General features: G+C 51.9%; 53 protein-coding genes and 1 pseudogene (1 of these 54 running past the window's edge). 30 read left to right on the forward strand and 24 right to left on the reverse strand.

What is annotated here, in order from left to right:
- From UC14_RS13630 to nadC, 4 genes are all read right to left on the reverse strand, one after another.
- A partial coding sequence (locus tag UC14_RS13630; RefSeq protein ID WP_198670071.1) for a type II secretion system F family protein occupies positions 1-640 on the reverse strand: 640 nt, incomplete at its 3' end.
- Positions 637-2,133, reverse strand: a complete 1,497-nt coding sequence (gene gspE / locus UC14_RS13635) for a type II secretion system protein GspE (protein ID WP_013576994.1) — start codon at positions 2,131-2,133, stop codon at positions 637-639. The genes gspE and UC14_RS13630, both read right to left, overlap by 4 nt.
- Positions 2,133-2,579 carry a prepilin peptidase-dependent pilin gene (gene ppdD / locus UC14_RS13640; RefSeq protein WP_013576993.1) on the reverse strand — a complete coding sequence of 149 codons (447 nt, stop codon included), beginning with the start codon at positions 2,577-2,579 and terminating at the stop codon, positions 2,133-2,135. Before ppdD ends, gspE begins: the two co-directional genes overlap by 1 nt.
- A 291-nt stretch (positions 2,580-2,870) precedes the next feature.
- The gene (gene nadC, locus UC14_RS13645) at positions 2,871-3,764 is read right to left on the reverse strand and encodes a carboxylating nicotinate-nucleotide diphosphorylase (RefSeq protein WP_013576992.1); all 894 of its coding nucleotides are present in this window, start codon (positions 3,762-3,764) and stop codon (positions 2,871-2,873) included.
- A gap of 94 nt (positions 3,765-3,858) precedes the next feature.
- On the opposite strand from nadC, the gene ampD reads away from it, so the two are divergent.
- On the forward strand, positions 3,859-4,431 hold the full coding sequence (gene ampD / locus UC14_RS13650) for a 1,6-anhydro-N-acetylmuramyl-L-alanine amidase AmpD (protein ID WP_015690461.1): 573 nt from the start codon (positions 3,859-3,861) through the stop codon (positions 4,429-4,431).
- A 59-nt stretch (positions 4,432-4,490) separates the two neighbouring features.
- Positions 4,491-5,345, forward strand: coding sequence for a beta-lactamase regulator AmpE (gene ampE / locus UC14_RS13655; RefSeq protein WP_112150985.1), 855 nt, complete (start codon positions 4,491-4,493; stop codon positions 5,343-5,345).
- Positions 5,346-5,416: 71 nt separating this feature from the next.
- On the opposite strand, the gene UC14_RS13660 is transcribed toward ampE, so the two are convergent.
- The 3 genes from UC14_RS13660 to aroP all read right to left on the reverse strand — a co-directional run bounded on the left by UC14_RS13660 (position 5,417) and on the right by aroP (position 9,413).
- On the reverse strand, positions 5,417-6,391 hold the full coding sequence (locus UC14_RS13660) for a family 43 glycosylhydrolase (RefSeq protein WP_013576989.1): 975 nt from the start codon (positions 6,389-6,391) through the stop codon (positions 5,417-5,419).
- Entirely contained in the window at positions 6,384-7,826 is a 1,443-nt protein-coding gene (locus UC14_RS13665) for a glycoside-pentoside-hexuronide (GPH):cation symporter (protein ID WP_013576988.1), read from the reverse strand. Before UC14_RS13665 ends, UC14_RS13660 begins: the two co-directional genes overlap by 8 nt.
- A gap of 216 nt (positions 7,827-8,042) precedes the next feature.
- Positions 8,043-9,413, reverse strand: a complete 1,371-nt coding sequence (aroP, locus tag UC14_RS13670) for an aromatic amino acid transporter AroP (protein ID WP_015690460.1) — start codon at positions 9,411-9,413, stop codon at positions 8,043-8,045.
- A gap of 429 nt (positions 9,414-9,842) precedes the next feature.
- Here aroP and pdhR point away from each other — a divergent pair, with 429 nt between their 5' ends.
- The 5 genes from pdhR to UC14_RS13700 all read left to right on the forward strand — a co-directional run bounded on the left by pdhR (position 9,843) and on the right by UC14_RS13700 (position 19,658).
- A complete protein-coding gene (gene pdhR, locus UC14_RS13675) occupies positions 9,843-10,613 on the forward strand; it encodes a pyruvate dehydrogenase complex transcriptional repressor PdhR (RefSeq protein ID WP_013576986.1) in 771 nt (256 codons plus the stop codon).
- A gap of 163 nt (positions 10,614-10,776) precedes the next feature.
- Positions 10,777-13,440, forward strand: coding sequence for a pyruvate dehydrogenase (acetyl-transferring), homodimeric type (gene aceE / locus UC14_RS13680; protein WP_013576985.1), 2,664 nt, complete (start codon positions 10,777-10,779; stop codon positions 13,438-13,440).
- 13 nt (positions 13,441-13,453) lie between these two features.
- Positions 13,454-15,361, forward strand: a complete 1,908-nt coding sequence (gene aceF, locus UC14_RS13685) for a pyruvate dehydrogenase complex dihydrolipoyllysine-residue acetyltransferase (protein ID WP_112197880.1) — start codon at positions 13,454-13,456, stop codon at positions 15,359-15,361.
- Between the two features lie 211 nt (positions 15,362-15,572).
- Positions 15,573-16,997: a dihydrolipoyl dehydrogenase gene (gene lpdA, locus UC14_RS13695; protein ID WP_013576983.1), complete on the forward strand. Its 1,425-nt coding sequence runs from the start codon at positions 15,573-15,575 to the stop codon at positions 16,995-16,997.
- Positions 16,998-17,246: 249 nt separating this feature from the next.
- The gene (locus tag UC14_RS13700; protein WP_232829686.1) at positions 17,247-19,658 is read left to right on the forward strand and encodes a glycerophosphodiester phosphodiesterase family protein; all 2,412 of its coding nucleotides are present in this window, start codon (positions 17,247-17,249) and stop codon (positions 19,656-19,658) included.
- A 24-nt stretch (positions 19,659-19,682) separates the two neighbouring features.
- Here UC14_RS13700 and UC14_RS13705 read toward each other — a convergent pair.
- Positions 19,683-20,794, reverse strand: a pseudogene (locus tag UC14_RS13705) (ROK family protein).
- A gap of 22 nt (positions 20,795-20,816) precedes the next feature.
- Complete coding sequence (locus UC14_RS13710; protein WP_013576981.1) at positions 20,817-21,647, reverse strand: glycerophosphodiester phosphodiesterase family protein; 831 nt, start codon at positions 21,645-21,647, stop codon at positions 20,817-20,819.
- A gap of 228 nt (positions 21,648-21,875) precedes the next feature.
- Between UC14_RS13710 and UC14_RS13715 the strand changes: the two genes are divergently transcribed.
- The 10 genes from UC14_RS13715 (at position 21,876) to yacL (ending at position 34,618) form a co-directional block, all read left to right on the forward strand.
- Positions 21,876-22,967: an ABC transporter ATP-binding protein gene (locus tag UC14_RS13715; protein ID WP_013576980.1), complete on the forward strand. Its 1,092-nt coding sequence runs from the start codon at positions 21,876-21,878 to the stop codon at positions 22,965-22,967.
- On the forward strand, positions 22,954-23,817 hold the full coding sequence (locus UC14_RS13720; RefSeq protein WP_013576979.1) for an ABC transporter permease: 864 nt from the start codon (positions 22,954-22,956) through the stop codon (positions 23,815-23,817). Before UC14_RS13715 ends, UC14_RS13720 begins: the two co-directional genes overlap by 14 nt.
- Positions 23,814-24,650: an ABC transporter permease gene (locus UC14_RS13725; RefSeq protein ID WP_013576978.1), complete on the forward strand. Its 837-nt coding sequence runs from the start codon at positions 23,814-23,816 to the stop codon at positions 24,648-24,650. Before UC14_RS13720 ends, UC14_RS13725 begins: the two co-directional genes overlap by 4 nt.
- A 57-nt stretch (positions 24,651-24,707) precedes the next feature.
- Complete coding sequence (locus UC14_RS13730; RefSeq protein WP_369794759.1) at positions 24,708-25,763, forward strand: extracellular solute-binding protein; 1,056 nt, start codon at positions 24,708-24,710, stop codon at positions 25,761-25,763.
- A 262-nt stretch (positions 25,764-26,025) separates the two neighbouring features.
- Positions 26,026-26,550, forward strand: coding sequence for a fimbrial protein (locus UC14_RS13735; protein WP_112197882.1), 525 nt, complete (start codon positions 26,026-26,028; stop codon positions 26,548-26,550).
- A gap of 95 nt (positions 26,551-26,645) precedes the next feature.
- Positions 26,646-27,359, forward strand: a complete 714-nt coding sequence (locus UC14_RS13740; protein ID WP_112150981.1) for a molecular chaperone — start codon at positions 26,646-26,648, stop codon at positions 27,357-27,359.
- 80 nt (positions 27,360-27,439) lie between these two features.
- Positions 27,440-29,881, forward strand: coding sequence for a fimbria/pilus outer membrane usher protein (locus tag UC14_RS13745; RefSeq protein WP_198670072.1), 2,442 nt, complete (start codon positions 27,440-27,442; stop codon positions 29,879-29,881).
- 7 nt (positions 29,882-29,888) lie between these two features.
- Positions 29,889-30,872: a fimbrial protein gene (locus UC14_RS13750; protein WP_232829687.1), complete on the forward strand. Its 984-nt coding sequence runs from the start codon at positions 29,889-29,891 to the stop codon at positions 30,870-30,872.
- Positions 30,873-31,578: 706 nt separating this feature from the next.
- Complete coding sequence (gene acnB, locus UC14_RS13760; RefSeq protein WP_013576973.1) at positions 31,579-34,176, forward strand: bifunctional aconitate hydratase 2/2-methylisocitrate dehydratase; 2,598 nt, start codon at positions 31,579-31,581, stop codon at positions 34,174-34,176.
- 76 nt (positions 34,177-34,252) lie between these two features.
- Positions 34,253-34,618: a protein YacL gene (gene yacL, locus UC14_RS13765; RefSeq protein WP_013576972.1), complete on the forward strand. Its 366-nt coding sequence runs from the start codon at positions 34,253-34,255 to the stop codon at positions 34,616-34,618.
- Here yacL and yddG read toward each other — a convergent pair.
- The 5 genes from yddG to UC14_RS13790 form a co-directional block, all read right to left on the reverse strand.
- On the reverse strand, positions 34,608-35,498 hold the full coding sequence (yddG, locus tag UC14_RS13770) for an aromatic amino acid DMT transporter YddG (RefSeq protein ID WP_112197885.1): 891 nt from the start codon (positions 35,496-35,498) through the stop codon (positions 34,608-34,610). The two genes, yacL and yddG, sit on opposite strands and share 11 nt — an antisense overlap.
- A gap of 103 nt (positions 35,499-35,601) precedes the next feature.
- Positions 35,602-36,477 (reverse strand): hypothetical protein, encoded by an 876-nt coding sequence (locus UC14_RS13775; RefSeq protein ID WP_015690452.1) that lies wholly within the window; start codon positions 36,475-36,477, stop codon positions 35,602-35,604.
- A 430-nt stretch (positions 36,478-36,907) separates the two neighbouring features.
- On the reverse strand, positions 36,908-37,702 hold the full coding sequence (speD, locus tag UC14_RS13780) for an adenosylmethionine decarboxylase (protein WP_013576969.1): 795 nt from the start codon (positions 37,700-37,702) through the stop codon (positions 36,908-36,910).
- 28 nt (positions 37,703-37,730) lie between these two features.
- Positions 37,731-38,606 carry a polyamine aminopropyltransferase gene (gene speE / locus UC14_RS13785; protein ID WP_112197886.1) on the reverse strand — a complete coding sequence of 292 codons (876 nt, stop codon included), beginning with the start codon at positions 38,604-38,606 and terminating at the stop codon, positions 37,731-37,733.
- 213 nt (positions 38,607-38,819) lie between these two features.
- Entirely contained in the window at positions 38,820-39,167 is a 348-nt protein-coding gene (locus UC14_RS13790) for a YacC family pilotin-like protein (protein ID WP_013576967.1), read from the reverse strand.
- 210 nt (positions 39,168-39,377) lie between these two features.
- On the opposite strand from UC14_RS13790, the gene cueO reads away from it, so the two are divergent.
- The 13 genes from cueO (at position 39,378) to tssD (ending at position 48,490) form a co-directional block, all read left to right on the forward strand.
- Positions 39,378-40,982 (forward strand): multicopper oxidase CueO, encoded by a 1,605-nt coding sequence (gene cueO, locus UC14_RS13795; protein WP_013576966.1) that lies wholly within the window; start codon positions 39,378-39,380, stop codon positions 40,980-40,982.
- Between the two features lie 258 nt (positions 40,983-41,240).
- Positions 41,241-41,789, forward strand: a complete 549-nt coding sequence (locus tag UC14_RS13800; RefSeq protein WP_013576965.1) for a PTS glucitol/sorbitol transporter subunit IIC — start codon at positions 41,241-41,243, stop codon at positions 41,787-41,789.
- Positions 41,790-41,836: 47 nt separating this feature from the next.
- A complete protein-coding gene (locus UC14_RS13805) occupies positions 41,837-42,826 on the forward strand; it encodes a PTS glucitol/sorbitol transporter subunit IIB (RefSeq protein ID WP_013576964.1) in 990 nt (329 codons plus the stop codon).
- 9 nt (positions 42,827-42,835) lie between these two features.
- The gene (gene srlB, locus UC14_RS13810; protein WP_013576963.1) at positions 42,836-43,198 is read left to right on the forward strand and encodes a PTS glucitol/sorbitol transporter subunit IIA; all 363 of its coding nucleotides are present in this window, start codon (positions 42,836-42,838) and stop codon (positions 43,196-43,198) included.
- 22 nt (positions 43,199-43,220) lie between these two features.
- Positions 43,221-44,000, forward strand: a complete 780-nt coding sequence (srlD, locus tag UC14_RS13815; RefSeq protein ID WP_013576962.1) for a sorbitol-6-phosphate dehydrogenase — start codon at positions 43,221-43,223, stop codon at positions 43,998-44,000.
- 85 nt (positions 44,001-44,085) lie between these two features.
- Positions 44,086-44,448, forward strand: coding sequence for a transcriptional regulator GutM (gene gutM, locus UC14_RS13820; RefSeq protein ID WP_013576961.1), 363 nt, complete (start codon positions 44,086-44,088; stop codon positions 44,446-44,448).
- 79 nt (positions 44,449-44,527) lie between these two features.
- Positions 44,528-45,301 carry a DNA-binding transcriptional repressor gene (locus UC14_RS13825; RefSeq protein ID WP_013576960.1) on the forward strand — a complete coding sequence of 258 codons (774 nt, stop codon included), beginning with the start codon at positions 44,528-44,530 and terminating at the stop codon, positions 45,299-45,301.
- A complete protein-coding gene (locus tag UC14_RS26730) occupies positions 45,294-45,446 on the forward strand; it encodes a hypothetical protein (RefSeq protein ID WP_157962109.1) in 153 nt (50 codons plus the stop codon). The genes UC14_RS13825 and UC14_RS26730 overlap by 8 nt, the downstream gene beginning before the upstream one ends.
- A gap of 4 nt (positions 45,447-45,450) precedes the next feature.
- Positions 45,451-46,050: a hypothetical protein gene (locus UC14_RS13830; RefSeq protein WP_112197887.1), complete on the forward strand. Its 600-nt coding sequence runs from the start codon at positions 45,451-45,453 to the stop codon at positions 46,048-46,050.
- 142 nt (positions 46,051-46,192) lie between these two features.
- Positions 46,193-46,729 carry a hypoxanthine phosphoribosyltransferase gene (gene hpt / locus UC14_RS13835; RefSeq protein WP_013576959.1) on the forward strand — a complete coding sequence of 179 codons (537 nt, stop codon included), beginning with the start codon at positions 46,193-46,195 and terminating at the stop codon, positions 46,727-46,729.
- Positions 46,730-47,140: 411 nt separating this feature from the next.
- Positions 47,141-47,500 carry a tlde1 domain-containing protein gene (locus UC14_RS13840; protein WP_112197888.1) on the forward strand — a complete coding sequence of 120 codons (360 nt, stop codon included), beginning with the start codon at positions 47,141-47,143 and terminating at the stop codon, positions 47,498-47,500.
- On the forward strand, positions 47,497-47,997 hold the full coding sequence (locus UC14_RS13845; RefSeq protein WP_013576957.1) for a hypothetical protein: 501 nt from the start codon (positions 47,497-47,499) through the stop codon (positions 47,995-47,997). The genes UC14_RS13840 and UC14_RS13845 overlap by 4 nt, the downstream gene beginning before the upstream one ends.
- 1 nt (position 47,998) lies before the next feature.
- Positions 47,999-48,490: a type VI secretion system tube protein TssD gene (gene tssD / locus UC14_RS13850; RefSeq protein ID WP_013576956.1), complete on the forward strand. Its 492-nt coding sequence runs from the start codon at positions 47,999-48,001 to the stop codon at positions 48,488-48,490.
- Between the two features lie 1,670 nt (positions 48,491-50,160).
- Here tssD and UC14_RS13860 read toward each other — a convergent pair.
- From UC14_RS13860 to UC14_RS13910, 10 genes are all read right to left on the reverse strand, one after another.
- Positions 50,161-50,382 (reverse strand): DNA-binding transcriptional regulator, encoded by a 222-nt coding sequence (locus tag UC14_RS13860; protein ID WP_112197889.1) that lies wholly within the window; start codon positions 50,380-50,382, stop codon positions 50,161-50,163.
- A gap of 319 nt (positions 50,383-50,701) precedes the next feature.
- On the reverse strand, positions 50,702-51,850 hold the full coding sequence (locus UC14_RS13870; RefSeq protein ID WP_370447470.1) for a phage late control D family protein: 1,149 nt from the start codon (positions 51,848-51,850) through the stop codon (positions 50,702-50,704).
- Between the two features lie 8 nt (positions 51,851-51,858).
- Positions 51,859-52,329 carry a phage tail protein gene (locus tag UC14_RS13875; RefSeq protein ID WP_112197892.1) on the reverse strand — a complete coding sequence of 157 codons (471 nt, stop codon included), beginning with the start codon at positions 52,327-52,329 and terminating at the stop codon, positions 51,859-51,861.
- 12 nt (positions 52,330-52,341) lie between these two features.
- A complete protein-coding gene (locus UC14_RS13880) occupies positions 52,342-54,816 on the reverse strand; it encodes a phage tail tape measure protein (protein WP_112197893.1) in 2,475 nt (824 codons plus the stop codon).
- Complete coding sequence (locus UC14_RS13885) at positions 54,809-54,928, reverse strand: GpE family phage tail protein (RefSeq protein WP_112197894.1); 120 nt, start codon at positions 54,926-54,928, stop codon at positions 54,809-54,811. The genes UC14_RS13880 and UC14_RS13885 overlap by 8 nt, the downstream gene beginning before the upstream one ends.
- Positions 54,929-54,960: 32 nt before the next feature.
- Positions 54,961-55,242, reverse strand: a complete 282-nt coding sequence (locus UC14_RS13890) for a phage tail assembly protein (RefSeq protein ID WP_112197895.1) — start codon at positions 55,240-55,242, stop codon at positions 54,961-54,963.
- 59 nt (positions 55,243-55,301) lie between these two features.
- Positions 55,302-55,811 (reverse strand): phage major tail tube protein, encoded by a 510-nt coding sequence (locus UC14_RS13895; RefSeq protein ID WP_013573932.1) that lies wholly within the window; start codon positions 55,809-55,811, stop codon positions 55,302-55,304.
- Positions 55,812-55,825: 14 nt separating this feature from the next.
- Positions 55,826-56,995 (reverse strand): phage tail sheath protein, encoded by a 1,170-nt coding sequence (locus UC14_RS13900; protein ID WP_112197896.1) that lies wholly within the window; start codon positions 56,993-56,995, stop codon positions 55,826-55,828.
- Between the two features lie 162 nt (positions 56,996-57,157).
- Positions 57,158-57,613 carry a tail fiber assembly protein gene (locus UC14_RS13905; protein ID WP_112197897.1) on the reverse strand — a complete coding sequence of 152 codons (456 nt, stop codon included), beginning with the start codon at positions 57,611-57,613 and terminating at the stop codon, positions 57,158-57,160.
- Between the two features lie 9 nt (positions 57,614-57,622).
- Positions 57,623-57,671, reverse strand: the 3' portion of a protein-coding gene (locus UC14_RS13910) for a phage tail protein (protein WP_112197898.1). The gene runs 2,447 nt beyond the window's last position; 49 of the gene's 2,496 nt are visible here — the last part of the coding sequence; the start codon falls outside the window, past its right edge; its stop codon occupies positions 57,623-57,625.

Here is a 57,671-nt window from a genome sequence, read left to right on the forward strand (position 1 = left end):
GCATGCGTGTAAACCAGGGGAGTTCGGCATCAAAGGAAGCATAGATTTTGGCAAACTCAGGCAATACTAAAGTCAGCATCAGCAGAGTGACCACGATAGCGATAACGCTAACAATCAGCGGATACCGCAACGCCTTTTTTACTTTGCTTCTTAATTCAGCCTGTTGTTCCTGCTGAGTCGCCAGTTGCAGGCAGCATTTGTCCAGTTGTCCCGTTAGCTCACCAATAGAAATTATCTGTCTGTAAATATCAGGAAATACATCGGGATAATGATTCAGTGTTACCGACAGCGGTTTTCCTTCGCGAACGCCTTTCGCAACATTTGACAGTACACAATGCCACGCGGGTTTCGGGTGCTCGTTGGCCAGCAACGTCAGGCTATTGACCAGCGGTAGCCCGGCTTGTAGCAGCGTTGCAAGTTGCCTGACGAATGCAACACGTTCCTGATTTTTCCAGAAACGTCGTCCCAATCGCTGCTTCATTCTGATTTTCAGCGGTTGCAATCCAGCAGCAAAAAGCTGCTGGTAAATGCCGTTCTTACCCACCTCAATGCAGTGATCTTGCTGAAGGCTTCCCAGAGTGTCGATAGCCTGCCAGTGATATAACCGCCAGGACTGAGGCGCGCCGCCGTCAGTTTTCATGTATCCGCGCCTTCACCGGTAACACGATAAAGTTCTTCAAGTGAGGTGATCCCTTGTTCGACCAGCGCCATACCGGCTTCCTGCAACGTTTTTTGCCCTTGTTCGCGGGCAATCTTACTCAACTCATTGACACTTGCCTCTGCCACCAGCGCCTGTTGTAAACCGGGTGTTATGTTCAGCGTTTCATAAATACCGGTGCGTCCGTAATAGCCCGAAAAGCATTGATGGCATCCTGCAGGTAGCCACAACTGCATGTGCCCGCTGCTGCCATCAGCGCCTTTTTCGACCAGTGATACATGCGGTTTACGGCAATGCGGGCAGAGTTTTCGTACCAGCCGCTGGGCAATAACCAAACGTAAGCTGGCAGCAATATGAAAACCTTCAATCCCCATCTGTCGCAGGCGGGTCAGTGTTTCGCAAGTGGAATTGGTATGCAGTGTTGAGAGCACCAGATGTCCGGTCTGAGCGGCTTTTACCGCGATTTCGGCCGTTTCTTTATCGCGGATCTCTCCGACCATAATCACATCAGGATCCTGACGTAATAACGCACGCAGGACACTGGCAAAACTGAGGTCTGTTTTGCTGTTAATCTGGGTCTGATTGATGCCACTGACCGGGATCTCAATCGGGTCTTCCACGCTGCAAATATTGCGGGAGATGGCATTAAGATGACGAAGACCACTGTAAAGTGTGACCGTTTTTCCGCTGCCTGTCGGGCCGGTGACCAGAATTAGCCCTTGTGGATGTTTAAGCGCAGCTTTGAAATAGTCCAGATCCCGTGGTGTGAAGCCCAGTTGAGGCATAGAGAGATCTTGCTGAGTCATATGCAGAATGCGCAGCACGATCTTTTCGCCGTGTAAGGTCGGCAGAGAAGATACTCTCATGGAATATCTCTGATTTTGCAGCATGACTGAGAGCTGGCCATCTTGGGGTAACCGTCGCTCAGCGACATTCAACTGCCCCATAATCTTTAGTCGTGCGCACACGCCCGCTGCCATCGAAAATTCAGGTCCGGGGACTTCCTGCAATACTCCGTCAATTCGCATACGAACCCGGAAACTGTGCTCGTACGGCTCAAAGTGTATATCTGAAGCCCTGCGGGTGATGGCCTGCCTGAGTATCTGATTGAGAGAATTAATGACCGGCGCATCACTCTGATTATTCAGTTCATTGTTTTCATCGCTTTGCGCGGATGACCACGATTCGTCTGCGGCCGTTTTTTTCTTTATTTCTGAATTTCCTTGCTCCATGACTTGTTCAAGCCGCGTTTGTGGCCAGCGTTCAAGCTGCACTTTTAAGCCGGTGGTAAAGCGCAATACATTACTCAAGGCATCCGTGTCTGCTTCTGTTTCATGGCATGCAACATGAAGAGTCTGGTTGTCGCGATGCAATACAACGGCTTTGTAGCGCTGACACAGTGCTTCAAGTGACGCTTCGCTTTGCAGGCGATCATTATCGGGCGGAGACTCGGGGCGCAGTGGCATATCACTCATTATGGCGCTCCTGTGGTGTCAAACCGAAAAACGCTTTCGCAAGCTTCAACCATCGAAGTATTACTGGCATTGGTGCAGATTCTGCTCCATGTGATACCGCCCGCCTGATTATCCCGGACCGGTGTCATCACAACGCTGAGACCGTCCAGTGCCTGCTGACCTGTCAGTGAAATTACGCCCGCATTAACCTGAATCTGGCTGACATAACGACTGGTAGCTGCCGCCGGAATTCCCTGACTGCCGGCGCTGCAATTCGTCAGCGCCCCCGTATCGATGACGCACAGTTCGACGCCGGTTTTGTAGGGCACCATAGTTTGCAGCATGTCAGTCATGGCTGCTTTCTGGATATAACTCTGGTAAGCGGGTATGCCGATGGCACTCAGGATCGCAATAATCGCGATCACTACCATCAGTTCAATGAGGGTAAATCCTTGTTGCCGTTTCATGGCGTTCTCCGTTTCGTAAGACTGCGTGGTTGTTTCTCAGGCAGCAAACTAAACGGAGAAAAAGCCTGACTCCAGCGCTATTGCTGGCTTTTCCATGACATCTGCCAGGATAAATATGTATGCCAGCAAGGCAGGAAAAACATATGTGCGATGTCTCGCAACAATAAAGATGAAATGAAAAAGGTGATGGTGTTCAGAAAGGGTGAATGCGAGGGTAGTGCGGCAAGATGAAATAGATCGCAAGAATTCGTGTTGCCCCTCGAAAGGAATTCAGGGGCAACAGCGCAGCGATTAGCTGAAGCGCATGGAAAGATCCATGGCCCTGACATGCTTGGTCAGCGCGCCGACAGAAATATAATCCACGCCGGTTTCCGCGAATTCGCGTAGCGTTTTTTCCGTCACGTTACCGGAGACTTCAAGTAGCGCACGGCCTGCGGTGAGGGCAACGCCTTCACGCATCATCGGCACGGTGAAGTTATCCAGCATGATAATGTCAGCACCCGCATCCAGCGCCTGCTGAAGTTCATCCATGGATTCGACTTCTACCTCGACGGGCACGTCGGCGTGGATCCATAAGGCGCGTTCTACGGCGGCTTTTATCGAGCCACAGGCAATGATGTGGTTTTCTTTAATCAGAAATGCATCGGCAAGACCAAGGCGGTGATTGCTTCCGCCACCGCATAACACGGCATATTTCAGTGCCGTACGCAGGCCCGGCAAGGTTTTCCGGGTATCGAGCAACTGAGTTTTTGTGCCCTCGAGGATTTTCACATAGTGATTCACTTCGGTTGCCACACCGGACAGGGTTTGCACGAAGTTAAGAGCGGTGCGCTCACCGGTCAGCAGCATGCGTGCGGAGCCTGAGAGTTCACATAAGGTCTGGTTTTCAGAAACATGGTCGCCGTCTTTGACATGCCATTTGACGGTGATTTTATCGCCTGCCAGTTGGAGAAAGACTTCGTCCAGCCAGCGCTGTCCGCAGAAAATACCGGCTTCGCGGGTAATGATGGTGGCGTTAGCATTTTTGTCTTGCGGCAACAGTTGAGCAGTTAAGTCATTGTTGGCATTGGCTTCGCCCCCAAGATCCTCACCGAGAGCCTGAGTAACAAGAGAAGGAATATCATTCTGGATACGTTCGAGTAACTGTGCGCGGCGACTTTCACGGCTGTAGCTGCGGGTAGACATACAAATACTCCGAAATGGCGGATAAGAAGGACAAAAAAACATGCTACCCTGTTGCTGTGATAAGTACCACCTGAGCACATCATTGAGGTCTTTGATGCACTTAAAACAAGGCTGGATAACAGAAGCCCGGCAGGTCGTTTCCCCTCATTTTGATCTCCGTCCTGAAGATGAAATTCCCTCATTGCTGGTGATCCATAACATCAGTTTGCCGCCTGGAAAATTCGGCGGTCCTTATATTGATCAATTGTTTACCGGTACGCTGAATCCGCAGGATGATCCTTATTTTGAAGGGATCAGTCACTTACGCGTTGCTGCGCATTGTTTAATTCGTCGTGATGGCGAGATTGTGCAATATGTGCCCTTTAACAAACGCGCCTGGCATGCGGGTGTATCCAGCTGGCGGGGGCGTGAGCGCTGTAATGATTTTTCGATTGGTATTGAGCTGGAAGGGACGGATTTTGAGCCTTTTACTGATGCGCAATATCGCAACCTGGTTGCCGTTACTGAGTTGTTAATGAAGCATTATCCCATTAGTCTTGAAGCGATTACCGGACACAGTGATATTGCTCCCGGGCGTAAGACCGATCCCGGCCCTGAATTCGACTGGGCATTTTATCGCAAGCTGTTAGCGCTGCCGGTAGGGCAGAATGACCTTTCTGACCTGTAATTAACCGGTTTTCGGTTTCGTTTTTACGGGTGTGATGTGTTGAGAGAGAGTGACAATCGATGACGTTATTTACTTTGCTCCTGGTGCTGGCTTGGGAACGCTTGTTCAAACTGGGTGAACACTGGCAGTTGGATCATCGGTTTGAGGTGATTTTCCGCCGTGGCCGGCAGGCTTCTCTGGCTAAAACGCTCGTCATTACGATTGTCTGGATGGTGATCATCTGGGCAGTATTGCGCGCAGTGCAGGGGATCTTCTTCGGGGTGCCAACCCTGATTTTGTGGGTGATTCTATGTCTGCTGTGTATTGGCGCTGGCATCAAACGCAAGCATTACCGCGCTTACCTTAAGTCCGCCCGTCAGGGCGATGCTGATGCCTGTAAGGAAATGGCAGAAGAGCTGGCCTTGATCCACGGGTTGCCGACAGATTGCAGCGAAGAAGCCCGGCTGAGAGAGCTGCAAAATGCGCTGCTTTGGATTAACTACCGTTACTATCTCGGGCCGTTGTTCTGGTTCGTGGTTTGTGGGCCTTACGGACCGATAGCGCTGGGCGGTTATGCCGTATTGCGCGGTTACCAGACCTGGCTGGCGCGCCATATGCCGCCGTTGAAACGTTCGCAGTCCGGCGTGGATGCCCTGTTACATATTCTCGACTGGATCCCTGTTCGTCTGGCCGGCGTGGCTTATGCATTGCTTGGTCATGGCGAGAAAGCCTTACCGGCCTGGTTTGCTTCGCTGGGCGATATTCACTCTTCGCAATATCATGTATTAACGCGGCTGGCGCAGTTCTCTCTGGCGCGCGATCCGCATACCGATCCGGTACAGACACCTCGCGCTGCTGTGAGCCTCGCGCGTAAAGTGACGATGATAATCCTGGTGGTTGTAGCGCTGCTGACGATTTACGGCACCTTGATTTAATTCTCTTTTATCATCCGATATTGCATAAAAAAGCCCGGTACATTTTTAGTGTCCGGGCTTTTTGTTTTTTGTCAGTGCTGTTTTTGTAACGTCAGCGGACGGTTATCGGCGGCGGGTTCTCCGAAATCGGGCATGCCATTCTCGTCCCAGCGGAAGGTTTTAATGCGCGTATGCCGGTTCGGGTCGTACAGCGGATCACCCTCAATTTCAGTGTAGTTTCGGGCATGATATACCAGCACGTCTGCGCCCTGTTCGTTGCGCGTGAAGCTGTTATGTCCCGGCCCGAACTGCCGGTTCTGGGCCTGCGTGGTGAATACCGGACGCTGGGATTTATGCCAGCTCACCGGATCCATCAGATTGCTGTTGATGTCTGCAGTGAGGAGGCCGATACAGTAATTTTCGTCGGTGGCGCTGGCGGAATAGGTGATGAAAATTTTATCACCGTGTTTGATCACCGCCGGTCCCTCATTAACCCAAAAACCGATGATTTCCCAGTCCAGCTCCGGCTTGCTGAGCATGACGGGCGGTGATTTCAGCGTCCACGGGTTTTCCATTTCGGCCAGATACAAATTGGAGTTTCCGCGAATTTCCGGGTCTTTCTGCGCCCACAGATAATAGCTTTTGCCCTGATGCTCAAAGTGCGTGGCATCGAGCGAGAAGCTGTCGATCGGCGTCTGGATCCGGCCTTTCTCCTGCCATTTCCCTGTGAGCGGATCCGCCTCTTCACACACCAGCGCATACATTCTGTGCTGGAATAAGCCGTCAACAATCTCCTGTGAGGGGGCGGCCGCGTAATAGATCACCCATTGTCCGTCGATAAAATGCAACTCCGGTGCCCAGATAAGTGCGCTCATCGGGCCGGTATCAGGTTTATGCCAGACAATGGTGGCTGGCGCGTCGGCAAGCCCTGTCAGCGTTGGCGAGCGGCGGATCTCCAGCCGGTCATATTCAGGCACTGATGCGATAAAGTAATAGTTTCCGTCGCTGTGCAGCCAGATATGCGGATCTGCACGTTGCTCAATCAGCGGGTTGGGATAATTACTCATGTTTCAGCTCCTTGCTGGTCAGTGGGACGCTGAGTGCTTCTGCGTCCTGTGCATTTTTCTCGTCGTGATATTCATTCAGCTCGCGGTAATTACGGCGGCGAATCTCCAGATCTGCCTGAATGGTACGCATGGTTTCGCGATCAACTTTCAGTAAGCGTACAACACCGGCAGTGATGAGGTAGCCCACGCCAGGAATGACGGTGAACAACAACATGATGCCGTTGATGGCATGGTCGCTTTGCTGCGTTGCGCTGGCATTGTAGCCATACGCGGAGAGCAGGAAGCCGACCATCGCGCCCGCGACCGCCAGTCCGCATTTCAGGAAGAACAGGTTACCGGAGAAGCTGATGCCGGTAACACGTTTGCCGGTTTTCCATTCGCCGTAATCGTCAACGTCGGCCATCAGCGACCAGTGCAGCGGGGAAGGGAGCTGGTGCATGATGTTGAGGATGAAGTACGCCACCAGAATAAGCGTGGTGGCGTGCGGGTCGAGGAAATAGAATCCGCAGGAGAAAATGGTCAGGATGATATTGGCCCAGAAGAACACTTTCAGTTTGCAGTATTTATCGGTCAGCGGTTTTGCCAGTGCACTGCCGATCATCATGCCCACCACGCCGAGGCTGATAAACATGCTGGCAAAGGATGTGGATTTTTCCATTACCCAGGTGACGTAATACATAGTGGCTGCCATACGGATAAAGCCCGGGCACACGTTGCAGAACGTCAGCAGCAGGATGCGTACCCACTGGTCGTTTTTCCACACATCTTTCAGGTCAGATTTTAAGGCATGTTTTGACGGTACCGCAGGCTGAATACGTTCTTTTACCGAGCTGAAGCAGAACAGGAACATGAACAGCGCGATGATTGCCATCACCCCCATCGACATCTGATAGCCCTTGGCTTTGTCTGCGCCACCGAAAAAGTCGGCCATCGGCAGTAAGGTGGAAGACAGGATCAGCGTCGCGATCCCTACCATAAAGAAGCGGTAAGACTGGCAGGCAACACGCTCATGCGGATCGGCAGTAATGACGCCGCCCAGCGAGCAGTAGGGAATGTTGATGGCGGTGTAAGTCAGGGACATCAGGAAGTAGGTTACAAACGCATAGATAACTTTGCTGTTGTAACTCCATTCTGGTGTGGTGAACATCAGCACACTGAACAGTACGTATGGCACCGAAACCCATAACAAATACGGGCGGAAACGGCCCCAGCGGGTGGTGGTACGGTCAGCAATCGCGCCCATGATCGGGTCGGTGACGGCATCGATAACACGCACTGATAGCAGCAATACGCCAACCAGTGCCGGGGCTAAACCGAAGATATCTGTGTAAAAATAATTAAGAAACAGCATGATGGCGCCGCCAATCATATTGCAGCCCGCATCCCCCATTCCGTACGCCACTTTCTCTTTGAACGACAGTGCGCCTTCCTTCATGGATGTTCTCTCCGGATTGTGGATAAAAGGATTTTGTTAAAAAACTGTTTGTTAGCCCTGAGTATTGGCCGGGGAAGGGAAGAGGGGTCAGGAGGTAAGAGTCATGAAGATGGACATTTTGGTCATACGGGAGGAAATGTGACGTACCTAACAAAGCGCCCCGGTAAGTCTGCACTTAACCGGGGCGCTTTTTCGTTTCAATTTTAAAACGAATACTTAAGCGTTAACGGATTTCCCGCTTTGCTGATTTTTGACCCAGTAACCGATGGCCAGAACTACCAGCCACACCGGGATCAGCCATACGGAGATCGCCATGCCCGGGGTGATAGCCATGATCACCAGAATTGCCGCCATAAACAGCAGGCAGATATAGTTACCCAGCGGATACAGCAGCGCTTTGAACTTAGGTTCCACGCCTTCACGACGTTTCGCCTGACGGAATTTGATGTGCGCCAGGCTGATCATCGCCCAGTTGATCACCAGTGCAGACACCACCAGAGCCATCAGCAGACCAAACGCTTCACCCGGCATCAGGTAGTTAATCAGAACACACAGCGCTGTGGTGGCAGCAGAAACGAGGATAGAAGCCACCGGCACGCCGCGCTTGTCGACGTTGAGCAATGCTTTAGGCGCGTTGCCTTGCTGAGCCAGACCAAACAACATGCGGCTGTTGCAGTAAACACAGCTGTTATAAACCGACAGCGCTGCCGTCAGGATCACCACGTTCAGAGCATTCGCTACCAGTGCATCACCCAGGTCATGGAAGATCAGCACAAACGGGCTGGTATCCGGCCCGACACGGGTCCATGGCATCAGGGAAAGCAGGACGGCAAGTGAGCCCACATAGAAAATCAGAATACGGTAGATAACCTGATTGGTTGCTTTAGGAATGCTGGTTTCCGGATTATCCGCTTCAGCAGCAGTAATCCCGACCAGTTCCAGGCCACCGAAAGAGAACATGATGATCGCCATCATCATCACCAGCCCGGTCATGCCATGGGGCAGGAAACCGCCTTGCTCCCACAGGTTGCGAACTGTTGCCTGAGGGCCTGCCGTGTCGCTGAACAGCAGCCAGCCACCGAACAGAATCATCGCCACCACGGCAACCACTTTGATGATCGCAAACCAGAACTCCATCTCGCCAAACACTTTAACGTTAGTCAGGTTGATAGCGTTGATCAGCACGAAGAAAACCGCAGCAGAAGCCCATGTCGGGATTTCCGGCCACCAGAATTGAATATATTTACCGACGGCAGTCAGTTCGGCCATCGCGACCAGAACGTACAGCACCCAGTAATTCCAGCCGGAAGCAAAACCCGCAAATCCGCCCCAGTATTTATAGGCAAAATGACTGAATGAACCGGCAACCGGTTCTTCAACCACCATTTCACCCAACTGACGCATAATTAAGAATGCGATAAAACCCGCAATGGCATAACCGAGAATAATCCCCGGCCCTGCGGACTGAATGACGGAAGCACTGCCCAGAAACAGCCCTGTACCGACGGCCCCACCTAATGCAATCAACTGGATATGCCGGTTTTTGAGACCGCGCTTCAGCTCATCGCCTTGTTGTTGATCAACCATTTACCTGTCCTCTGTCATTGGGGCAAAACCCATAACATTCTGTGTGTTAGAGAGAATGTAAGGCGATAATTACACTTTTTGTATCTAATTATTTACGGCTGGATTGTGCCTAAAAATCAGGATCATCTACCGTTCGGGCAAGAATAATGTTATGCGGAAAAGTTTGCACGGGGTTTATGCATCATCTGCATAACAAATAGCCAAATTGACTGTAAATTTGTTCAGGATCCATAAAATGTGATCTGAGGCTGGGTAAAAAAGATAAATGATAAAAATTTGTTAAAATGTGCGGGGTCGACGCATTTACTGGGTAGCCATATGGACACAAGGTGAATACTTTGTTACTTTACGGCCACGTTTTTTAAATTGGTATTACCAATTGACTCCGGCAACTTAACAGAGTCGCTACTCGCAGAGAACCGCACATATATGGCTTACAGCAAAATCCGACAGCCTAAGTTATCCGATGTGATCGAGCAGCAACTTGAGTTTCTGATCCTCGAAGGCACCTTGAGACCCGGGGAAAAGCTTCCGCCAGAGCGCGAACTTGCCAAACAGTTTGATGTATCGCGACCTTCTCTCAGAGAGGCAATCCAAAGCCTGGAAGGGAAGGGGCTACTCCTGCGCCGTCAGGGTGGTGGTACTTTCGTACAAAGTAACCTGTGGCAAAGCGTGAGTGATCCGCTGGCTGAGTTACTGGCCGACCATCCTGAATCACAATTCGATCTCCTTGAAACACGACACGCCCTTGAAGGTATCGCTGCGTATTACGCGGCGCTTCGTGGCACAGAGGAAGATCTGCAGCGCATTCGCGATTGTCACGTGGTCATTCAGACCGCACAGGACAGCGGAGATCTGGACGCAGAAGCCGACGCGGTTATGCAGTATCAGGTCGCTGTAACAGAAGCAGCCCATAATGTGGTGCTGCTGCATCTGGTTCGCTGTATGGGGCCGATGCTCGAGAAGAACGTTCGACAGAACTTTGAATTGCTTTACTCACGTCGGGAAATGCTGGCGACGGTAAGCAACCACCGCGCCAGTATTTTCGAGGCGATTGTTGCACGGGAACCAGAAATAGCGCGTGCCGCATCTCACCGTCACCTGGCGTTCATTGAAGAAGTTTTGCTGGATCTCAGCAGGGAACACACCCGGCGGGATCGGTCTTTACGACGGCTCCAGCAACGAAAAGATGAAAGTTAACCATCAGGGTTAATTTTTAGAGCCTTCATTTGAGGGCTCACGGCAACTACATGACGGGCCTGTCTTCGTGCGTTCTCTTAGCGGCGAAGCGCGTTTTAGAAAGAGCGCAGGAAGACAGGCTCCAGATAAACCAACGTATTAGAGACAGATAAGGAAAAGCACCATGTCAGAACGTGTAAATAATGACGTGGATCCGATCGAAACTCGCGACTGGCTACAAGCGATCGAATCGGTCATCCGTGAAGAAGGTGTTGAGCGTGCACAGTTCCTGATCGATCAGGTTCTCAGTGAAGCGCGCAAGGGCGGCGTAAGCGTCGCTGCTGGCGCAGCCAGCCGTAACTACGTCAATACCATCGCTGTTGAAGACGAACCTGAATACCCGGGTAACCTGGAGCTGGAACGTAACATTCGTACTGCTATCCGCTGGAACGCCATCATGACCGTTCTGCGTGCGTCCAAGAAAGACCTGGAACTCGGCGGCCACATGGCTTCCTTCCAGTCTTCTGCGACCGTGTACGAAGTGTGCTTCAACCACTTCTTCCGTGCGCGCAACGAAAAAGACGGCGGCGATCTGGTGTACTTCCAGGGCCACATCTCTCCGGGCGTGTACGCACGTGCTTTCCTTGAAGGCCGTCTGACTGAAGACCAGATGAACAATTTCCGTCAGGAAGTTCACGGTAAAGGTCTGTCGTCTTATCCGCACCCTAAACTGATGCCTGAGTTCTGGCAGTTCCCGACCGTATCCATGGGTCTGGGCCCGATCGGTGCCATCTATCAGGCTAAATTCCTGAAATATCTGGAACACCGTGGTCTGAAAGACACCTCCGCACAGCGCGTTTACGCATTCCTGGGCGACGGTGAAATGGACGAACCAGAATCCAAAGGGGCGATCACCATCGCGACCCGTGAGAAACTGGATAACCTGTGCTTCATCATCAACTGTAACTTGCAGCGTCTTGATGGCCCTGTCACCGGTAACGGCAAAATCATCAACGAACTCGACGGCATCTTTGCAGGCGCTGGCTGGAACGTGATCAAAGTGATCTGGGGCAACCGCTGGGATGAACTGCTGCGTAAAGACACCAGCGGTAAACTGATCCAGCTGATGAACGAAACCGTGGATGGCGACTACCAGACCTTCAAGTCCCGCGACGGTAAATACGTTCGTGACCACTTCTTCGGCAAATACCCTGAAACCGCCGCTCTGGTCAAAGATATGACCGACGACGAAATCTGGGCGCTGAACCGTGGCGGCCATGATCCGAAGAAAGTCTTCGCTGCGCTGAACAAAGCACAGAACACCAAAGGTCAGCCGACCGTTATCCTTGCGCATACCATTAAAGGTTATGGCATGGGCGACGCTGCCGAAGGTAAAAACATTGCTCACCAGGTGAAGAAAATGAACATGGATGGCGTGCGCTATATCCGTGATCGTTTTAGCGTGCCAGTAACCGATGAAAATCTGGAAAAACTGCCGTACATCACGCTGGAAAAAGACTCTGCAGAATACAAATACCTGCATGAGCGTCGCGCTGCGCTGAAAGGCTACCTGCCGACCCGTCTGCCAAACTTCACGCAGAAGCTGGAAATGCCGAAACTGGAAGACTTCTCACAACTGCTGGAAGAGCAGAAGAAAGAGATCTCTACCACTATCGCTTTCGTCCGTGCACTGAACGTGATGCTGAAAAACGACTCCATTAAAGACCGTCTGGTGCCGATCATCGCCGATGAAGCGCGTACATTCGGTATGGAAGGTCTGTTCCGTCAGATTGGTATTTACAGCCCGAACGGCCAGCAGTACACCCCGCAGGACCGTGAGCAGGTTGCTTACTATAAAGAAGACGAGAAAGGTCAGATCCTGCAGGAAGGTATCAACGAACTGGGTGCCGCATCTTCATGGCTGGCCGCAGCAACGTCTTACAGCACCAACGATCTGCCAATGATCCCGTTCTACATCTACTACTCCATGTTCGGTTTCCAGCGTATCGGCGACCTGTGCTGGGCAGCGGGTGACCAACAGGCGCGTGGCTTCCTGATCGGTGGTACGTCAGGTCGTACTACCCTGAACGGCGAAGGTCTGCAGCACGAAGATGGTCACAGCCATATTCAGTCTCTGACTATCCCTAACTGTATTTCTTACGACCCGTCTTACGCGTACGAAGTGGCTGTCATCATGCATGACGGTCTGGTGCGTATGTACGGTGAAGCGCAGGAAAACATTTATTACTACATCACCACGCTGAACGAAAACTACCACATGCCAGCCATGCCGGAAGGCGCGGAAGAAGGCATCCGTAAGGGTATCTACAAGCTGGATACGCTGGAAGGCAGCAAAGGGAAAGTGCAGTTGCTGGGCTCCGGTTCCATCCTGCGTCACGTACGTGAAGCGGCAGAGATCTTGTCCAAAGACTACGGCGTAGGTTCTGACGTTTACAGCGTGACCTCCTTCACTGAACTGGCCCGCGATGGTCAGGACTGTGAGCGCTGGAACATGCTGCACCCGACTGAAACCCCACGCGTTCCGTACATCGCCCAGGTGATGAGCGACGCGCCAGCGGTGGCGTCTACTGACTACATGAAACTGTTTGCTGAACAGGTTCGTACATACGTTCCGGCCAGCGATTATCGCGTTCTGGGTACGGATGGCTTCGGTCGTTCAGACAGCCGCGAAAACCTGCGTCACCACTTCGAAGTGGATGCGTCTTACGTTGTGGTTGCTGCGCTGGGTGAATTGGCTAAACGCGGCGAAATCGAAACGTCTGTAGTGGCTGAAGCCATTAAGAAATTCGATATCAATCCAGAAAAAGTTAACCCGCGTCTGGCATAAGAGGTAAAGACAGATGGCTATTGAAATTAACGTACCGGACATCGGTGCAGATGCAGTGGAAGTCACCGAAATTATGGTGAAGTTGGGCGATAAAGTTGAAGCAGAACAATCGCTGATCACCGTAGAAGGCGATAAAGCTTCTATGGAAGTGCCTTCTCCACAAGCTGGCGTGGTCAAAGAAATTAAAGTTGCGGTCGGCGATACCGTCGAAACCGGCAAACTGATCATGATCTTTGACGCCGCTGACGGTGCTGCTGATGCAGCACCTGCGAAACAGGAAGCCAAAGCAGAAGAGAAACCTGCTGCTGCTGCTGCTGCTGCCGCACCTGCTTCCAGCGAAAGCAAAGAAGTGAACGTACCTGATATCGGTGGCGACGAAGTTGAAGTCACTGAAATCATGGTGAAAGTGGGCGATACAGTAGAAGCGGAACAATCGCTGATCACCGTAGAAGGCGACAAAGCCTCTATGGAAGTCCCTGCGCCGTTCGCGGGCAAAGTGAAAGAAATCAAAATCGCTGCGGGCGACAAAGTCAGCACCGGTTCCCTGATCATGGTCTTCGAAGTGGCAGGTTCTGGTGCAGCCGCACCGGCCGCAGCAGCAGAAACCCAATCAGACGCGGCACCTGCTGCACCGGCTCAGTCCGGCAGCAAAGAAGTGAACGTGCCTGATATCGGTGGCGACGAAGTTGAAGTCACTGAAATCATGGTGAAAGTGGGCGACAAAATCAGTGCAGAACAGTCACTGATTACCGTTGAAGGCGACAAAGCCTCAATGGAAGTCCCGGCTCCGTTCGCGGGTACCGTGAAAGAAATCAAAATTGCTGCGGGCGACAAAGTCAGCACCGGCTCTCTGATCATGGTCTTCGAAGTAGAAGGCGCTGCGCCTGCTGCTCCGGCGGCTAAGAAAGAAGAAGCGGCTGCCCCGGCGAAACAGGAACAAAAAGCCGCTGCTCCTGCTGTTAAAGCAGAAAGCAAAGGCGAATTCGCAGAGAACGATGCTTACGTTCACGCCACGCCGGTTATCCGCCGTCTGGCCCGTGAATTCGGCGTTAACCTGGCGAAAGTCAAAGGCACTGGCCGTAAAGGTCGCATCCTGCGTGAAGACGTACAGACTTACGTGAAAGACGCGGTCAAACGTGCTGAAGCCGCGCCGGCAGCAGCAACGGGTGGCGGTCTGCCGGGCATGTTGCCTTGGCCGAAAGTGGACTTCAGCAAGTTCGGTGAGATTGAAGAAGTTGAACTGGGCCGTATCCAGAAAATCTCTGGTGCGAACCTGAGCCGTAACTGGGTGATGATCCCGCACGTTACGCACTTCGACAAAACTGATATCACTGAGCTGGAAGCGTTCCGTAAACAGCAGAACGATGAAGCCGCTAAACGCAAACTGGACGTGAAATTCACCCCGGTGGTCTTCATCATGAAAGCCGTTGCCGCTGCCCTTGAGCAGATGCCACGCTTCAACAGTTCCCTGTCCGAAGATGGTCAGAAACTGACGCTGAAAAAATACATCAACATCGGTGTGGCGGTTGATACGCCAAACGGTCTGGTTGTTCCGGTCTTCAAAGACGTGAACAAGAAAGGCATCGCCGAGTTGTCCCGTGAGCTGATGGCTATCTCCAAGAAAGCCCGTGACGGTAAGCTGACTGCTGGCGAAATGCAGGGCGGTTGCTTCACTATCTCCAGCCTCGGGGGTATCGGGACGACCCACTTCGCGCCAATCGTTAATGCGCCGGAAGTGGCTATCCTCGGTGTTTCCAAGTCTGCCATTGAGCCAGTCTGGAACGGCAAAGAGTTCACACCGCGTCTGATGATGCCAATGTCGCTCTCCTTCGACCACCGTGTCATTGACGGTGCCGATGGTGCGCGCTTCATCACCATCATCAACAACGTGTTGTCAGACATTCGCCGCCTGGTGATGTAAGTGAAAAGCCGGCCAGACGGCCGGCTTTTTTCTGATAATCTCTTCATGCTGTTTGAGATTTTCCAGGGCAAAGCACAAATCGGATGCCGTTTGTTGTTTCAAATTTGTTAACAATTTTGTAAACTGCGGGCGGATAGAACGACCCGGTGGATGATGGGCGTTACGATATAAAATGACGTCAGACCCGCCGGACATAAATTAAGAGGTCATGATGAGTACTGAAATTAAAACTCAGGTCGTGGTACTTGGGGCGGGTCCTGCGGGCTATTCTGCTGCTTTCCGTTGCGCTGATTTAGGTCTTGAAACTGTTCTGGTTGAACGTTATTCCACGCTTGGCGGCGTGTGTCTGAACGTTGGCTGTATCCCTTCTAAAGCTCTGCTGCACGTCGCGAAAGTGATCTCTGAGGCAAAAGCACTGGCTGAACACGGTATTGTTTTCGGTGAGCCGAAAACGGACATCGATAAAGTCCGCGTCTGGAAAGAAAAAGTCATCAACCAGCTGACCGGCGGTCTGTCCGGTATGGCGAAAGGCCGTAAAGTCAAAGTCGTTAACGGCTTGGGCAAATTTACTGGCGCGAATACTCTGGTTGTTGAAGGCGAAAATGGTCCGACGACCATCACTTTCGACAATGCGATCATTGCGGCGGGTTCCCGTCCAATCAAACTGCCATTCATTCCACATGATGACCCGCGTGTCTGGGATTCTACTGATGCACTGGAGCTGAAAAGCGTCCCTGAGCGTCTGCTGGTCATGGGCGGCGGCATTATCGGTCTGGAAATGGGCACCGTTTATCACGCGCTGGGTTCTCAGATTGACGTGGTAGAAATGTTTGATCAGGTGATCCCTGCGGCTGATAAAGACGTGGTGAAAGTCTTCACCAAGAAAATCAGCAAGCAATTCAATCTGATGCTGGAAACCAAAGTGACAGCCGTAGAAGCCAAAGAAGATGGCATTTACGTCACGATGGAAGGCAAAAAAGCCCCTGCTGAACCACAGCGTTATGACGCCGTGCTGGTGGCTATCGGTCGCGTGCCTAACGGTAAACTGCTGGAAGCGGGCGCTGCAGGCATTGAAGTGGACGACCGTGGTTTCATCCACGTCGACAAACAAATGCGCACCAACGTGCCACACATCTTTGCTATCGGCGATATCGTCGGTCAGCCAATGCTGGCGCACAAAGGTGTTCACGAAGGCCACGTAGCTGCCGAAGTTATCTCCGGCAAGAAACACTACTTCGATCCGAAAGTCATTCCATCCATTGCCTACACTGAGCCAGAAGTTGCCTGGGTGGGTCTGACTGAGAAAGAAGCGAAAGAAAAAGGCATCAGCTACGAAACCGCCACCTTCCCGTGGGCAGCTTCCGGCCGTGCTATCGCTTCCGACTGCGCAGACGGCATGACCAAACTGATCTTCGACAAAGAATCTCACCGTGTTATCGGTGGTGCGATTGTCGGCACCAACGGCGGCGAGCTGCTGGGCGAAATCGGTCTGGCGATCGAAATGGGTTGTGATGCAGAAGATATCGCGCTGACCATCCATGCTCACCCGACTCTGCACGAGTCCGTGGGTCTGGCAGCAGAAATCTACGAAGGCAGCATTACCGACCTGCCAAACCCGAAAGCGAAGAAAAAGTAATTTTCTCCTTTGCTGATAAACGCCTCTCCGGAGGCGTTTTTTTTTGCCTGATATTAGGTGCTAGTTATTTATATATCAAATAGGTTGTTAATGATAAATATAAATTGAATATGTTTAATGCGTTGATTGTTTAATATTTGGTGTCTGATTGCTTTATTCGTGAGCTTGGTAGCATTTTATTTTAAATTCAATGTTAAAACGGAGGGGGTTAATTGTTTTAATTACATTAGATATATAAATGGAGCAACAATGGACGTTAAGTTAAGGACTACGCTCAGCGTATTATGTTTATTGTCATTATGTCCGTCGGCTAAGGCCGCAACCGAATGTATGTTTACCTCACAATCAAACATAAATATCACCTACAGCGATACGATTGTAATTACTGATGAAGCACCGCCTGCCAATGGTTTTAAGCAACTCACCACGCAAACCAGTACGCAATATATTCCTTCAACCGAGATTCATTCAACCTGTAATGCAGGTCAGGATGGGCAAGCTTTTTCAGGCAGTGTTGCCGGATATCAGGGGTCATTAGATATTTTTACCGCCATAAATGGTAAAAACGTGCAACTTTATGGCACGTCTATTCCCGGCATATTTTATGCGGTAAAAATGTATAGCAAAAAATGCCCGGAAATGGGGGGCTATGTTCCCCCGAGTAAAGACTGGACGTTTCTCTATGATGTTGGCGATGACGATGAAAAATCGTGTTTGAAAAGTGATGAGCCTTATTATTTTGACCTGGCTTTCTTTATGAATTCAGATTACCAGCCGCGGGAAGATACCATCGCGATTCAAAATATCCCGATACAGGAACACGGCAATTTCAAACTTTCCGGTACGGATGGTGATGATGCGCAAGGGAAGGCAACGGTTGAAACGGTGCAGTTTGTCGCTGAATTAAGGAAGAATGCCACGGAATGTCCAACGTCGGCGACATTGTTGAATGAATTACAAAACAACCTTGCGAAGAATAACCAAATAGTCACGGCCCAGCATCGAGGGGATTTTAATGACACGCAGCCAGAAAACAGCCTCGGTGCTTTTCATCTGTCCTATGATCGTTGCCGCGCTAACGTGGAAACGGACGTCCGCGCGACGTCAGACGGTGAACTGGTTGTGTTTCATGATCTCAACATCGGTAAGATGCTTGAGCCAACTTATGATCCTATCGCGAACTCCGGGCCGAATGTGGCGCTGAGTAGTTTGACACTGGCAGAATTGCAGCAAAAGTACCTCGTCAATGTTGCCACGCGACAACCGACAACGTATACGGTACCGACGGTCAATCAACTGATAGATGATTACATTGCCTATAATGGCCAGTCACTCATTTATCTCGAAACCAAGTCATCTTCCGTCATCATGCCCACTGCACTGGCCCTGTATAATAAATCGGTTACGTATTCGGGCAGCAACCTGTTACAGCGGATCATTATGAAAGTGAATATGGCGGAATATCCCTCGCCAGACCTTTGGAATAATGCACTGATTAACGCCGGTATCCCGGCGGGGGTCACCATCATGATCGATCCGGTGATTACACCTAATGATGCCAGTAAAATAAATGACTTGCCTGACACCACCTTTGCCTGTCCCGCCGGGATCTCCGATAGCAAGGCGGTTTGTGCCGTTCGCGCATGGGCAAACGCGCCAGCGACACTGGCCCCGATGGTCTCTGTGTTAATTAAAGATTCCGCCGATTTTGAGGAAGTGAGCACCAAACAAAATGAACAGGGCAGCTATGACGCGCCAGCCAATTTCCAGTTATCAAATACGGTGAGTGGTACGGTGGCTGAAATGGTGGCGGTAATTAAAGGGGCAGGGAAAGCGCTGGAGATATTCTCACCCGTACCAGATTACATGTTATGGAAAAATTTAAATTTCTACACCGAAACGGTCTATGACAAAAATATCCCGCAGGATATCTCGGTCAGAGAAGCATTTTATAATAACGACTCATCATGCTGTTACCGCGTGCTGGATAAGCTCAGTCCGTCAACAATAGCGGCAGAAAAAAATGATTATCGCATGAACCTCGGCTGGCTGCGGGATATCGGCGCAAATGTCATTACGGCTGACGACACGGATTCAATTAATACTTATTTTTCTGGCACTGGAGTGCTTGATAGAAAATTAACGCCACATGTCTGGACACCTTCTTTTTATATGCAATCGATTCTGTCCTGGCAATTGGGTAGTGCAGTCATGGAAGGCAAGAGTCTGGCTTCCGAGAAAGATGCTTATGCTCTCTATAATAACAATGATTCCTATGCATGGACCTATCGTCCCGACCCACCTATTGCGGTGATGCGAGCCGGCTATTACGCATGGATGTCAGTTAAACGACAACCCGATGGACGGGTACGTATTTCACCCGCATATAATAAGGAGCAATGCTTGCGCTCAGCGTTGAGCAACCATTCGTGGGATTATGTTGGCTGGAAAAAGGATTGCACCTCGGAGAATACATTGTGGGAGATGCAACCTAAAAGCGGCAGTGAGGATTGGTTTTCGCTAATTGATGCCCATCATATGAGCCTGGGTTGGGCATACTCGGGCAAACTGTATTACGCCTATTCCTATGGCTATGTCTACGTCGATAAACCGTCAACGCTATCGGATCCTTATTACTGGTCATTCGGCACAGCAATATAACACGCGGTCGTCAGGCATAGTGCGCTATGCCTGATTAATCACCTGATACAACGGGATCATCGCCGCGCCCCACGAGGCGCTTTCGGCACCCATCGGGGAGTTCGCCAGCCGGACTTTCGGGCGGTCTGGATCAAGCCTGGCATCGAGCCTTTGCGTTAAAACCTCAGTCAGCCTTTCGGTGATGGTTTTTGGCATGGCACCCCCTAAAATAATCAACTGTGGATCCAGCCATTGCAGACATCCCATGATGCTCTGCTCGACCTGATCGCAACAGCGTGAAAACCAGACTTCCAGCAAGGGATGCTGTTCTGCGGTGAGTGCCGGTAGTTGCGCTTCGCTTAACCCTGCTTGTGTGAGCGTCGCGACCAGATCTTTATAGGATGGACGCGGTTTATCGCCGGGAAATGCCATACCGACTTCACCGGCATTCAGAAACCCGCCGCGCAGGAGTTTGCCATCGGCGATAATCCCGGCACGATCCCGTAGCCGAGATCGATAAAGGTTATGTCACGATAGGAATTCCACGTACCTGAATACAGCTCGCCAATCGCCGAGGCATTGGCGTTGTTTTCAACCCATGTCGGCCAGGGCAAATTGTCCTCAAACGCCTGTTGCAGGTCGACATCGCGCCAGCTTGAAAGCCAGGCCACACAGTGACGCTTTTTGCCATCGGGCTTGAGAAAACCCGGCACGGCATACCCCATGCCGAGGATGCGCGCATGTTTAAGCTGGCGTTTTTTTAACGTCTGCTCCACCAGGTTTTTAATCTGTTTTAGTGTGGTGGCAAGCGGTTGATTTTCCTGATGAGGCTCAGAAATACTGAACAGTTTGCGGCCACTGAGATCGACCAGCGTCATGTCGATAAAGCCAGGGCTGAAAGCCAGCCCGACCGCACACGCGCCGCCAGGATTGAGCCGCAGGGGCAGCGACGGTTGTCCGCGCTGCCCCATATTGCGTTCGCCTTCGATAACCAGACCCGAAAATAAAAGCTCCCGGCATTGTTGGGTGATTGCCCCTGCAGTGAGATTTGAATAGCGCGCCAGTTCGGCGCGTGTCACCGGTGCATGGCGACGAATCAGCTCCAGCAGCAAACGTTGGGTAGGACGCAGTTCCAGACGGTCAGGTTTTACATTCATAATATGGCTATCGTTTTTGTTATCAGGCCCAGCGCAGTCCCGCTTCTTCAATCAGCGCCTGCAGGTACGGAAGATCATCATGGCTGAGCATATCGATCAGACCTTCACGCAGCCAGCCCATGATCTCGGGGTGACTATCATACCCGAATTTGTGCTGGTACTGCTCCAGTGGCGTCATGCCATTTTTCACTTCATGCAGGTACATGCGTACCCCCAGTCCCGCCTGTTTATAGGCCCGAAGATCGTCAACATGGGCGAACTCATATTCAAAACAGACGCAACTGGCATGGGAATGCTGCACGGCGGCCAGTTGATTGTTGTAACGCTCCAGCGTCACGACCTGCAATGCTAAATCTGGGATCAGGGCTTTGACGCGGTTAATCAACACATGATTAAACCCCAGCAACTGAATATGTGACAGCGCCTCTGGCATTGACTGCAACAAGGCAACCAGATGATACACAAATTCGTCATGTCGACGACGTTGCTTCACTTCCACGATCAGGCCCATGCCATTCTCTACCGCCCAACGCAGAATATCCTGCAATAAAGGGATCGGCGTGCCCGCAAATTGCGCATGGTATTTAACGCCGAAATCAAATTGCCGTAACTGCGCGAGCGTCATTTGCTCGACAAAACCTGTGCCGGTCGACACGCGATCAATGCGGTGATCGTGTGTGACCACCAGATGATTATCTGCGGTCAGATGAATATCTAACTCAATGCAATGAGTCCCTGCCTCTTTTGCCCCGATAAACGCGGGCAGAGTGTTTTCCGGATAACGGCTGGAGTAGCCGCGGTGACTGTTTGCCAGCACGATGCCTTGTGCGGCCTGATGAAAGTTAAACGCCATTGCCTGTTCCTTTTATGGTGTGAACATATGGCCATTAAATTTACTCTTTAAATTTAATTATGGAAATAAAATAATTATAGTGATTATTTTTATTATTCAACATTATGATAAATAATTAGTTTTTGTGTTTTTATGGCTTGGTTTTGATTTTGAGGATCTTTGTCACATAAATTTTATATTTAGTGTGTAAATTTAATTGCCGGAGTATTAACACAGGATTTGTACACTATGTCGACGCTTTCACTGGAACAGGTTACAAAGCAATTTGGCGCGTTTTACGCCGCCCGCGAGATCTCCTTCACCGCCGAGGAAGGTGAATTTGTCACCCTGCTTGGCCCGAGCGGCTGTGGCAAAACCACGCTGCTCAAAATGATCGGCGGGTTTCATCAGCCAGACAGCGGACGCATTCTGATTAACGGGCAATCCGTTAATAATTTGCCGCCGGAAAAGCGCAACACCGCAATGTGTTTTCAGTCGTACGCGCTGTTTCCGCACCTGAATGTGGCGCATAACATCTGTTTTGGTTTGAAGCAAAAACGCTTACCTCTTGCCGAGCAGCAACTGCGGCTGGCGGAGGCGTTGAAGCAGGTTGGCTTGCAGGATCAGCACCTGAAAATGCCGGTGCAACTTTCTGGCGGGCAGCAGCAACGCGTGGCACTGGCCAGAGCGATGGTCACGCGTCCGGATGTGGTGTTGTTTGACGAGCCGCTGTCCAATCTGGATGCGAAACTGCGTGAAAGTGTGCGTTTTGAAATCAAAGAGTTACAGCGGCAATATCAACTCACGTCCATTTATGTCACCCATGATCAGGCCGAAGCGTTGACCATGTCCGATAAGATCGTGGTGCTCAATGCGGGCAACGTGGAGCAAATTGGGCCGCCAGAAGAGATTTATTACCGTCCTGCTAACCGTTTCGTCGCTGATTTTATTGGTGCAGCCAATATCGATATCGCCCACATCACTCCTGCGGAACAGCCTGGTTTTTATCGGGTTCGTTGCCAGTTAGGTGAGTTTTACGTACGTTCTCCGCGTCCTCCGCTCGCTGAGCATTGCTATATCTGCTGGCGGCCTGAAGATGCGCGCTTTGTGCCGCAACCACAAACCGGCGATAACCATTTCTTCCTCACGCTGCGCAAAATGGCGTTTATGGGCAACCTGACCGAAGCATGGGGCGATAACGATGACGGTAAATTGTCGGTACGTCTGCAACTGGTCAAAAAACCGCAGGCCGAAAGCGGGGCGCGGGTTTGCTTCCGTTTACCCGAGGATGCGATTCACTTCCTCGAGCCAGTAGTGGAGGGGCACGATGAAATGGCGTAATGAGCTGACCGCCTGGCTGCTGATGATCAGTGGACTAGGCACCATTGTGTTGCTGATGGGATCGACCTTTTACGTGGTGCTGGTACAAAGCATCGGCTATTTCAATCTTTCCGGCGACAGCCAGTTTTCGCTCGAATACTGGCAAAACGTATTACAAGATCCGGTGTTGCACAGCGCGCTGATCTATTCGGTTAAAGTCTCAATATTGGGGGCTTTCGGTGCGGTGCTGCTCTCTTACCCGCTGGCGTTGTGGCTCCGTCAGCCGCTGGTGGCGAAAGAAGGTATCGTTGCTGTTTTGCGTGCGCCGATGTTTATTCCCGGCCTCGTGGCAGCATTTCTGTTCATCAATATTATTGCTTATCACGGCGTGATCAATGAGCTATTGCTGGCGCTGGGCGTTATTGATCAACCGCTGCGTATGCAGAACGATGACTTTGGCTGGGGCGTCGTTATCTTACAAATCTGGAAGAATCTGCCGTTCGCACTGATTCTGGTCGGTGGTTCAGTTAACGCAATCCGTACCGATGTACTGGACGCGGCGAGTAACCTGGGTGCCAGCCGCTGGCGCTGTTTTCGGGACGTTATCTTTCCCCTGACGTTACCCGCAGTGCAGGTGTCCCTGATCCTTATTTTTATCGGTGCGCTGGGCGACTTTGCCTTCTTCTCCGTCGCTGGTCCGCGCAATACCTACTCGCTGGCTCGCCTGATGCAGGCCACGGCCATGGAATACGGCGAATGGAATAACTCTGCGGTTATTGCCGTGATTATCATGCTGACGGCAGCATTGGGTACCTTGCTTATCGCCATCCTCCTGACACCGCTCGCCACCCGCAAAGGAGAGGTCAAATGAACCGCACGGCGAATGGACGCCTGATCGTCACGATTTCACTGTTGTTCTTTATTCTGGTCAATCTGGTCTGGCTTGGACTGCCATTTTCAATGGCTATCTTATGGTCGCTGGTTGACCCGCAACACCCGTGGAGCTACCCGGACTTATTCCCGCAAGTGTTGTCGATTAACCGCTGGATACAGGTGTGGCAGCAAACTTCGCTGTCAGAAGCCCTCTTTAACAGCTACACCATTGCGCCCGCCGTGGCGATGCTGAGTTTACTGCTGTCGTTACCCACCGCTTATGCGTTTGGGCGCATGACTTTTCGGGGCAAAGCCGTTGCGGAAATGCTCACGCTGATCCCACTGGTCATGCCAGGTATGATCATCGGGATTTTCTTCAGCGCCATGCTGATGAATCTGAATATCAGCAACCCGTTTATCAGCATCGTGTTAGGGCACACTGTGCTGACACTGCCTTACTCGATTCGCATTATGTCCGCAGGGTTTAAAGCGGTGCCGCAAGATTTAATTGATGCCAGTCGCGATCTCGGTGCCAGCCATTGGGGAACGTTCTGCAATGCTTTTTTACCGATGCTCAAGCCCAGTTTCCTGGCCGCGTTGATTTTTTGTCTGGTGCGCAGTTTAGAAGAGTTCAGCATTTCATACGTTCTTGGCGCGCCAGATTTTATTACCGTGCCGACCATTCTTTATTCTTTTCTCGGCTATTCCTTTGTGCGCCCGGATGCGGCGGTAGTCTCAATGATCCTGGTGATCCCGAATGTAGTCCTGATGGTCATTATTGAGAAGCTGTTGAAAGGGAATTATCTGTCACAGTCAACCGGCAAGGCGTGATCCTTGATAAGGGAGTCATTCAACATGAAAACAGGCACGGTTTTATTTCTCAGTGGCATGTTATTGAGCGGGGCAGCGACCGCCACGCCACTGGCGCAACAAGATTGGGATCTTGTCGTCGCACAGGCCAAAAAAGAAGGCTCAGTCACCTTCAACGTCTGGTATTTACAACCGCAATGGCGCAGTTTCGTTGCTGATTTTGAGAAACAGTACGGAATTAAAGTGCGTATTCCGGAAGGGTCGATTGATGGCAACATGAATAAACTGCTGGCGGAAGCTCGCCGCGAGAAAGGCAAAATGGACGTCGTGGCCTTGTCGGTGGCGCAATTACCGATCATCCGTAAAGCAAATGCCCTGGCGCAGGTAGACTGGCTGCCGGGTTACGGGGATGCGGTGCATCAGTTGCAAAGCGTGAATACCGAAGGATATGCGGTTGCCTTTTGGGGCAACCAAACCGGTATGGCCTACGATCCGCAACAGATGGGCAATCAACCTTTGCCGCAATCACTCGATGATTTACAACACTTTATCGATGCGAATCCGAAGAAGTTTGGTTACAACGATCCGAATAACGGCGGGGCAGGCGAAGCCTTTATTCAGCGCGTGGTCACCCTCTCCTCAGGCACATTTGATGCCGATGCCACGCAAGTCGATCCTGACATTATTAAAAACTGGAAAAAGGGTTGGGAATGGTTCGTCGGTAATAAAGAAAAAATCACCCAGACCGCATCGGGTGCGGATAGCCTGACCCGTCTGAATGATGGCGAATTATTGCTGGTACCCGCCTGGGAAGATCATCTGGCAGGTTTGCAAAAATCCGGGGCGATTACCGGGCGCCTGAAATTTTATATTCCGGCTTTTGGTATGCCGGGAGGGGGCAATATTGCGGCTATTGCCGCAAACAGCACACATCCGGCGGCGTCGGCGGTGTTCCTGAACTGGTTAACGCAAGCTGAAACCCAGCGGGCGTTGAATGTCGCTTTCGGCGCGGTGCCGATGAACAAACAAGTGAAAACAGACGTGGTGCAGCCAGACATTGCCACGCAGTTTTACGGCAAGGAATACAGCATGCAGCTCAGAAAAGAGTTTGTGCGCCAGGTTTCTATGCAATAAGTCGTCCATGTCTGAAACCGGAAATATTTCTCATTTCCGGTTTTTTTGCCTTTTTTCACCCGTGGCAAACACTGTGCCTGTTCTCATTTATCTCATTACATCCTCATTCATTTATTTTCTTCAGCTCAATGTTATCGATAAAATAATGTGAGGGGATGTGATTACCTCAAATATACCTGCTTGTTTAAAGTGAATGTATATCGCCAGCTTTGATAAATGAATCTGGTGGGATTTATTCAATTTTAATCTCAGGTATTATTCCATGAATAAGCGTAATTCTTTTATTTTACTTCTTGGTACGGTTTTGTGTTTCAGTCAGACCGTCGTACAGGCAGCCGATGGCACCATTAATTTCATCGGACAAATTGTTGCCACGACATGTGATGTGAATGGCGGAAGTAATGCCTCCATTAATGTGGATTTAGGCACTGTCGCCGCGACCTCATTTACGGCAGCCGGTGATACTTCTTCGCCGACCGCGTTCACGATTTCACTCACCAACTGCCCGACAACCTTCACCGCTGCGGCCGTCAAATTTGATGGTACCGCCGATGCAGTGGATAATCAGCTGCTGGAAGTTAGCGGTGGCGCAACCGGTATAGGCATTGAAATTGCGGATAGTCAGGGGACACCAATTCCTCTTTACACGGCCTCACGTTTTTATCCCATTGATGCGACCGCCGAAGGGGTGGATATGAACTTTATCGCCCGCTACAAAAGTACCGGGGCAACCGTAGGCGAAGGCGCAGCAAATGGGACCTCTCAGTTCACCATTAATTATCAATAATAATAATCAACAAATAATCTCTTTAAACTGGCAGGGATGCCAGAGCTTCAGACGCGGATGTCTTTTTTTTATTGACGGAAATATGAGAGGAATATATGCGGCGTCTTTTTATTATTTTATCAGGGATGTTATTTATTCTCTTTCCGGTGCCTCCGGTTTATGCGGGTGTGATTACAGAAGCCACGCGGGTGATATATCCGGGTAATAAAAAAGAAACCTCGCTGACCGTCAGTAATCAGGGTGCACAGTCAGAGCCCTTTCTGATCCAGTCATGGGTGGATAATAACGGACCTGACGGGACACAAAAATCCTCCGTTCCTGCGCCTTTTATCGTGACTCCCCCTTTATTTCGGCTGAATGCCGGTCAAGATAACAGTCTGCGAATTATCCGTACAGGCGGCGTGCTGCCTGAAGATCGCGAATCCCTGTTCTGGCTGAATATCAAATCCATCCCCCGTTTGCCTGAAAATGCCCCCGCCGGTTTATTGCAAATCGTGGTGAAGACGCGCCTGAAGCTTTTTTACCGGCCCGCAGCGTTGCTCGCCCCCGCCGCGCAAAGCGCCTGGCGGCAGTTGCAGTTCTCCCGTCAGGACTCAACGCTGCGGGTGACCAATCCGACACCTTATTACTTCACATTTTTCAGGTTAAACCTTGGCAGCAACCGTGTGGCAACAGGTAACACCATGGTTCCGCCCTTTGGGGAAGCCCGTTATCCCTGGCCTCAGGGAGCGGTCACTGGCGAGGTCAGCTGGCAGGTCGTCAATGATTATGGCGGTACCAGTTCAGTGGAAAAAAACCGGATGCGCTGAGGCATGTTATGAATAAAAATCATGTCGTTACGCATCTTTCATCTTCCCTTTTGCGGTCATGGCTTCTGGCGGGAATCGCTTTGGGAACATCTGAAACACGCGCGGATGACCGTTTTAACGTTCAGGCACTGGAAATAGAACATCCGGGCGCGCCGGTGGATATATCGCAATTTTCCCGGGCTGGCGGGCAGACGCCGGGTGTTTACCGCGTGGATGTGCTGGTGAACAATGTGCCGAAAGGGCGGCAGGATGTGACGTTTATCGCCTTGAGGGATCTGACACTCTCCCCGCTTTTTACTCCGGCACAATGGCAAAATCTGGGACTCAGAACCCGCAGCATTCCGGCATTACGCGACTGGCCTGTACAAAAGCCGGTTGAGGATTTCACGCCGCTGATGCCCGGTGTTGTGAGCCAGTTTGACTTTTCCCGCCAGAAACTCCTGATCACCATCCCTCAGGGATTGCTCGACACGCTGGCAAGGGGCGCGGTCAGCCCGGAGTTATGGGATGAGGGAACGCCGGCCTTACTGCTTAATTACAACCTCAGCGGTGCCCGTACCTGGCAAAATTCAGGCGGCAGTGATCAGAGCCAGTTTCTGAGCCTGAGAAGTGGTGCCAACTGGGGCGGCTGGCGGCTGCGCAACTACAGCACCTGGCGTTACAGCCGCAACATTGACGGGCAATCGCAGCAGGACTGGGATTCGGCGTACAGCTTTCTCCAGCACGATGTGCCGGTGCTCAAAGGGCAATTTATCGCGGGAGAAAGCACGACACCTGCGGATATTTTTGACAGTTTTACCTTTCGCGGCGTGCAGTTGTCTTCCGATGACAATATGTTGCCTGACAGCTTACGCGGCTTCGCCCCCGTGATCCGCGGTATTGCCCGAAGCAACGCGCAGGTGACGATTAAGCAAAACGGCATGGTGATCTACCAGACCTATGTGCCGCCCGGCGCTTTCAGCATCGACGACTTATACCCGACTTCCGCTTCCGGGGATCTGGAGATAACGGTCAGGGAAAGTAATGGCGAAGAGCGACATTTTACCCAGACATTTTCTGCTATCCCGATCATGCAGCGCGAGGGCCGGTTGAAATATGCCCTGACACTGGGGAAATACCGCACCTATCAGTCCGGGGGTGATGAACCTGAATTTCTTCAGGGATCACTGATTTATGGTCTGGGTTATGGCGTGACGCTGTTTGGCGGCAGTCAGCTGGCGCAGAACTATAAAGCGGCGAATGCCGGTATCGGCAGTATGGTCGGGGATTGGGGATCCTTGTCATTTGATACCACGCTGGCCAACAGCGAACTGACGGACAATCACACAGAACGCGGTCAGGCATACCGGCTGCAATATGCCAAAAGTGTGACTGCAACAGGCTCAACGCTGTCGCTGGCAGGGATCCGCTTTGCCGGGGATTTTTATCATTTCAGTGATGCCAGTAACTGGCGTGAGGACGAAAGCAACGGAAATTACTATGGTCAGCCACGGGAACAGTATCGCCTTAACCTGACCCAGATGATCAACAACGGGCAGTGGGGATCGCTTTCGCTTTCGTGGTATCAGCAAAACTACCGACAGTCGCAAATTAATCAGCGCAGTCTGGGGATCAGTTACAACGTCAATATTGCCAGTATCGATTACGCCTTATCGGTATCGGATAACCGTACTTACGGCACTGAGAGCGATAAACAGATCGCCTTTAATGTCAGTATCCCCCTGGGTCGCTGGCTGTCAAACGCCTGGGCCACGGCTAACGTGAACAGCGCCAGTCACGGGCGGACGCTTTATCAGACCGGTATCAACGGCATGCTGCTTGAGGATAACAACCTCTCTTATGCCGTCAGTGAAGGTTATGGCACTCACGGGCAGGGAAACAGTGGTAGCGCCAGCCTGAATTATCTGGGCAGCGCCGCGCAGCTCAGCGGGGGCTACAACTACAATCAGGACACTCATCAGGTCAATTACGGATGGCAGGGCGCCATTGTGGGCCATCCCTTCGGTGTCACTTTCGCGCAGCCTCTTGCCAGCGATCTCTCTGCCATTGCCATTGTCCGCGCCCCGGGGGCGGCGGGCGTGAAATTGCAAAATAATACCGGCGTGTATACCGACTGGCGCGGCTACGCGGTGGTGAATTATCTCAGCCCGTACAAGCGAACCCGTGTGGCGCTGGATACCACATCACTGGACGAAAACGTCGATATTGACGACAACATCCTTTCCGTTGTTCCTACTGCCGGTGCCGTGGTTATGGCGTCCTTTACCACGCGGGCCGGTAGCAGATTATTGCTCAACCTTACCTATAACGGGCAGCCTGTGCCTTTCGGCGCAGAGGCGTTTGTGGTGGGCGACGAACGAAACCGCGCCATCGTCGGCGACCAGGGGCAGGTGTATCTCAGTGGCTTGTCGGATCAGGGCGCAGTCAGAGTGACATGGCAAGGGGGACAGTGCGAAGCACCGTTTACATTATCTGGTGCGCAAAAAGCGGCGGTCTCTCAGGCCAGCAGCGTATGTCGATGAGGTATTTATGAAAATGATGATACTGCTGGTTTGTCTGGCTCTGTTTTCTGGCAAATTATGGGCAGCCTGTTCTACCGCACCGGTAATGCCGCAGTCCTGGGATTTAAGTTCGGTTGCGGTAACATCCTCTTTGCCTGTTGGGGCGGATATTCCCGGAAGTCAGCATACTTTCAGCATCAGCGGTACTTGCGGTACCAACGGCAGCAACGAACTCTCCGGCGACCCGATCATCGCCTGTTACTACGGAAACGGTACAGAAATCGCGGGTTTCCCCGGCGTTTACTCTACCGGTGTCGAGGGCATCGGTATTGCCCTGACTAACTCCAGCGGACAACGTGTGGTTGGCGGTGGTGTAGGCTGCGATACGCGCAACACATCGCTGGGTAACCTGGACAGCAGCCTCAGCTATCAGATAGCTGTCACGTTATCGTTGGTCAAAACCGCCAATGACATTTCGGATACGGCACTGGCGCAAAGTCAGACCCGTTTCGGGCTGGGTGTGTATGGCAAATCCGGCCTCGGGGGCGGGGGAGCCAACACGCTCTCCTACACAGGCAATATCAATATCAGAACGGAAAGCTGCGATGTGCTGAATAACACCATTAATGTTTCTCTGGGCACGGTCTGGCCGGGGCTTTTTTCCAGTGCCTCCGCTGGCGGCGTCACGCCCGATGTCCCATTTAGCATCGAACTCAATTGTGATGCCGGGGCGAATGTGAATATCCGTATCGATGGCACTGCTGACGATTCGCTGGCCGCCGGTGTGATCAAAATCAGCAATGGTGCGGAAGGGCAGGCATCCGGAGTGGGAATTCAGATCCTGAAAGGCGATACCTCGCCTGTGAGCCTCGGACAACAGTGGGCAATCACCCCTTCGGCCAGCGAAGGAAGCCTGAGTATTCCCTTTTTTGCCCGCTACTATCTCAACGGGCAAACACTCAGCAGCGGGAGTGCGAATGGCACGGCGACGTTTACGATGATTTATTATTGAGAAAGGTCGCCTTTGCAGACGACCTGAAGTGAAGTTTGTTCTGATAAAACAGTCAGATATGTACGATGACCTCCCGACGTGTCCGCACTGAGTGTCGGTTTCAGGCTATTTATCATCAAAATCATACTGCGGGCTGCTTTGGAATGAAGGCAAATAATTCAATGTACAAAAATAGAGCAAAATCGTTTTTCCCGAGCAATAAGTATTTCCTGCCAATGTTGTGTTTTGCGATCCGAAGATGAGTCCGGGGGTTATAAGATTGCTTTTCACTCACTTTCTGTTCAGGAAGCACTGACCTGCCAGCACTGCGAAGATACAAACCGGCTGTCCTTTGGGGCGGTTTTTTTGTGTCTTTTTTCTGCATTTCCCGCCGTTTATTCCCTTGTGTGATCAGGGTTGTTGTGATGATCTAGAAGGCGAATTGGGATGAACAGCCGATCCGTCTGTGCTCAACGATTCAGCAAAGATTTAATGTTGCTTTTATGTGAACGAATTAACAAGCGGGCAAAATCCTGCTATGCTGCCCGGGCGCTAAAGGGCACTGTGCTCAGGTTCAGGATGTGTCGTAAACCGACAAAGAAACAATCATACCCGCAGTGTCCCCGAGTCATCAGACCGTTTGAATTCCCCTGTCCCTACAGGCATGACGCGAGGCTGATGATGGAAGCCAGGCATAATAAATGACAATGAGAGCGAGGAGAAAGTCGTGCTAGAAGAATACCGTAAGCACGTAGCCGAGCGTGCTGCAGAGGGCATCGTCCCTAAGCCACTTGATGCTTCACAGATGGCAGCGTTGGTTGAGTCCCTGAAGAATCCGCCACAAGGCGAAGAAGACACTCTGTTAGACCTGCTGATTAACCGTGTTCCACCGGGCGTCGACGAAGCCGCCTATGTTAAAGCCGGATTCCTGGCTGCAGTCGCCAAAGGCGAAACTACCTCTCCGTTGGTCACTCCTGAAAAAGCCGTTGAACTGCTGGGCACCATGCAGGGCGGTTATAACATTCACCCGCTGATCGATGCACTGGATAACGAAACGCTGGCACCCATTGCCGCGAAAGCGCTGTCTCACACGCTGCTGATGTTTGATAACTTCTACGATGTGGAAGAAAAAGCACACGCGGGCAACGAACACGCGAAAAAAATCCTCCAGTCATGGGCGGATGCCGAATGGTATCTGTCACGTCCGCAACTGGCTGAGAAAATCACCGTCACTGTGTTTAAAGTGACGGGTGAAACCAATACCGATGATTTGTCACCAGCTCCGGATGCCTGGTCCCGTCCAGATATTCCTCTGCATGCGCTGGCAATGCTGAAAAATGAACGCGAAGGCATTCATCCGGATCAACCGGGCAGCGTCGGTCCGATCAAACAAATCGAAGAACTGAACAAAAAAGGTTTCCCGCTGGCTTACGTGGGTGACGTTGTCGGTACCGGTTCTTCGCGTAAATCGGCCACTAACTCCGTGCTGTGGTTCATGGGTGATGACATTCCTCATGTGCCAAACAAACGCGGCGGTGGTGTGGTGCTCGGCGGTAAAATCGCGCCAATCTTCTTCAACACCATGGAAGATGCCGGTGCCTTACCGATCGAAGTGGACGTGTCCAACCTGAATATGGGCGATGTTATCGACATCTATCCGTATAAAGGTGAAGTGCGGAATCACGAAACCGACGAAGTGCTCGCGACTTTCGAACTGAAAACTGATGTCCTGCTCGACGAAGTGCGCGCAGGCGGCCGTATTCCATTGATCATCGGCCGTGGTTTAACTACCAAAGCCCGTGAATCCCTGAAATTGCCGCAGAGCGAAGTGTTCCGCATTGCGAAACCTGTCGCTGCAAGCAACAAAGGTTTCTCGCTGGCGCAGAAAATGGTGGGGCGCGCCTGTGGCGTTGCCGGTGTTCGTCCGAACGAATATTGCGAACCCAAAATGACGTCCGTGGGTTCTCAGGACACCACCGGTCCGATGACCCGTGATGAACTGAAAGACCTCGCGTGTCTGGGCTTCTCTGCCGATCTGGTGATGCAGTCATTCTGTCATACCGCTGCTTATCCTAAGCCGGTTGACGTGACCACCCACCATACGCTGCCTGATTTCATCATGAACCGTGGCGGTGTTTCACTGCGCCCTGGTGATGGCATCATTCACTCCTGGCTGAACCGTATGCTGCTGCCGGACACTGTCGGCACCGGCGGTGACTCCCATACCCGTTTCCCGATCGGGATTTCGTTCCCGGCGGGTTCCGGTCTGGTGGCCTTTGCGGCAGCGACCGGCGTGATGCCTCTTGATATGCCGGAATCCGTTCTGGTGCGTTTCAAAGGCAAAATGCAACCGGGCATCACTTTGCGTGACCTGGTGCATGCGATCCCTTACTACGCGATCAAAGAAGGTCATCTGACCGTCGAGAAGAAGGGCAAGAAAAACCTCTTCTCTGGCCGTATTCTGGAAATCGAAGGCTTGCCGGAACTGAAAGTCGAACAGGCGTTTGAACTGGCGGATGCGTCCGCAGAACGTTCAGCGGCAGGTTGTACGATCAAACTGGATCAGGCGCCGATCAAAGAATACCTCAGCTCTAACATCGTTCTGCTGAAGTGGATGATCTCTGAAGGTTACGGCGATCGTCGTACCATCGAGCGCCGCATCAAAGGTATGGAAGAGTGGCTGGCGAATCCGACCCTGCTCGAAGCCGATGCGGATGCTGAATACGCGGCAGTGATCGAAATCGATCTGGCCGAGATCAAAGAGCCAATTCTTTGTGCGCCAAACGATCCGGATGATGCGCGTCTGCTGTCTTCCGTACAGAACAGCAAAATCGATGAAGTCTTTATCGGTTCGTGCATGACCAACATCGGTCACTTCCGTGCGGCGGGTAAACTGCTCGACAGCCATAAAGGCGCGTTGCCAACCCGCTTGTGGGTTGCGCCACCGACCAAAATGGATGCGGCTCAGCTGACCGAAGAGGGCTATTACAGCGTCTTTGGTAAGAGCGGTGCGCGTGTTGAGATTCCGGGCTGTTCACTGTGCATGGGTAACCAGGCGCGTGTGGCGGACGGCTCTACCGTCGTTTCCACCTCTACCCGTAACTTCCCGAACCGTCTGGGCAACGGCGCTAACGTCTATCTGGCTTCGGCGGAACTGGCGGCGATCGCCTCCCTGCTGGGCCGTCTGCCAACGCCGGAAGAATATCTGGGTTATATGGCGGAAGTGGATAAGACCGCAGTGGATACTTACCGTTATCTGAACTTCGACAAGCTGAGTGAATATACCGATAAAGCTGACGGCGTGATCTTCCAAACCGCAGTCTAACTCGTTATATTTGCGCCAGTGTTGAAAGGGAGCTTCGGCTCCCTTTTTTATTGTGATTTTTTCAGAGGACTGCACCATGGATTACGATTTTTTGCGCGACATCACCGGTGAGGTCAAAGTGCGTTTTTCAATGGGCCATGAAGTGCTTGGTCACTGGCTGAATGAAGAAGTGAAGGGCGACCTGAGCGTGCTCGATAACGTCGAAGCGGCATTGAGCGATCTGAAGGGCAGCGAACGGCAGACGCAGATGGCCGGCCATGAATACACGCTGCTGTTAGCCGACGATGAAGTGATGATCCGTGCCAATCAGCTGGATTTCGACGGCGATGAGATTGAAGAAGGGATGAGTTATTACGACGAGGAGAGTCTGGCGTTTTGCGGCGTCGAGGACTTTTTGCAAGTCCTCGCCAAATACCGTTCTTTCGTGATGACTAACCGCTGAGTGACTTGCCCCGCGAGGCGGTCCAGCACAGCAGCGAACCGCCGACCACCATCAGCACGCCCGGCCAGAAACTGGCGCCTGGCAACGTATGCAGCCACAATCCGGCAATCAGAATCGATGACAGCGGCGTGAAATATGACAGCGCGGCCACCAGTGTCGCATTGCCTTTTTTCATGGCAATATCCCAGCACTGATACGACACTGCGGTCACCGCGCCCATCGCCAGTAATTCGAGAATGGCAGGTAATGTCAGGCTGATACGGCTGGAGGAATACGTGAAGTAAAGCGCCCACAATACGCCGCCGGTTGCCAGCAGAAACAACGGCAGCACGCCTTTGCCTTTACACAATACGCGGACCAGATTGGAATACAGTGCCCACGACACGGCCGCGCCCAGTGCCAGACCGTAGGCCACCGGGTTGCCGCGCACATTGCGCATCATCTGGTGAATATTCAGCCCGTGACCGCCGCTGATTGCCCACAGCACTCCCGCAAATGCCAGCACCGCGCCCGGCCAGATCCACCAGCGGACACGTAATTTCAGCAGCGGAACCGCAAACAGCAACGTCAGACTGGGCCAGAGATAATTCACCAGCCCGAGTTCCAGCGTTTGCTGACGGGTATGCGCCAGACCGATCGCCAGTGAAAATGCCACCATATAAAAGATAAATAGCAGACCGCAGATGATCAGATATGCAGCAGATTCACCACGCAGAGACGGTTTGCCGCCGACCATCCAGACTAAAATTCCGCTGACAGTATAAATAGAGGCGGCCGCACCAAAAGGCCCCAGAGATTCGGACAAACTGCGGGTGAGCGCCACGCTCATGCTCCACAATAAAATGGCGAGAACGCCAGACAGTGTTGCAAAACGATCCATAAGAAAGGTAAGCCTCTGGAAAAGGAGACTTTTAAGATAAGCGATTGTTCCGGTTATTTACACCGGAACAATCCGCTTGAGAGGCGCTTATTGTCTGAAATCATCAGAAGTAGAAACCGGCTTCCAGACCCACGGTGGAAGTGGTGGTCGCGGGCTGATAATAGCCAACGGTGCGTCCGTTCAGATCACCCTGTTTCTCGTCCGACTTGCCGTATTTCTGATGCACATAACTGGCTTTCACAAAAACATCTTTGTTGATATTCCAGGTCAGGCTGGTAAATGGCGAAAGCCTGGATTTCGGCTCCAGCCAGACCCCTCCCTGATTGCTGTGCGTCCAGGTTTTAATCGGATACAGCGCACCCCCTTCCAGACTCAGACGTGAATCTGCGGTCATTTGCCAGTTCGCCCCCAGTGACGCTTTGGCGTAAGGCTGCAAAGACACTTCAACGGCGGTGTACTGCCGGGTGGTGTTTTGTGAGGCAATATACACATCGTCAGAGCGGATATTTCGCACCCACGCCTGGCCGCCGACAGCGCCTTTCATATCGAAAGACACACTGTCGGATGCCCGGTAACGGTAGCCACGGGTCATGTCCGCGCTGTAGCCGGTGTAATAGGTTTTGCCCTTCAGCGAGCCGTTCGGCACGTTGGCCTGATCGTCCAGCGTACTGCCTTTATAACGGACGATCCCGAACATCACGCTCATGTCCCAGGCTTTTAATAAGCCGCTTTGGGTATCGAGATAGTTATTGGATCCGAAATTAACGCGCAGGCGCGGGCCATGTTCAGCAACATATTTACCGTCCATATTACTGACGGATTCGTCCCACTTGTAATATTCGGCACCATAACTCACATAGTGCCGCATCCCTTCGGTATTGCTGCTCAACAAACTTTCCCCGGCCCGGGAAACCCCGGAAACCAATAAAGAACTCGCGACCAGCAAGCTGGATACGGTCTTTAATTTAATCATTTTCATGTTTTATTTCTACTTACGGGTGGATGGAGCTGGTTGCTTAGTAAGCAATAAGGGGATGCTAATGTCAGGAGGGGGGTAATTAAAGTTATTTATCTGTTTTTAGTAAAAAAGCGATCTTTTGATCTGTCATAAGCTAAATTATTGGTTATATAACAATTTTGTTTGACTTAATATCTGTATATTATTTCTGTAATTTGGCTTAAATATCAGATCCTTCGTCGTTAAATTTAGCTTAAATAAAGATTTAATGACTGTTTTGATATTAATTTGTCTTAAGGAGTATAGCGGGTATTCATCCATGTAAATATATTTTACTTAAGTAATGCTTATTGAGTTTCAGGCGGGGGAATATTCAATATCAGAATTTGTCTATACAAAAGAAAGGCCGGACATTTCAAAAATGCCCGGCCTTTCCTTTATTCAGCTCTGATCAGACTGACGGCAGATTGCGGCCGTAATAGATTTCCTGCATTTCCTTGTAGAGCAAATCGGTGATTTCTTTACGCTCTTGCGCGCTCAGTTCATCCGGTTTGGCATTAAACAAGTAATGTTTGAGATCGAACTCTTTCAGTAACATCTTGGTATGGAAGATGTTTTCCTGATACACGTTGACGTCCATCATGTCGTACAGCGCTTTCATATCCTGCGACATGAAGTTCTGAATCGAATTGATGGAATGGTCGATGTAGTGTTTAACGCCGTTCACGTCGCGGGTGAAACCCCGGACACGGTAATCGATGGTGACGATGTCGGATTCAAGCTGATGAATCAGATAGTTCAGCGCTTTCAGCGGCGAAATCACGCCACAGGTCGAGACTTCAATGTCAGCGCGGAAGGTACACAGCCCGCCTTCGGGATGGCTTTCCGGATAGGTATGCACACAGATATGGCTTTTATCCAGATGCGCGACCACGGAATTCGGCAACGGGCCCGGATGCTCGGTGGTATCGACATCACGCGGGTCCATCGGCTCTTCGCTCACTAAAATCGTCACGCTGGCGCCCTGTGGTTCGTAATCCTGTCGCGCCACGTTGAGGATATTGGCACCGATAATGGAGCAGGTTTCGGTGAGAATTTCCGTCAAACGGTTGGCGTTATATTCTTTGTCAATGTAGGCAATGTAGCCATCACGATCGTCTGCGGTTTTGGCGTAGCAGATATCGTAGATACAAAAACTCAGGCTTTTGGTCAGGTTGTTGAAGCCATGCAGTTTCAGCTTTTGCAATTTAGTTCACCCCCTTATGGATGCTGTATCAGCGTGCGGCTGACAGGGCATTCAGTAAATATTGCGGCAGGGCAAAGCTGCCGTGATGAATCGCCGGATTGTAATAACGGCAAGTTATGTCTGCGGCGTCGAAACGCGCCTGCAAGGTTTTGCTGTCAATCTGGCGATATTCCGGGCTGTTGGTCGCCCAGGCAAAGGTCATGATGCCGCCGTAATAGGTCGGGATCGCGGCCTGATAGAAACTGACATCACTGAAATAGTGGCTCAGTTTGGTGTGGCTGTTCACCGCTTCATCCTGCTGGAGGAAGCACACGCCATTTTGTGCCACGAAAATGCCGCCCGGATTGAGGCAACGGGCACAACCTTCGTAGAATGCCGACGTAAACAGGCTTTCTCCGGGACCGATGGGATCGGTGCAGTCGGAGATGATCACGTCGAAGGTTTCAGTGGTCTGATTAACGAAGTCCACGCCGTCGTCGATCACCAGTTTGAAACGCGGATCGTCATAAGAACCGGCATTATGGTTGGGCAGATACTGGCGGCAAAACTCCACCACGCCGGCATCAATTTCCACCATCGTGATCGACTCCACGCCTTTGTGGCGAGACACTTCGCGCAGCATTGCGCCGTCGCCGCCACCAATGATCAGCACCTTGCGGGCACTGCCGTGGGCGAACAACGGGACGTGGGTCAGCATTTCGTGGTAAATGAATTCATCACGCTCGGTGGTTTGCACCACGCCGTCGAGCGCCATCACGCGACCCAGCGCCGCGTTCTCGAAAATCACCAGATCCTGATGATCGGTTTTCTCTCGGTATAACTCTTTATCGACGCTGAAGTACTGGCCAAAATGGGCGTGCAGCGTCTCATACCATATTTCTTTGGATGACGAGTTCCGGGACATGTCGTTGTTTCTCCTGATCAATCGCAGCCATAAAAATGGGCGCACATGATAGCTAACTCTGCCTGTCCATGCACGGTTGAATTTCAGACAGGTAAATGTAGATTAAGTGTAGACGAGGCAGGCGTGGTGCGAAAAATCGGGGGACAGGGGGAAAGAAAACAGGCTCCGGCATCAGAATGACGGAGCTCACGGCTGAAAAACGGCTGACAGGATTCAGTTGGTGTAGGCCAGTAAACTCAGCGAGTCGCGGGCCAGAGACTTACATTTTGTCGGTTTAGGCACGGCGATCCCACTCAGATCACGGTAGCTTTCTTCGCCCATCGACTGCATGTTAAAGCTGTTGTAATTGCTCAGGTCCCAGCGGTTTTGCTGGGCGAAAAACACGATAGCCCGTTTGATTTGGGTGTTCGGCAGTTGTTCGTAACCGCAGTTATTTTTCAGATAAACGAAGACTGCCGTCAGATCCGCCAGATCTTCCGCTTCTGATTCACTCAGCGCCTGACTGGCGGAGGAGAAACCGAGCAGCGACAGTAATAACAAACACAGTGTTGTTTTTTTCATGGGTGTGTTCTTGTTCTTGTAGATTGAAAGTCAGAAGGACTTGGCTCACAGGCAGTTAAAAGGACGTTACCATATTTGCACTGAGCGGCACCAAATTTCTTTTACCGCTGAACCGCTTGACCTTCCCCTTAGGGGAAGGAATAGGCTGTCGTACTATTATGGCACGCCTGCGCCATCTGTCTGGTTATCACCCTTCAAAAGGACCGAAAAATGAACCGACGCGATTTCGTGAAGTGGACGACCCTGATGGGCGCCGCCAGTATGCTGCCCGGCTGGAGCCGCTTCGCGCTCGCCGCTGACCGCCCGGCATTGCCCATCCCGGCATTGCTCGAACCGGATATCCGCAGCGCCATTACGCTCACATTACAGCGCGGGCAGAGCCAGTTTCTGCCCGGCGTGAACACTGAAACCTGGGGCGTAAACGGTAATCTTCTCGGCCCCGCGTTGCGTATCCGTCGTGGGAAACCGGTCAGCGTCACCATCAATAACCGGCTGGATGTGGCCAGCACCGTTCACTGGCACGGGCTGGAAATTCCCGGTGACGTGGATGGCGGGCCGCAGGGATTAATCGAACCCGGCCAGAATCGCAAAGTCAGTTTGCAACTTGATCAACCCGCATCGACCTGCTGGTTCCACCCACATCCGCATCAGACCAGCGGTTATCAGGTGGCGATGGGGCTCGCCGGGCTGGTGCTGATCGAAGATGAAAGCAGTGATCTGTTGCAGATCCCAAAACGCTGGGGCGTGGATGATATTCCGGTCATTTTGCAGGATAAGCGCCTGAACGACGCCGGTAAAATCGATTATCAGATGGACGTCATGACCGCCGCCGTCGGCTGGTTCGGGCAACACATGCTGACCAACGGCGCGGTGTATCCGCAGCACGGAATTTCCCGTGGCTGGGTACGTTTTCGTTTACTCAATGGCTGTAATGCACGTTCGCTGCACATCGCCACCAGCGATCAGCGGCCGATGTATGTCATCGCCAGTGACGGCGGTTTCCTGCCTGAGCCGGTGAAAGTCAGCGATTTGCCGCTGCTGATGGGCGAGCGTTTTGAAGTGCTGATTGATTGCAGCGACGGCAAAGCTTTTGATCTGGTCACGCTGCCGGTGAAGCAAATGGGCATGACGCTGGCACCGTTCGACAAACCGTTGCCGGTGTTACGCATTCAGCCGACGCTGACCCAAAGCGGCAGTTCATTGCCGGACACGCTGGTGCCGCTTCCGGCGCTGGTGTCAGTGGATAATCTGCCGACCCGCTGGCTGCAACTGATGATGGATCCGCAGCTTGATCAGCAGGGTATGGCGGCGCTGATGAAACGTTATGGCCACAAGGCGATGGCCGGCATGAGCATGGATCACGGCGGGGGCGGGATGGCCGCAATGCCGGGTATGTCCGGTTCCGGTCACGACGGTCATGGCGGTATGGCAGGAATGGACATGAGTCAATCGTCCGGTGGTTATGATTTCATGCAGGGCAACAAAATTAACGGCAAAGCCTACGACATGAACCTGCCCGCTTTCGATGTGAAACAAGGCCAGTATGAGAAATGGACCCTTTCGGGCGAAGGCGACATGATGCTGCATCCTTTCCATATCCACGGCACACAGTTCCGTATTCTTTCTGAAAACGGTCAGCCGGTCGCGCCCCATCGTCAGGGCTGGAAGGACATCGTGCGCGTTGAAGGCGCCCGCAGCGAAGTGCTGGTGCGCTTTAATCATCTGGCGGATAAACAACATGCTTACATGGCGCACTGTCATCTGCTGGAACACGAAGACACCGGCATGATGCTCGGCTTTACGGTATCCGCGTGATCCGGTTTACTGCTTTCCTTTCTGTAATTTCTTAAAAATCAGCGGCCGGGGGCGATCCTCCGGCCCGCCTCTTTCCCTTCCCTCCCGTTTCTTTCTTTGCCTGTGCTACTCCTTCGAACATCTATCTTTCAATTTGAAAGATTAAACTTTCAAAATGTGATCAATATATAATTAATATAAATTCAATATGATTATATTTTCAGCGTGGAGTAACAAAACATGAAAGCTTAAACCCACGTATCCCTACAGGAGAAGATGATGATCGATGTAATAACGCACGGTGCCGAGTGGTTTATCGGCCTGTTTCAAAAAGGGGGAGAGGTGTTTGTCGGCATGGTCACCGGCATTCTGCCTCTCTTAATTAGTTTGCTGGTCGTCATGAACGCGCTGATCGTGTTTGTCGGACAGCGGCGGATCGAACGTCTGGCGCAGCGTTGTGCCGGAAATCCGGTTTCACGTTATCTGCTGTTACCGGTGATTGGCACCTTTGTTTTCTGCAATCCGATGACCCTCAGCCTCGGGCGTTTTATGCCTGAAATCTACAAACCCAGCTATTACGCCGCAGGCTCCTACAGCTGCCATTCCATGAACGGACTCTTCCCGCATATTAACCCCGGCGAACTGTTTGTGTATCTCGGCGTTGCCAGCGGACTGACTACGCTGGGATTACCGCTCGGGCCGCTGGCCGTCAGTTATTTCCTGGTCGGTATGGTGACTAACTTCTTCCGCGGCTGGGTAACGGATCTCACCACCCGCATCTTTGAACGCAAGATGGGCATTCAGCTTGATCGTGAGGTTCAGTTGTAATCAGGTTCAATTCTAATCAGGTCAAATTCTAAAAAGCGGAGCAGAAAATGAGCGTTACGATTCGCATTAACCGGGGTGAAGGTGGCTGGGGTGGTCCGTTGCTGATTGAGGCGGTGCCCGGCAAAAAAGTGATGTATATCACGGCGGGCACGCGCCCGGCGATTGTCGACAAGCTGGCAGAACTGACCGGCTGGGAAACGGTAGACGGCTTTAAAGAAGGTGAGCCACCGGCAGAGGAAATCGGTGTGGCGGTAATCGACTGTGGCGGCACGCTGCGCTGCGGCATCTACCCAAAGCGACGCATCCCGACGGTTAATATCCATTCGACCGGTAAATCCGGCCCGCTGGCACAATTTATTACCGAAGACATTTATGTTTCCGGTGTCCGTGAGCATGACATCGTGCTGGAAAGCGCAGAGGCGGCTGAGCCGGTAAGCGCAGCGGCTAAACCCGCACCGGCTGCGGCAGGACGCGACTACGACACCACTAAAAAAATTACCGAACAAAGCGACGGCCTGCTGGCGAAAGTCGGGATGGGGATGGGCTCCGGCGTAGCCGTTTTATTCCAGGCCGGGCGCGACACCATCGACACCGTGCTCAAAACCATCCTGCCATTTATGGCGTTCGTGGCGGCGCTGATCGGCATCATTATGGCCTCCGGGCTGGGTGATCTGGTGGCGCACGGGCTGACGCCGTTGGCGAAAAGCCCCGTCGGGTTGGTGATGCTGGCGCTGATCTGTTCCTTCCCGTTGCTTTCTCCTTTCCTCGGCCCGGGCGCGGTGATCGCGCAGGTTATCGGCGTGCTGGTGGGGGTGCAGATCGGGCTGGGCAATATCCCGCCACATCTGGCGCTGCCTGCACTTTTCGCCATCAACGCTCAGGCGGCGTGCGATTTCATTCCTGTCGGACTTTCGCTCGCCGAAGCCAAACAGGACACCGTGCGCGTCGGCGTGCCTTCGGTGCTGGTCAGCCGTTTTCTGACCGGCGCACCGACGGTACTTATCGCCTGGGCCGCTTCCGCTTTCATTTACCAGTAAGGAGTCACTGTGCAAACCATTTATCAAACCACTATTACGCAAATCGGCGATTTCGCCCGTGAAGCCTTAACCGACCAGATGCTGATCACCTTCCGTGAAGGGGCACCAGCGGATATTCAGGATTATTGCTTCATTCACCAGCCCGGGAAAATGGAAGGGGAATTGCATCGTGGCGCGTATATGGAACTGGCTGATGTGCGTTATCCGGTGACCGCCGTGGGAGAGGTGGCGATGCAAAATCTGCGCGAGCTGGGGCATATCACCCTGCGTTTTGACGGCAGTGCCGAGGCTGAGTTTCCCGGCAGCGTACATGTAAAAGGCACCACGCCCGACGATATTCCGCTGGGCAGCGTATTGAAATTTATCGATTAACTATCAGAGTCAGGAGTCAGTTATGGAACAGGTTGCAGTCGTGATCGGCGGGGGGCAGACGCTGGGCGCATTTCTCTGTCAGGGGCTGGCTGAATCCGGCTATCGCGTGGCGGTGGCGGATTTGAATGAGAAGAATGCCGCATCGGTGGCAGAGCAGATTAACCGGCAGTTTGGCGAGGAAAGGGCGTTCGGATTTGCAGTCGATGCCACCAATGAAGCCAGCGTAGAACAACTGGCGAAAGCGGTGGATCAGACGTTCGGCAGGGTCAGTTTACTGGTATACAGCGCAGGGATGGCGAAGGCATCGCCAATCACGGATTTTGCCCTCAACGACTTTGATCTCTCGTTGCAGGTCAATCTGGTGGGATATTTCCTTTGCGCCCGTGAGTTTTCGCGCCTGATGATCCGCGACCGTATTCCGGGACGCATTATTCAGATCAACTCCAAATCCGGCAAAGTGGGCAGCAAACATAATGCCGGTTACAGCGCGGCCAAATTCGGCGGCGTGGGGCTGACACAGTCTCTGGCGCTGGATCTGGCAGAGTACGGTATTACCGTGCATTCGCTGATGCTGGGCAATTTACTCAAATCGCCGATGTTCCAGTCATTATTACCGCAATACGCCAAAAAACTGGGCATTCAGGCCGATGAAGTCGAGCAGTATTACATCGATAAAGTGCCGCTGAAACGCGGGTGCGACTATCAGGATGTGCTGGATATGCTGCTGTTTTATGCCAGCGATAAAGCCTCGTATTGTACCGGTCAGTCGATCAATATCACCGGCGGACAGGTGATGTTCTGATGTGCTCGCCTCTGTTATGCAGGGGCGGATTATTCTGTCATTAACAACATCATGTTATTAACAACATCATGTTAAGGAGAAAATGATGACCCCGACTGCGGCATTAATATTCTGTGCGGTGCTGGCCTGGGTGGCACAAATCGCGCTCGGCTGGTGGCAGTTACAGCGTTTTAACCGGGCATTCGACAGACTGTGTTTACAGGGAAATGTGGGCGTCGGGCGTTCCGGCGGACGTTTCAAACCGAGAGTGGTACTGGCGCTGGCTTTCGATAAACAAGAAAAAGTCTGTGACGGCTTTTTACTGCGCGGCCTGACGATTTTCGCCCGCCCCCGGCCGGTAACGTCGCTTAATGGCATGAGCCGGGAACAATTGATGACAGGTGTGATCTTCCCGAAAGATCCGAATATTCAAACTGCACTATCATTAGCGATTGAACCGAAATCATGATATTTTCACTTTAAAAGCTATTATCTTTCAAAAAGAATGATGGCTGTGAATTTATCTTAAAATTTGAGCGAAAATCGTGATGAAACCTAAGCAACGGCAGGCGGCGATACTGGAGCATTTACAGCAATTTGGAAAGACGGCGGTGGACGATCTCGCCGCGCATTTCGCCACAACCGGCACCACTATCCGCAAAGATCTCACCCTGCTGGAAGAAGAGGGTGCAGTAATCCGCACTTACGGCGGTGTGGTGCTCAGCCGTGAAGAAGGCGACCAGCCTATCGACCGTAAAACCCACATTAATACCGGAAAAAAATTGCGCATTGCCCGCGCAGCTATTCAGGAAATTCAGGACGGAGACTCGCTGATTTTTGATGCGGGCAGCACCGTGATGCAGATGGTGCCTTTCCTCAGTCAGTTTAATAACATCACCGTCATGACCAACAGCCTGCATATCGTCAATGCGCTGGTGGAACTGGATAATGACCAGACTATCCTGATGCCGGGCGGCACCTATCGCAAAAAATCCTCCTCCTTCCACGGCAGTCTGGCCGAAAGCGCGTTTGATAAATTCAATTTCGACAAGCTGTTTATCGGCGCAGATGGCGTCGATCTCGACGGCGGTGTTACCACATTCAACGAAGTTCACGGCGTCAGTCAGGCGATGTGTAAAGCGGCTGAGCGTATTTTCCTGCTGGTGGATTCGTCAAAATTTGGCCGCAAAAGCCCGAATGTGGTGTGCCACTTAGGCAAGGTCGATACGCTGATCACCGACAGCGGGCTTAGCAGCCAATACCGCGATGCCATCGAAAAATTGGGGATCCGCATTATTCTGGTCGGGGAAGACGATGAGTGACGCATTACTGAATTACGCATGTAAAACGCTGGAAATTGAAGAAACCCGCCGGTTACGGACGCGGCCGGATGATAATTTCCGCAGCGTCCGGGAAACGGTGACATATGCTGTCGACATCATTAACCGTATTTTTCAGACCAGATAAACACATGCAAACAATTAATCCGCAGTATTTTTCCTGTAGTACCTCGTGTCTGGGTTATATCGACAGGAGTTTGATTGACTGGAAATCAGCCAGCCCAGGCCAATGGTTTATCGGGGTACTTGATACGTGCAAAAAAATGATTTCACTCGTTCCGGTGAATGTTTTCGATCGTTCAATGGGACATCTAAATGAGCAAACACTTACGAACCAGTCTCAGCAAGGAATGAACCGTTATGCTTCCGGGGCAGCGGGAGAAAAATGGGGGCGCTCAAGCATGCCTGATTTTTTAAAGAGCAGGCCCGCAGGAATGACACATCATATGGCGGTTGCTTTGGAATCAGGTTTTTCTAAAGAAAGTTCATTAGGTTTTGTTCTCATTAAAATCAATAACAATTTTGCTCAGATGAAAACAACGTCGACCTCTTTAAATGGCGATAAGCCTGGTTTTCTTGTTAACCATAGTTTTTCTCGGGCAACGGCCTTTAAAACCTCTGCCTTTTCCCCTACGGGTGCCCAGATGCCTGCTCAATGGCGGAATGCACTGGTTATGTATCTGAAAAATGGTGCTTTTGGGATAAAAAATATCGCGGTATCTAATGATTAAGTTTAGCTGACCCGGTTACACAGGAAGCTGACACCAGCGTTACTCATCGGCGGGTTCTTTGATATAATCCTTTCCACTATATGGTCGCTGTTTTTCTGAAAAACAGCGATAAGTATTCTTAAATCAGGTGGTTAGTCTTTATATGAAACATCGTGTTGACGTCATGATTTCCGAAGAGGAAGTCAAAACCCGAATTGCCGAGTTGGGCCGTGAAATCACCGAACACTACCGCGACAGCGGCAGCGAAATGGTGCTGGTTGGATTGCTGCGCGGTTCTTTCATGTTTATGGCTGACCTGTGTCGCGCCGTGGACGTGCCGCACGAAGTGGATTTCATGACTGCCTCCAGTTATGGCAACGGCATGTCTACCACCCGCGACGTTAAGATTCTCAAAGATCTCGACGAAGACATTCGCGGTAAAGATGTGTTGATCGTCGAAGACATTATCGACTCCGGCAATACGCTGAGCAAAGTGCGTGAAATCCTGCAACTGCGTGGCCCGAAATCTCTGGCCATTTGTACCCTGCTGGATAAACCCGAGCGCCGCGAAGTGGACGTAAAAGTCGAATACGTCGGTTTCCCGATCCCCGACGAATTCGTTGTCGGCTACGGCATCGACTACGCCCAGCGTTATCGCCATCTGCCGTATGTTGGTAAGGTTGTGATGCTGGACGAGTAAAGTTCGGCTGCGCCCCGCACAGCAGTTAATTAAAAACGGCCTTCAGATTTGGAGGCCGTTTTTTTATATTCATTTCAAATAATAAATAATCTATTCAACTTATCTGTTGTATGCCCGGTAAAAATAAAATTGAAAATTATGCTTTTTAGGTATAGGTTATTTTTAATCATAGCTTTTATTATTATAGTTTTGTATAAGTTCAAGTTGTTAACTGAGCGAATAACTAAAGAATACTCACCAGGGATGAAATTATAAAAAATGAAAACCTTCAGGAAGATTAACGAAATCAATATGAATGATGCATGACACTATTTCATGGGTGATGTCGATGGCTTATATTCATGATATCTATGATTGATTCATAAAGTCTCAAACAAAGTCACCATGATTAACTAAACAAGGATGGATATTATGACGTGGGAATATAATCAAAGCAGCGGTGAATTGAAGCATAACGGACAACTATTCCAACAGGGCTATAGCGGACATGGTGCAGGAATAAATAATCCAGCTATGGAGCCTGTGAGCAGCCAGGGTCCAATCCCAAAAGGTTATTATCGTATAACAGGAGCGCATAATACTGTTACGCCTGTCACCATTATTTTGGAACCTATTTTGGGGACTAATACGTATGGGCGAGACCTGTTCAGAATCCATGGCGGTTCAAGGAGTGGCGGACGCAATGCACCGAATGGTTGCATCATTATTGATGGCGTACGTAATCGCGAACAAATCATGAATAGCGGTGACACGATTCTGGTGGTCAGATGATGAAAATTTTACTGTCTTTTTTATTAACGTTTTCATTTTCGGCAGTCGCCACGATGCAAATAACTTCCATGCAGTTAACTCAGCAGATAAAAAATCGGGGGGCTCAGGCAGTTATCGCTGATTTATACAAAGATGATGAATCCCAATGGCAGTATGTGCTGACTAAAATAGGCAGTGGTGAACAAAACTGGCTGGACGTGGCCGCATTATTAGCGCCCGGTAGTGATGCTGATTCGGCGGAGTCTCTTGCTACTGCAGCTGCCACGGCCATTCCACATAACCCAGCGGGTGTGCTCTCCCTTCTTAAAGGCGAGGTTTTACCCTTCAGTACCGATAACGTATGCGCTTTACCCTTTTATAGCATCAAAGAACCGGAATTTAATCAATATATCGTTAATGCTATTCAGGCTCTTTATAAGGTTTCGAACAGCAAAGCGTGTATCGATACTATTGTTAAGACTATTGGTCAATCAAACGGATTTGTTGAGGATAACTAATATGGGCATTCCTGTTTATATGTTTTTGTATGATGATAGCGGTAATATTATTAAGGGAGGTATTGACATTCAAGGCCGTGAATACAGCGTGGAAGTGTTAGGGCTGCATCACAGTGTACATATTCCGACCGATAACCATAACGGTAAATTCACCGGCACCCGCCGGCATCTCCCATTTCTGATAGAAAAAGAAATCGATTCGTCTTCACCTTATCTCTATAAAGCCCTTTCTATGGGGCAAGCGCTGAAGCGCGTAGAACTGAAATATTATCGGATCAACGATGCAGGACAAGAGGCGGAGTATTTTACTATTCTGCTGGAAAACGTGAAAGTCGTTAACCTAATGCCCGTGATGTTCGATATCAAAGATCCCGCAAAAGAAAAATTTAATCATATGGAAATCGTAGAATTTCGTTATCAGAAAATTACCTGGCTTTATCTTGATGGAAATATTCAACACACTGATGCCTGGAACGAAAGGGCGACGGTATAGTTAGTACGCAGATGACGACGTAAAATCTCGCTAAAAAACACCTATTCTTTGTCTCAGGGAACGATATTAATGACATGAATTAAATGGTTTTTATTTCAGTATCCATGCATTGACCACATCGACATTATCCTTCGATGTAAAAAATCCTTGCGGGTACTGCATGCAGTTCTTCTCCATAAAGCCGGGGTTGGAATGCAGCGGTTTTCCCAGGAAAATAACTTCAAGTAACCTCCTCATTTACCGTCGTTACGATTTCAGGCTCAAAGCGACCTCTGCGTCTGCAAAAATGTTGCCTGGTTGAATAAAGTAAGAGGGTAGAAAGAGGAGGTAACTAAATCATAGTGCTATAACCTCAGTGCCTTATATTACAAAAAAATATTTTAAACTAAATCAGCGGGTTCTTTTTCCTCCAAATATAGTTATCCTTATTTTTTATTCTGAAAAATAACCATGGCATAACCCAGGCAAGTAAGAATAAAGGTATCGCTAAAATGACAGATAGATTAACAAAGTTATAGTTTTGGTAGAGTAACAGGATTAAAAGAGCTGAAATAAAAATCAAGATGATCCGCAAATATAAAATTAACTTCCTCGTAGGTCTGTCAATATAGGCCATGATTATTTCAGCACCACAATAAGGACATAGGGTACTGTTTTCCTTTAATTTACTATCACAGAATCCGCATGTAGCATGCTCATCAACATGATTACTTTTCACGTAAACCTCTCGGACTGACTTTTGCTGTGTATGAATTCTTGCTTAATGTTATTTATTTGATTTTATTATCTTAATTACTACTCTTTATCTCGAGTGTACTTTACATAATTTCTTTTGAAATTAGCAAGGGGATTTTTCTTGCAAACCGTAAGTGAATATGTGGGGGTTCTGTTAGTTTTTAGTAATGACTCCTTTTACCAAGATTGTTCTTATTTTGAATTTCTATATACAACCCTTATCTGAACAGGGGATGGGTTTTATAATATAAATTATGGCTAAGACATTTCCTAGTAAGCATGCCATATGAATTTTTATTGAATACCTTGCTGACTGCTTCTTGATGCGGCTGAAATAAAAATCGGCAGGGGTAGCGAAAAGAACAGGCCAGGAATTGGAAAAAGCTCATACGCTAATGTTTCTGACTCCCCATGTGCTGAGAGAACAAGACATTGTTCTTATTTACACATTATTTGGTCGCTTGTCTGGCATCCGGTGTCATTTAAACTCATTTTTGTTTCGTAATACTTACTCAGGGCTTTGTTTATGATTAGATTTTCTGGACAGATACAAGTGATACTAATCTCCTCTCCCTGCGTTGAACACCGACAGGCGTCGATTCTCCGTGACTGAGCTTTTAGTCAACCCGCAGTTATTGGCAGAACGCCGGGGCGCGCCGGAGACGCTTTTTGCGGTCAAAACCTCCGGATCAGGGGCAGAAGCAACGATGCGCTATTCTGGTGCGTGCTTATATCTCCGTCGACAATTGAGAACATCAGACTGACAGGTTCAGATACTGTTGAACGGCGCTGAGTAATAAAAAGGCACTAAAAAAGGCACATTTTTGTGCCTTAGGAAATGATGTTAAATATATGAATTAAAAGGATTTATTCATTTAAGTGTCCACGCATTGACCACATCGACAACTAAGCCCCGTTTATTCGGGGCTTTTTCTTTAGTGCATCTGTAGGGATTGCTGGTTGTGTTTGTCTGGATGCAATTGAACGGCATGAACTGTTCCTGGCTCAACAATGATGTCAGCGATCGACTCATGAGTTTTGAATGTACAGCTGCAATTAATATTCTGGCACTGGTGATAGCGTTCTTTGGTGTTGATGCTCAGATAACGGCTGGAACGGGCGTGTGCTGCGTGCTGGCATTTGGGGCAATGCATCATAATAATCACCATGTAATCATTTTTAATCAGATTAAATCATTGTATGTTATTGCTCAAAACATACATCCGGGATTACAGTGTTTTACATAACAGGTGACAAAATCCCCAAGGCAGACGAGATGACAAATCAGGACGATATACAAAGCGCGATTCGTGACGCTAACGAAAGGGAACGTTACATCTGGCGTCATGCCCGTTGGTTTATGAAGGCCGTTTGGGTTTGCCTTCTTATATACGCACTCTTCCCAGTGGTGTTTTGGATATACTACTGTTTTTAGACATGTTTTATACGCTCATCATGAAGCTTAGCCTCAACCATTCACAACCTATCGTCCCCGCTCGCCTCATAACTCACATCCGACAGCAATACCTCCAGATTCAGCGTCGTCACAAATCCACTGCTGCCCAGGCTGTGTGTCACCTTGCTGATTATCCAGGGCTGCGCGTCGATCACGGATTTAAAGCCGGACACCGCCACCGGCGTCTCAGGAAATAAATCAGCCCGTCCGCGAGCCAGGGAAATCGAGAACTCTGCGACACCACGCTGGAGTTTGTCCCACTTTGCCTGGGCTGCCCGCATGGCCGCCTTTTGCGTGGCGTAGATGGTGGTGAGGGCAAACACGTTTTCATCGCTGCCCGCCAGGTAATCCCCTTCCTTCGCCTCCGGTGTTTTCTGCACCTTCGTGCTGACCTTCCTGGCTTTCGGGTGTTGCAGGGCGCGCAGGTATTGCACTTTCGGTTTGCGCTGCACCTTCACCTTTTTCGGTTTTGGGTCTTTGGTATGCAGCCAGCTTGCCGACACGCCGGTATAGGCTCCACGGTCAGCAATATTAAACGTATGCCCGTCGCCGTCGCTGCGCACAATCGTCATCTGCGGAATCGGCTTCCCGCTGGCCGTCTTTGCCGCGCCAGGTTTGATAAACAGCAAATTACCGGCCTTGATGGCGACAACCGCGCCGTTCAGCTCCGCCAGGCGCGTGATAAATTTCGCGTCCGTTTCCTGCGTCTGGTCGATGTGCGACACCGGCACGCCCCTGAACGACTCGGCAACGGCGGGCTTGAGTTTATTACGTGCCGCCACGGCAGACACCACCGCTTCCAGCGTCGTGTCGTGATAGGAGTTGTCTCGGCGGGAGTTCAGGCTGCCGCGATAGTCCGCACTGCGGGCGCGGATGGTCAGCGTGTCCGGCGTGCCGCGATGCTCCACCTCATCCACGGTAAAGTCACCTTTGTTCGTCAGCGCCTGGCCTTTCCAGCCGAGCGCGATATTTATCACCGCGCCGCGTGGCGGCATCTCCAGGAGGCCGTCGGTGTCGCTCAGCGTGATGTCGAGCTGGTCAGCCTCAAAGCCGCGGTTATCCGTCAGCGTCAGCGAAATCAGCCGGTTGCTGACGTCCTGCGTGATGTCCTTACCGCCGACGGTCACCGTGAAGTCCGGCGCAAACTGCGCACCGGCACCGATGGTCATATCCGTAATCACAACAAGCCTCCCAGTTGGCCGGTTAAACCTCCGGCCTGATTCAGCAGCCCGTCGGCCTGGGCTTTCATATCGCCGAACATGGCCGCCAGCGATTCATCCACGCGGGTCAGCGTCAGCGTAAACTCTATCTTTCGCGGCGCGCCGTTGGAGAAGAATTCCGTGTGGGTTTCGCTGACGCTGTTCACCACGAACATCCCGTAAATGGTGCCGCTGCCCTCCAGCAGCGGCCACGCCTTGCCTTCGTCGGCCATCAGGTTCAGTGCCATCAGTGACAACTTTCCGCCGGTGATTTCCGGCATCAGCACGCCGGACAGGGTAATTTTCTCCTCATTCACGCCGAGGAACTGCGGCAGCGGACGCAGGCCGACGCGGTTGTTTACCGGCCAGCGGTAATCCACATCGCGCTGCAAGCTTTGATAGGGGACGGTCTGCAACTGAAACACAAACAGTCCAAGCGTTAACATCATGCGGACATCTCCTTAATCGTTATCCATGCGGGAACGTTGCCGGGCGGCGCGGGCGCGGTCACGGGCTTCCAGCTCGGCGCGGATCTGGCGGCTGGTATCCTGGACGCCTAAACCCGCACCGGCGGCAATGGTGTAATGGTGCGTGCTGCGGTCGATGTAACTGCGCCCGCCGCCGACGGACACCGGCGTGTAACCGCCTCCCAGCAGGCCGCCCGGCGGCGGGACAATGGGGGCGGGGTTGTCCAGCGGATGCGCTTGCGGATCCCCGTCGCCGGATTGCTTCGAACGCCGGTCAGCCTTATCCGCCGTTTTATCAATGTCTGCCGATTCATCCTTGATGATGCCGAGCTTCTCCAGCAGCCAGACCACACTGCTACGCAGCTTATTAGCCACCTGCAGCGGTGCGGTCAGTGCGTTAGCGACCAGGCGACCAAACGACACCCCCGCATCTTTACAACTGTTCAGCGTTTCCTGCGTGGATTTCACGGGTTGGATCAGGTCTTTGAACCACTGCCACAAGACTTTGAGCTTGTCCCCAAGCCAGTCAAACACCGGCTTAAGCGGCGAAAACATCTCTTTTACCGGTTCGAATGCCACCCCCAGCCCTTCAATGACGCCCGCAAAGAAGGCGCTGATCGGCTCCCAGTATTTACGGATAAGCAGCGCACCGGCGACAATGGCGACACCGACGGCAACAATCGGCCATGTCAGGCCGCCGATCACCGTCGCAATCGCGCCGCCCACCGTGCCGAGAAGGGTCCAGAGCATCCCCGCAGCGGCGACAATCAGATTAATCCCGCTGATAACCGGACCGGCCACCAGGCCAAACACGCCCAGCGCACCGATAATCAGCAGCGCACCGCCCGCAATTTTACCGAGCGTGGCCGCCAGGGCTTTATTGTTCACCACCCACTTATCCAGTTTCAGCACGTAGCCGGTGGCGGTTTGCACCAGTTTGCGCAGTGACGAATCCTGTTGATCAAACAGGTCTGTGCCGACCGCCTCATAGGCGGACTGAAATTCCTTAAAGTCGCCGCCGAGGTTGTCCTGCATGATCGCCACCAGCGCCTCGGTTTTGCCGTCCGAGGTTTTGAACGCCTGGGTAAGCGTGTCGAGCTTGCCCGACGTTGCGCCGTCCATCAGCACCATCGCCGACGAGCTGGCCTCTTCACCAAAGATGGCTTTCATGTACTGCGCACGCTGCGCATCGCCGAGCTTGTTTTTCGCAAAACTCTTTTGCATTTCTTTCAGGATGACAAACAGCGGGCGCATGTTGCCTTTGCTGTCCGCCGTTTTCACCTTCAGCTCACCGAGCGCGGCAGCGGCGGTGCCCGTCGGTGCCTGCAGGCGGGTAATGACCGCACGCGCACCGGTGCCCGCCATCGAACCGGTGATTTTGGCATCCGCCAGGGCGGCGGCCATGGCCGCCGTTTCTTCGACGCTGATACCGGCCTGCTTTGCCACCGGTGCGGCATAGGTCATGGTGTCAGACAGCCCCTCAAAGGTGGCGGCAGACTTATTCATGGCCGATGAAAGTACGTCACCGATGTGTGACACGGTGTCATTGGTCATGCCAAACGCGGACTTCACGCCCATCAGCAGCGTGGCGTTTTCCTCCATGGTGCGCTTGTTTGCCAGGGACAGATTCAGGATGGTCGGCGTCGCCGCCAGAATGCCGTCCTTGTCCGCGCCGGATTTGGCGACGATGATTTGCGCGGCGGCCGCATCATCGGCAGAGGCGGCGGTGTTGTCGCCGAGCTGCCGCGCCTGGGTGCGCAGGGCGGTCATATCGGCGGAGTCTTTTTCTAACCCCAGCGTTGCCTGCAATTCTGAGTTTTTCTGCGCAAAGTTAAATCCGGGCATCAGCAACCCGACACCCGCCGCCGTGCCCGCCGTCGCAATGCCGACGCCCGCCGCCCCTGCGCCGGTGACGCTGCCGGCCAGTTGTTTACCGGCCTGATACCGGCCTTTCACCGCGTTGAGTTTGGCCTGCTGCGCGCTCACCCGTGCCAGTGATTCACGCTGCCGGTTGAGCTGCGCGGTGGTTTCGCTGATGGAGGCTTTCAGGCGGCGCTCAGAGTCAGACAGGGTGCGCGTACTGATGCCCGCCTGGGTAAGTTCCGTGCGCTGACGCTGCACCGACAGCCGCAGCCCGTTGAACTGAGTCTGCAACTGCGCGGCGGTACGCTTCGCGGACTCCATGGCCTGCGCCTGTGCACGGGTCGGGCTGGCGATGTTTCTGAACTGGATCGCCAGCGCCGCCGCTTCCGCTTTGGCGGCGTTGAGTTTCTGACCGGTGACGGCAAGCTGTGCGCTGGATTTACGGAAGCCGTCGATCTTCCCGGCCTGGGCGTTCAGGTCTTTGAGGGTGGTCTGCGAATTTTTAATCTCTCCGGCCAGCGCCTTACTGGCGTTTTGCACCGATTTAAACGGGCGGGTCGCCTGGTCAACCGCCTTTAACAACACCTCTAATTTTAAGTTACTCACTGTCGGCTCCGCTGCGCTGCATGGCCTTATGACGCCAGCCGCAAAGCTCGGTCAGCGTCATCGGGTTCAGTTCTGACGGCGGCCAGTGAAAAATCACCGCGATATCTGCCATCAGATCATCAACTGTCAGGGTAGGGGGAAGCTTTACTGTTCCGACTTCGGCGATAAAAAACCAATCACCTTGCCAGCCAGGGCAATCAGGTCGGGCAGGTTCAGGCTTTTACAGTCCTGCGCGGTCAGGTTCGGCACGGTAATGCGCGGCAGAATGACGGTCAGCGCGTCAACGTCGGCATTCGCCAGCGCCGCCAGGCCAATCCCGCGCAGGTGTCCGGCGTTCGGCTTGATGATTTCGACCTGGTCGATCAGCGTGTCGCCGCGTTTGATCGGTTCTTCCAGGATTACGATGTTTTCATTGTGTTCTGACATAGCGGTGTCTCTTCTTCAAAAGGGGATGTTTCGCGCCGCTATCCGGCGCGGGTTACGGGTTACAGGCCGATGTTTTTGCGGTGCTGTGCCACGCGGTCAACGCCGCCGACGATTTCCACCATGTTCACGGTATCGACTTCAATCACGTCTCTGCCGTCAATCGTGAGCTTGAAATAGGTGCATTGGGTAGTGATTTTGGTTTCGGTGTCTTCGCCCTGTTTGTACTCGCCGAAATCCATTTCCTTATGGCGTCCGCGCAGGGTGACTTCCACGGCGGAGGTGTCACCGGAGTCGTCGCGCTGGAAGGAACCGGCAAAGCGCAGCGGCACGGCATCGACTGCACCCCACTGTTTCAGCACCAGTTCATCCATCCCGCCCACTGTCCACTCAAAGCTCAGCGCGTCGTCGTCCAGCCCGAAATCAATGGCGGCGGAACCGGTCATGCCGCCGCCGCGATAGTTCTCCAGCTTGCGGGTGAGTTTCGGCAGCGTCAGCGCGCTGACCGTGCCGAGGTAGCTGTTCCCGTCGTTAAACAGGTTCAGGTATTTCAGTTTCTTAGGCAGTGCCATGTTTTAGCGCCTCTTTAGCTGTTGATGGCCGTGGCAAACGTCGCCAGATATTGGTCGGTGATGCGCTGACGCAGGGTTAAATCTTCCAGCGGCGGCACCGGCGTATAGTCGTAATCAATAAACAGCTTGCCTGCTTTCAGGGTTTCAACGGTGTTCGCTTCCGCGTCATACCAGCAGGTGCCGTCAATGATCAGACCGGCGGTTTTCATTTCGCGCAGCTTGGCGTTAATGCCCGCAATCATGTCCTTGATAAGCGTCGGGGTCATTGGCCTGTCCATCGCCCACAGGTGCGCTTCCGCCATCGTGTCCGCCAGCACCTGCGCGGTGCGGGTGTAGTTCTCAAACAGGAACAGTGGATCATCCGAGCAGGTGCGCTGCCCCCAGAACTTAAAGCCGTCTTTGCGGATAAGGGTGGTGACGCACGCCTGGTTCAGCAGGTCGGCATCGGTGCCGGGGGTCTGCAAATCCCAGTACACGCTGGCAGACAGGCCGGTGACGCCGTTGATCCCGACGTTCGAAAGCGTTTTATGCCAGCCGGTTTCCGCGTCGATTTTGGCACGCAGGCCGAGGGCATAAGCGGTGGCGGGGGCGATGTTGCTGGCGTTGGTGGTGGTGTTCCAGGATACAAAATCCGGCCAGATCACCATCAGCTCACGTTGGCTGAAATTGTCGCGGTACTTGATGGCGTCAGAGACGGTTTTGCAGCCGTACGCGCTGACGTAGCCAAAGGCGCGGAGCTGCTGACAGACGGCGGCGAGCGCCGTGGCGACCTCCTGATTATCCAGACCCGGCACGCCGAGAATGCGCGGCTTTACGCCGAGTTCAGTTTGTGCGGACAGCAGGGCTTTCATGCCGGTATACATGCCGGTGTCGTCTGACCCACCGATGATGTTGGAGGTGGTTTCCGCTTCGGTTTCGCCTTGGGCGACGCGCACCACAACGACCACCGGTTTAGCCTGGTTGGCGATAGCCATCAGGGAGGCGCGCAGCGTGCCGGTTTTACCGGCCTTGCCTGCGGCGGTGAGTACGTTGGTAATGAGTACCGGCGTATCCAGCGGGAAGGTCGCCGCGTCGGCATCCTCGCCGGTACAGACCATCCCGATGATGGCGGTGGAAACGGTGGAGATAACGCGGGTGCCGTCATTGATTTCAACAACGCGCACACCGTGATGATAATCAGCCATGGTGTTTTTCCTGTGATTGGGGTGAGGTCAATCATCGCGTGTTGGGGACAATCAGGCACGGCGGGAGGGATGTTTGAACAATGGCACAACGCGGCTGCAGCACAGTCAGATTTGACTGTGCTCGATACAAAAACGCCCCTTTCGGGGCATGAATTACATGAATTAAGCGGGGATTTCAGGCCAGGCAATATCCGGCGCAGCAGACAAATCCAGCCGGTTAAGGGCGACGCGGTATTTTTTCCAGGCGGTCAGGCTTGCCCGTTCCACCTCCGTCGCATCGTCAATATCGACGGCATCCTGCAAAGGTGCGATAGCCGCGTTTGCTTTTGCCATCAGGGCGGACAAGGCCGTGACGGCTTCGGCCTTGCGTTCTTCAACCGTCGGCGGCGGAATATCTCCCCAGGTAGGCAGACCGTCAGCGCCCGCAACCCGCATTTTCCCCTCCGGTGGGGGGAGGGTTTGATATTCACGGTAAACAACATCGCTGACCGCAATGCCATCCTCCGGCCAGCTTCCGGCATCGTCGTACACGTCCCGCAACGCACGCGGATAAAAACCGTTGGTGAGCGGGCTGTAAACATAAAGACTTGAGGTGACTGCGCTGTAATAGTTGCTCATTATTTTCCCTTACCAGCCGGTGGCTTCCCAGTAACTGCCGCCGCTGTCCTGGCCGCAG

This window comes from Rahnella sp. NRRL B-41462, assembly GCF_003263525.1.
Taxonomy (GTDB): Bacteria; Pseudomonadota; Gammaproteobacteria; order Enterobacterales; family Enterobacteriaceae; genus Rahnella; species Rahnella aceris.

Bases quoted from the DNA above. Each gene is read 5' to 3' on its own strand.
- UC14_RS13830 (WP_112197887.1), top strand. From the start codon at position 45,451: ATGCAAACAATTAATCCGCAGTATTTTTCCTGTAGTACCTCGTGTCTG.
- UC14_RS13860 (WP_112197889.1), bottom strand. From the start codon at position 50,382: ATGATGCATTGCCCCAAATGCCAGCACGCAGCACACGCCCGTTCCAGC.
- UC14_RS13825 (WP_013576960.1), top strand. From the start codon at position 44,528: ATGAAACCTAAGCAACGGCAGGCGGCGATACTGGAGCATTTACAGCAA.
- gspE (WP_013576994.1), bottom strand. From the start codon at position 2,133: ATGAGTGATATGCCACTGCGCCCCGAGTCTCCGCCCGATAATGATCGC.
- UC14_RS13700 (WP_232829686.1), top strand. From the start codon at position 17,247: ATGGACGTTAAGTTAAGGACTACGCTCAGCGTATTATGTTTATTGTCA.
- UC14_RS13905 (WP_112197897.1), bottom strand. From the start codon at position 57,613: ATGAGCAACTATTACAGCGCAGTCACCTCAAGTCTTTATGTTTACAGC.
- UC14_RS13885 (WP_112197894.1), bottom strand. From the start codon at position 54,928: ATGGCAGATATCGCGGTGATTTTTCACTGGCCGCCGTCAGAACTGAAC.
- UC14_RS13740 (WP_112150981.1), top strand. From the start codon at position 26,646: ATGCGGCGTCTTTTTATTATTTTATCAGGGATGTTATTTATTCTCTTT.
- UC14_RS13750 (WP_232829687.1), top strand. From the start codon at position 29,889: ATGAAAATGATGATACTGCTGGTTTGTCTGGCTCTGTTTTCTGGCAAA.
- UC14_RS13800 (WP_013576965.1), top strand. From the start codon at position 41,241: ATGATCGATGTAATAACGCACGGTGCCGAGTGGTTTATCGGCCTGTTT.
- UC14_RS13715 (WP_013576980.1), top strand. From the start codon at position 21,876: ATGTCGACGCTTTCACTGGAACAGGTTACAAAGCAATTTGGCGCGTTT.
- UC14_RS13730 (WP_369794759.1), top strand. From the start codon at position 24,708: ATGTTATTGAGCGGGGCAGCGACCGCCACGCCACTGGCGCAACAAGAT.
- UC14_RS13875 (WP_112197892.1), bottom strand. From the start codon at position 52,329: ATGATGTTAACGCTTGGACTGTTTGTGTTTCAGTTGCAGACCGTCCCC.
- ampE (WP_112150985.1), top strand. From the start codon at position 4,491: ATGACGTTATTTACTTTGCTCCTGGTGCTGGCTTGGGAACGCTTGTTC.
- UC14_RS13710 (WP_013576981.1), bottom strand. From the start codon at position 21,647: ATGGCGTTTAACTTTCATCAGGCCGCACAAGGCATCGTGCTGGCAAAC.
- UC14_RS13900 (WP_112197896.1), bottom strand. From the start codon at position 56,995: ATGGCTGATTATCATCACGGTGTGCGCGTTGTTGAAATCAATGACGGC.
- lpdA (WP_013576983.1), top strand. From the start codon at position 15,573: ATGAGTACTGAAATTAAAACTCAGGTCGTGGTACTTGGGGCGGGTCCT.
- UC14_RS13870 (WP_370447470.1), bottom strand. From the start codon at position 51,850: ATGACCATCGGTGCCGGTGCGCAGTTTGCGCCGGACTTCACGGTGACC.
- hpt (WP_013576959.1), top strand. From the start codon at position 46,193: ATGAAACATCGTGTTGACGTCATGATTTCCGAAGAGGAAGTCAAAACC.
- UC14_RS13725 (WP_013576978.1), top strand. From the start codon at position 23,814: ATGAACCGCACGGCGAATGGACGCCTGATCGTCACGATTTCACTGTTG.
- UC14_RS13890 (WP_112197895.1), bottom strand. From the start codon at position 55,242: ATGTCAGAACACAATGAAAACATCGTAATCCTGGAAGAACCGATCAAA.
- cueO (WP_013576966.1), top strand. From the start codon at position 39,378: ATGAACCGACGCGATTTCGTGAAGTGGACGACCCTGATGGGCGCCGCC.
- ppdD (WP_013576993.1), bottom strand. From the start codon at position 2,579: ATGAAACGGCAACAAGGATTTACCCTCATTGAACTGATGGTAGTGATC.
- srlD (WP_013576962.1), top strand. From the start codon at position 43,221: ATGGAACAGGTTGCAGTCGTGATCGGCGGGGGGCAGACGCTGGGCGCA.
- aceE (WP_013576985.1), top strand. From the start codon at position 10,777: ATGTCAGAACGTGTAAATAATGACGTGGATCCGATCGAAACTCGCGAC.
- ampD (WP_015690461.1), top strand. From the start codon at position 3,859: ATGCACTTAAAACAAGGCTGGATAACAGAAGCCCGGCAGGTCGTTTCC.
- UC14_RS13845 (WP_013576957.1), top strand. From the start codon at position 47,497: ATGATGAAAATTTTACTGTCTTTTTTATTAACGTTTTCATTTTCGGCA.
- pdhR (WP_013576986.1), top strand. From the start codon at position 9,843: ATGGCTTACAGCAAAATCCGACAGCCTAAGTTATCCGATGTGATCGAG.
- yacL (WP_013576972.1), top strand. From the start codon at position 34,253: ATGGATTACGATTTTTTGCGCGACATCACCGGTGAGGTCAAAGTGCGT.
- UC14_RS13775 (WP_015690452.1), bottom strand. From the start codon at position 36,477: ATGAAAATGATTAAATTAAAGACCGTATCCAGCTTGCTGGTCGCGAGT.
- UC14_RS13895 (WP_013573932.1), bottom strand. From the start codon at position 55,811: ATGGCACTGCCTAAGAAACTGAAATACCTGAACCTGTTTAACGACGGG.
- yddG (WP_112197885.1), bottom strand. From the start codon at position 35,498: ATGGATCGTTTTGCAACACTGTCTGGCGTTCTCGCCATTTTATTGTGG.
- UC14_RS13660 (WP_013576989.1), bottom strand. From the start codon at position 6,391: ATGAGTAATTATCCCAACCCGCTGATTGAGCAACGTGCAGATCCGCAT.
- UC14_RS26730 (WP_157962109.1), top strand. From the start codon at position 45,294: ATGAGTGACGCATTACTGAATTACGCATGTAAAACGCTGGAAATTGAA.
- nadC (WP_013576992.1), bottom strand. From the start codon at position 3,764: ATGTCTACCCGCAGCTACAGCCGTGAAAGTCGCCGCGCACAGTTACTC.
- aceF (WP_112197880.1), top strand. From the start codon at position 13,454: ATGGCTATTGAAATTAACGTACCGGACATCGGTGCAGATGCAGTGGAA.
- UC14_RS13720 (WP_013576979.1), top strand. From the start codon at position 22,954: ATGAAATGGCGTAATGAGCTGACCGCCTGGCTGCTGATGATCAGTGGA.
- UC14_RS13665 (WP_013576988.1), bottom strand. From the start codon at position 7,826: ATGAAGGAAGGCGCACTGTCGTTCAAAGAGAAAGTGGCGTACGGAATG.
- UC14_RS13805 (WP_013576964.1), top strand. From the start codon at position 41,837: ATGAGCGTTACGATTCGCATTAACCGGGGTGAAGGTGGCTGGGGTGGT.
- tssD (WP_013576956.1), top strand. From the start codon at position 47,999: ATGGGCATTCCTGTTTATATGTTTTTGTATGATGATAGCGGTAATATT.
- UC14_RS13840 (WP_112197888.1), top strand. From the start codon at position 47,141: ATGACGTGGGAATATAATCAAAGCAGCGGTGAATTGAAGCATAACGGA.
- UC14_RS13735 (WP_112197882.1), top strand. From the start codon at position 26,026: ATGAATAAGCGTAATTCTTTTATTTTACTTCTTGGTACGGTTTTGTGT.
- gutM (WP_013576961.1), top strand. From the start codon at position 44,086: ATGACCCCGACTGCGGCATTAATATTCTGTGCGGTGCTGGCCTGGGTG.
- aroP (WP_015690460.1), bottom strand. From the start codon at position 9,413: ATGGTTGATCAACAACAAGGCGATGAGCTGAAGCGCGGTCTCAAAAAC.
- UC14_RS13790 (WP_013576967.1), bottom strand. From the start codon at position 39,167: ATGAAAAAAACAACACTGTGTTTGTTATTACTGTCGCTGCTCGGTTTC.
- speE (WP_112197886.1), bottom strand. From the start codon at position 38,606: ATGTCCCGGAACTCGTCATCCAAAGAAATATGGTATGAGACGCTGCAC.